We start from the raw sequence: 57,671 nt of genomic DNA on the forward strand, positions 1-57,671 counted from the left end.
ACGTTTGAAGGTATTGGTTCCGGCGCTGGGGAAGACATTGAGCACACCTGTTCCGTTCTCCCTCACGGTCGTTTCCTCCTCCCACGCCGGGGCGCGCCGTACGGGAAGGCTCCTGGTGCCGACGGCGTCGGGTCGGATCCACGGGCGAGTGCCGGGGCCGTCTGCCGGCGACGAGCCAGAGGGTCGTAGGGTGAGTCTGAATTCGATTGTGATTACGGTATGTTACAAGAAATCCCGGAAAAAATGCGGTTGGGGGTGTGACCGGGGATTTGCGGGTGCATCTAATGCAGGTGAATGTCGGAAGCGCTTCCGCAACGTGTTTGGGTCTCGGATTTCGTGGAAATGGAAAATAGGAGGTGAGCCATGCGCGGTTGGATCGTATCGCTGCTGACGCTGACCTTGGTTGCAGTGGGCGCAAACGCGATTGCCGGGCAGTCGAAGGCTGTTCGGAAGGCCCAGCCCACGAGCGTCGTTGCCTGCGACGGCTGCGAGGGTGGGCTGGAACCGATTGACTTGGTCCGCTAGCGGATCCGCAGGGGCCGGGGCCCCGTGTCGCCGGGGCCCCGGCCCCGTTCCGTTTGTGTGATTCCTCTGTTGACCCCGGCGCGGGTGCGATCCGGTCCCAAGATACCGTAATAATAGCTCAGAAATACTGGCGATCGATTTGCTGAATCCTGTGGGAGGAGTTTTAAATGAAGCAAAAGATGTTGTTTTCTATCGGCGGTTTCGTTGCCGGTCTTGTCGTGATGGGCCTTGTCGTGATGAATGTGATGCCTTCTGCGATGTTTTCTGTGCATCAAAGTAAGTTCGACGTGGAGAAAACTGTTCAAGCGATAAAAGAATCCGCGGAGAGGGCTGGATGGAAGGTTCCAAAAATATACAACTTTACAGCAAGCTTGGCGAAGGACGGGTATACAGATGTCGGCGAGATGAGGGTTCTTTCTCTGTGTAAGGCCGACTATGCGCATGAAATCCTCAAGGATGAGGAGAATCGGAAGATAACCGCGATGATGCCGTGCAGGATCGGCGTGTTTGAGACCTCAGATGGGCGGGTCTGGATCGCCGGCATGAACATCGGGGTGATGAGCCGTATGTTCGGCGGGGTGATCGAGGAGGTGATGGGACGGGTGGCCCAGGAGGAGGCGCGTTTTCTGGCCCCCGTGATTCGGCACGAATGAGGCGGGCTCCTTGCCCACCGCCCCTGCCACGGAGGCACTTCCACAGGTTTCCGGACCCGCGGGCGCCAAGGCGAGAGGAAGAAGGGGGGCCCGGGGCGCAAGGCCGCGGGCCCGCCCACCCAACTACCGAAGCACCCGTGACGCGAGCCAAACGAGCTTGTTCATCCGCCGGAGCAATTAGCTGCCCAGCTTCTTTCGCACGAGCTCGTTCACGGCTTGGGGGTTGGCCTTGCCCTTGGTGGCCCGCATGACCTGGCCCACGAAAAACCCCAGGAGCTTCGTCTTGCCGCCCCGGTAGGCCTCCACCTCCTTGGGGTTCGCGGCGAGCACCTCGTCCACCAGGGCCTCGATGGCCGAGGTGTCGGAGATCTGCTTGAGGCCCTTCTCCTCCACCACGGTCTCCGGGTCCTTACCCGTCGCCCACATCTCGTCGAACACGGTCTTCGCGATGTTCGTCGAGATGACCCCCTTCTTCACCAGGTCGAGCATGCCGGCCAGGTGCCGCGGGGTCACGGGCGCCTCGGTGATCGGGGGGGCGTCCTCCTTGTTGAGCTCCCGCAGCACGTACCCCATGATCCAGTTGGCCACGGCCTTGGGGTCGTCGTGGAGCGCCACCGTCGCCTCGAAGTAGTCCGCCAGGTCCCGGCTCTGGCACAGGAGGTCGGCGTCCTGGGCCGGGAGCCCGTACTGGGTCTGGAACCGGCGGCGCTTCTCGTCGGGGAGTTCCGGCAGGTCCTTCTGCACCCGCTCGATCCAGGCCGCGTCGATCACCACGGGCGGCAGGTCCGGGTCGGGGAAGTACCGGTAGTCGTGGGCCTCCTCCTTGGACCGCATCGAGAGCGTGATCCCCCTCTGGCTGTCGAAGAGGCGGGTCTCCTGGACCACCTGGCCCCCGGTCTCGAGGAGCTCGATCTGGCGCTCGGCCTCGTAGGCGAGGGCCTGCTCCAGGAACTTGAACGAGTTCAGGTTCTTGATCTCGGTGCGGGTGCCGAGTTTCGTCTCCCCCTTGGGCCGCACCGAGACGTTGGCGTCCACCCGGAGGCTCCCCTCGTTCATGTTGCCGTCGCACACCCCCAGGTACACCAGGATCTCCCGGAGCTTTCGCACGTACTCCGAGGCCTCCTTGGGGCTTCGGATGTCGGGCTCGCTCACGATCTCGATGAGGGGCACCGAGGCGCGGTTCAGGTCCACGAGGCTCCAGTCCGCGCCCGGGATCTCGGGGTGGAGGAGCTTCCCCGCGTCCTCCTCCATGTGGATCCGGGTGATCCCGATCCGCTTGGGGTTTCCGTCGGCGCCGGTGACCTCGAGCCAGCCGTGCTCCAGGATCGGCAGCTCGTACTGGCTGATCTGGTAGCCCTTGGGGAGATCCGGGTAGAAGTAGTTCTTCCGGGCGAACCGGCTCATGGGCGCGACCCGGCAGTGGGTGGCCAAGGCCACCTTGAGGGTGAAGTCCACCACCCGGCGGTTCAGGACCGGCAACGCCCCGGGAAGCCCCATGCACACCGGGCACACCTGGGAGTTGGGCTCGGCCCCGAACCGGGTGGAGCACCCGCAGAAGATCTTGGTGTCGGTCAGAAGCTGCGCGTGGACCTCGAGGCCCACCACCATTTCCCACGCCATCTCGGGCTCCTACGAAGAAACGGCCGTGCGTCGTCGGTTGGTCGGGGGCCGGGGATCAGCCCAGCTTCGAGAGGTCGGGCCGGCGGTCGAGGCCGGCCGCCTGCTCGTAGGCGCAGGCCGCGCGAAGGAGGGTCTCCTCCTCGAACGCCCCGGCGAGAAGCTGGAACCCCACCGGGAGCCCCGCCCCGGTCAGGCCGCAGGGCACGCTGATCCCCGGGATCCCGGCCAGGTTCGCCGGGATCGTGAAGATGTCGTTCAGGTACATCTGGAGCGGGTCGTCCACCTTCTCCCCGAGCCGGAACGCCGGGGTCGGGGTGGTGGGGCAGGCGATCACGTCCACCTCGGCGAAGGCCCGCCGGAAGTCCTCGGCGATCCGGGCCCGCACCCGCTGGGCCTTGAGGTAGTAGGCGTCGTAGTACCCGGCCGAAAGCGCGTAGGTGCCGAGCATGATCCGGCGCTTCACCTCGGCCCCGAACCCGGCGGCCCGGGTCTTGCGGTAGGTGTCGATCAGATCCTCGCCCGGGACCCGAAGGCCGTATTTGACGCCGTCGTACCGGGCCAGGTTGGAGCTCGCCTCGGCCGGGGCGATCAGATAGTAGGTGGCCACGGCGTACTCGGTGTGGGGCAGGCTCACCTCCCGCACCTCGGCGCCCTGGGCTTCCAGCACCCCGATGGCCCGGCGCACGGCCGCCTCCACCTCGGGGTCAAGGCCCTCGATGAAGTACTCCCGGGGCACCCCGACCCTGAGGCCCTTGACGTCGGGCTCGAGGGTCGCGAGGTCGGGCACCGGCCGGTCGATGCTCGTGGAGTCCAGGGGGTCGTGGCCCGCAATGGCCTGGAACAGCCAGGCCGCGTCGGCCACGTCCCAGGTGAGCGGCCCGATCTGGTCGAGGCTCGAGGCGAAGGCCACGAGCCCGTACCGGCTCACCCGGCCGTAGGTGGGCTTGAGGCCCACCACCCCGCACAGGGCCGCGGGTTGGCGGATCGACCCGCCCGTGTCCGAGCCCAGGGTGGCCGCAGCGAGCCCGGCCGCCACGGCCGCGGCGCTGCCGCCGCTCGAGCCCCCGGGCACCCGCTCGGGGTCCCAGGGGTTTCGCACCGGGCCGAAGGCCGAGGTCTCGTTGGACGAGCCCATGGCGAACTCATCGAGGTTGAGTTTCCCGAGGAACACGGCCCCGGCCTCGCGCAGCCGGGCCACGGCGGTGCCGTCGTAGGGCGGCACGAAGTTCTCCAGGATCCGCGAGGCGCAGGTGGTCCGGACCCCCTTGGTGACCAGGAGGTCTTTGAGGCCCACCGGGATCCCCGTGAGCGGGCCCGCCTCGCCGGCCCGGATGCGGGCGTCGGCCGCCCGGGCCATCTCCAGGGCGAGCTCCGGGGTCACCGTGATGTAGGCGTTCAGCTTGGGGTTCAGGGCCTCGATCCGGTCGAGGTAGGCTCGGGTGATCTCCTCGCTCGTCACCTCGCCCCGGTCGAGGAGCCCCCGGAGGCGCCGCACCGTCATGCCGAGAAGTTCCATCGCGCGCCTCCCCTCAGGCCTCGATGACCTTGGGCACCCGGAAGCACCCGTCCTCGGCCTCTGGGGCGTTCGCCAGCACGGCCTCCTGGCCGAGGGACGGCCGGACCTCGTCGTCTCGAAACGCGTTCACCGCGTCGTGCACGTGGGCCATGGGCTCGGTGTCCGCGAGGTCGAGTTCGTCGAGCTTGGCCACGTAGTCAAGGATGGCGGAAAGCTGCTCGGTGAAGGCGTCGATCTCGTCGTCGCCGAACTCCAGCCGGGCCAGCTGGGCCACGTGGAGCACCTGGTCTCGGGTGATCGCCATCGAACCGCTCCTTTTCCCCAAGGCGCGCATCGGGTTGGACAAGCGCGGAAACCTAGCACGCCGCCTCGCCGGGGGGCAAGGACGGGGAACTATCCCGGCCGGGTGAGCCGGAGCCGGAACCCGAACACGGGCAGGTCCTTCTGGAGGAAATCGAGGTCGGGCGAACGCCGGAACCCCATGCCCTCGTACATGCGCCAGGCCGCCTCCATGGCCCGGGTGGTGTGGAGGATCACCTGGCCGTGGCCCCGGCCGCGGGCCCGGGCGATGCAGGCCTCGGTGAGCGCCCGGCCGATCCCCCGGCCCCGGAAGGCCGGATCCACCCCGAGGAGCCGGATGCCCGAGGCGTTCTTCTCCCGGGGCGCCGTACCCCCGGAGCCGTAGCGCGCCATGTCGCCGAAATACACGACCCCGCCCGCGATCCGGCCGTCCGGGGCCACGGCCACGAGCACGCTCGTGTCGGGTTCCTCGTTCAGGCGCCCCACGTTCCGGAGTTTGTCGTAGTACTCGGGCTGGTCCTCGGGCCGGGGGAACCCGGGGAGCGCCGCGTACACCTCGACGAGCAGCCGCCCCAGGGCCTCGTACTCCCCGGGCCGCACCTCGCGGATCTCGAACCCCTCGATCATGCGCGAGTCCTCCAAGACTTCGGTCATCGGTCACCGGTCAACCGTCTGCGGCCGCGGGCCGGCCCCCGGGATCGCTGTTCTCACAAGCCCGTCCCCCGGACCGCCGGCGCGTGGAGCAGGGCGAAAGAAACCTCCGTAACTTTCTCATCTGCGAAGGTATTTCGCTCCCCAGCTTCCCAGCTTCCCAGCCTCCCAGCCTCATCCGGCCCGCTTCGCGGTCATCCTCTCGATCTCGAGCCGGAGCACCGCGGTGGCTGCCAGGGCCTTCTCGGGGAATGAGGCCCCCCCGGCGTCGCCCCCGAACTGGCGCACGATGGCCGCAAGGCCGCGGCGTTTTTCCTCCGGATTCTCCACCACCGCCACCCGGCCCCAGCCGATCACGCTGCGGTACCGGAACCCCCAGGAGCACGGCGGCCCCTCCCGCCGCACCCCGTCCACCAGGTCCACCTCGAAGCACGCTCTCGGGTTGGCCCGCAGGAGTTCCATCTTGAGCCCCTCGGGCGCGCCGTGGAAGTAGAGCCGTCCGGGTTCGTACCCGAAGCTCAGGGGCACCACGTACACGTCCTCGGCCCACCGGAGCCCCAGGCGGCACACCGTGGCCTCCCGGAGGATCGCCTCGATCTCGGCGGGGTCCGTGACCTCCCGTTCTCTTCGCCGCACCCGATTTCCTCCTCTCTTGACCTGGGAGAGCCGGGGGCCGGAGGGTACCACAACGGCCCACCGGGGCCGATCCCCGCCCGCCGGGTTGTCACAGGGTTTTGCTTGACTGGGGACGACGGCCGGGGAAAAATCGGGGAGAATGATCGGTGAGTTGACCACTAGAATAACCGAATAGAGGGTTACCCATGGGTACCACGGTTTCCGCCACCGCCGCGAAAATTCGGTTCGGGGAGCTCCTGCGCTGGGTCAGCGAGCACCGTGAGGGAGTGGTGATCGAGAGGCGGGGACGCCCCCGGGCCGTCCTGCTGTCGTTCGAGGAGTACCAGGAGTTGAAGCGGGCGCGAGACCACGTGGAGCGACACAGGGCCCTAGAGGAACTTCGGGCCCTGGCCGACGCGGCGGGGAGCCGGACGGTTGATCTTTCGCCCGAAGACCGCAACCGGTTGGCTGACGACCTCGTTCGGGAGGCCGTGAGCCGTCTCGAAGAGAAAGGGAAAGTGCGCTTCCGGGGGCCGTGAGCCGTGCTCCGCGCCTTGATCGACGCAAACCTGTTTGTGAGTTACCTCTTGGCGAGGAGGGGAGGGGGGGAGGTCGAGTTCGTGGTCGAGGCGGGCATCCTCGGTCGATACACGATCCTTCTTCCCGAAGAACTCCTGGAGGAACTGTCCGTGGTGATTCGACGGAAGGCCTACCTCGCAAGCCGGATTTCTCCCGAGGTGTGGCACCGGTTTGCTGACATCCTCCGCGGTTGCTCCGAGCTCTTGCCCCCCATCCCCGAACCCATCCCCCGCGTGGTGCGCGATCCGAAAGACGACTACCTCCTCGCCCACGCCGTTGTGGCCCGCGCGGACGCGCTTGTCACCGGTGACCGCGACCTCCTGGCCCTTTCCGGCGTGGCCCCCTGCCGGATCCTGAGCCCGGCCCGGTTCGCCGAGGTCCTCCGTTCGCCCTAAACCGCGGGGCCCGAGGATCCGTTTCCATTCGTCGTTGAGCCCCCCTTTCGGCTTGCCGCGAAACCTTGCTCGTGTTAATTGAACATCTGATATTCAATTGTCATGGAGCCGCCATGATCCCGCGCACGCTCGCCTCGAAGCTGGTCCGCGCCGCCCAAACGTTCCCGGTGGTCAGCGTCACCGGCCCGCGCCAGTCCGGCAAGACCACCCTGGTCCGCGCAACGTTCCCCGAGCACGCGTATGTCTCGCTGGAGCTCCCCGACCAGCGGACCTTTGCCATTGAGGATCCACGGGGGTTCCTGGCGCAGTTCTCCGGGCCGGTGATCCTGGACGAGGTGCAGCGGGCCCCGGAGCTGTTCTCGTACATCCAGGTCCTGGTCGACGAAGACCCCCGGACGACGGGGCGCTTCGTGCTGACGGGGTCCCACAACTTCCTCCTGCTGGAGCGGATCTCCCAGACCCTGGCGGGACGGTGCGCCGTGCTGCACCTCTTACCGTTCTCCCTGGCGGAACTCCTGGGCGCGGAGCCGCTTTCGTTCGACACCCTGGGCAGGGAGGTTCCGGCCAACCGCCTGCCAACTCCCCCCCGGGGGCTGTTCGAGACCCTGTACACCGGGTTTTACCCCCGGATTCACGCGACAGGAGTGGATCCGCGCGACTGGCTCGCGAGCTATTACCAGACGTACATCGAGCGGGATGTGCGTACGGTGGTCAACGTGGGGGACCTCGAGACGTTCGGCCGCTTCCTGCGGCTGTGCGCCGGGCGAACGGGTCAGTTGCTGAACCTCTCAGCCCTGGCGTCGGACGCCGGGGTCACCCACTCGACGGCGCGGCGATGGATCTCGGTGTTGGAGGCCAGTTTTCTGGTGGCGCTGCTTCGCCCCCACCACGAGAACTTCGGGAAACGGCTGATCAAAAGCCCCAAGCTCTACTTCCTGGACACGGGGCTCCTGTGCTACCTCCTTCAGATCCGGTCCCCGGAGGAGCTCTTTCACCGGGCCGAGCGGGGGGCGGTGTTCGAATCGTTTGTCGTGAGCGAGTTTCTAAAGGCGTTCCTGCACCGGGGCGAGTCCCCGAGCCTCTACTACTGGCGCGACACGGCCGGCCACGAGATCGACCTCCTCGTGGATCTCGGGCGCCACCGCATCCCGGTGGAGATCAAATCCGGCCAGACCGTCACCCCGGAGTATTTCTCGAACCTTCGATACTGGCAGACCCTCTCCGGCCACCCCGACGGCCCCGCGGCCCTCTTCTACGGCGGCGACCAGGCGTTCCGGCGCTCCGGCGTCGTGGTGCTCCCGTGGTTCGGGGTGGCGGAACGGGCCGTCTGACCCCTGTCCCGGGGGAGGGAGGGGACGGGGGGCAGTTCGGCGGTCCGCCCCAGGCCGGACAGGATCTGACTGCCGACCCGTGGCCGTGGCCCGGAAAACGTTGCGCCCGGTCGAGGTTTTCCCCTACCATGAACAACCGCCATCCACGAGGGAGGGGACACCCATGGCGGGGCAACCGGGCGGGACGAACCACGCGAAATCCACACGGCCACCGAGGCGCCCTTTCGCGCCCGGTGGCCGTTTGTTGTGGAGATCGAAGGAAACAAGGAGGGAACTCGCGGGATGGATTTCGCAGGGCGCTGCGCCGGACGCAGGGCAAGTGGGCCCCGCTTAAGAACATTGGCGTTCTCCTGTTTTGGCCCTTCGGGAGGCCATAGGAACTTTTGTGGACCCTGTTGGCCGTTGTTCCATGGTTTGGTGATTTCAGAATGCAGAGCGATACGTTGGTGAAAAAGGAACTCTTTGGAGCCAAGGAGAAGTTGCTGCTTCTCCAGTTGATGACACGACAGGCCGTGGCAGAACGCCTGGAGCCGGGTCGGGACATCAAAGGGGGCGACGGATCCGGGGGCGGGAGTGGCGCTCCGGACGAGGTGCCGGCACGGTGGCGCCTCGTGCCCGAGAACATTGAGTTGCACCGCTGGCAACGGGAATGCTTGGAGGTGTGGTTGAAAAAGGGAAGGGGAACCATAAAGGTTGCCACCGGGGCTGGGAAGACGCTGTTCGCCCTTGCGGCAATCCAGGAAGCCCAGCAACGCCTGGAGCGTGACCTCCGTGTGGCGATCGTGGTCCCCACGATTCCTCTGATGAACCAATGGCGAGACGAGTTGTCCAGGAGCAATCTTCCGGAAGGGGCGATCGCGTGCCTCGGCGGGGGGAGGGATATCGAAAGTCTGGAATCCGTCCGGATCGTGATTTCCGTGCTGGCTTCGGCACGAAAACGATTGCCGGAGTTGGTCCGCCGGGCGAGGTGGAGTGAGCGCATGATGCTAGTTGTGGATGAATGCCACCGAGCCCAGGCGTCCATGGCGAGGCGTATCTTCGAAACCAACCCCAGGTACACCTTGGGGCTTTCCGCCACGCCGGAGGGCAGCACGGACGCGGCTGCCGGGAGTGATGGATTCGCGGAGAGCGCTGTTGGGCAGGGCGTGGGTCCGGTCATTTACGAACTGTCGGTGAAGCAGTGTTTGGACGAGGGGCTTCTGACTCCCTTTGAAGTCTGGCACATTGGGGTGCCTCTGACACCCGAAGAACGCGAACAATATGAAAGGCTGAGTAGAGAAATCTCTGAATTACGGAAAGACCTTCAGGTCCGGCACAGAAGGAGTCGGTCACGACAGGGGTTCCTAGCATGGTGCCAAACTCAGGCTTCCCGAGGGGGTGAATTGGCGAATGAGGCGGCGCGCTTTATTGGATTGGCGAACCGGAGAAAACGCTTGCTGTATCGTGCCCGGGCCCGCGTGGAGGTGACGCGGGGCTTATTGGCGGGGGAGGCGGCGGGTTCTGATCGGCGTGTAATCTTGTTCCACGAGTCCATTGAAGAGACGGAGAGAATCTATTTCGCCATTCTTGAGGATGGCCTCCCCGCGGTGCTGGAACACAGCATGCTTCCGGGAAGCCTGCGGGTTGAAAACATTGAGGCATTTCGCACGGGGGTGGCAAAGATCATCGTCAGTGCCAAATCGCTCGTAGAGGGCTTTGACGTACCATCTGCGGACCTTGGCGTCATTGTGGCATCGAGTAGTTCCGTTCGGCAGAGGATTCAAAGCCTCGGTCGGATGTTGCGAAAAAGTCCGCGAGGCGGCGAAGCGCGGGTCGTCGTTTTGTACGTGCGAGACACGGAGGACGAGACTATCTACGAGCTCGCCGACTGGCACGAGATCATTGGCGCGAGCAGAAATCGTTATTTCCACTGGGATTTTCCTCGCAATGGGCAGTTCTGGGCAAACACCTTGGAAGAGGTAGGAACTCCCCCACGGCAGTATCGGCCCCCGGCCCAGGCTGTAGATGGGGCTCAGTTGGGGCGCGGTGACCCCTTCCCAGGACGTCCCGAAGGAATCGACGTGCGCGTCGACCAGGAACGTAATCTCCGAAGCGAGGACGGGGAAATCATCCCGGCCCCTCAGGACCTAATCGACGAGATCCTGTTGCGAAACCGCTATCGGCGGGCGAGGCTGACGTCGGCGGGGCACCTCATCGTTCGAACGGACGCAACGGGAACGAACCGGGGGGAACACTGGATGTTCCTGGGGATGGTCCGGCAGGACGAATCGGCCCCACGCGCCTCCCGGGCGGAGGTGTATCGCATTCGCATGAGGCGGGGGCGCCGAGAGATCGAGGCGTCCAGGGGACGGAACCTGACGGTGTATGCTTTGGGGCGCGATCAGGGCGCGTCGCCGGAGGCGGCCGAAGCGAAAAGGGCGCTGCTCGACTGGATCCGGGAGGAAGAGGGACGCGCCGGGGTTCAGATCACCCGACTGTATTGGGACGGGGAGGGGAAGTACTGGGTGGAGGTGAGGGGGCAGCGCATTGCTTTTCCGAGGAAGTTGGGCGCGTTGGAGTTTCCGCGGTGAGTTTCTTGTTCGTTTCCTGGGGGGACTTAGGGCGCGGTTCGCGGGGCCGGGCGTCCGGAGAGTTCCTGCCGCGCTGGATGGGGCCGTACTCCCCAGCTCGGGGAACGAGGTCGGGTTTCCGGTTCCACGGCGGCAAGTTGGGGGCCTGGGTGGAATCCGATGACGTCGCGGCGTTCTGGGAGGTGGAGGGCTCGGAGGGGGCGGAACGGCTTACGGAATTGGTGTTGCGACGCTGGGGAGGGGGACGGGTTCTGTTCCTGCCCTTCGGATTGGTTGTCAAGCCGCTGCCCGGGGGGTGGAACGGGAACGATGACGATGTGGGAAAACGCGTGCTGCTAGGGGTGTACGACGGCCCATTGGTGCTTCGCTCACCTTGGGGTGAGCGATTCGATGTTTCGGACCCCTCGGGGTTGGAACCGGGCGATCCGTGGCCCGGCCCGACCACGATCGGCTTGGAATGTGTCCTGAAGCAGGACGGGAGTCTCCGATGCTACTGGTCTCATCCCACGCGGTCCGGTTCCGAAACGGTCTCCGAAATCCTGCGGGGGCCGGACGCCGAGTTGTATCGGCGGTTTCGGACGGCCAGACCGGGCGACGTGGCCGGGCGCGTGCGGGTCTGTGCCGGTGGTGTCGTGCTGACGAACCGGCGGACTCGTTGCGGCGACTGGGAGTCGGTGTATCTAGGAAGGGTGTCCTGTGAGGTGGAAAAGTCACAATTGGTTGACTGGATAAAGAGGCTATAGGCGTGATGGATGTTCAGATGTATCGTGGAGTGTGGCCCCAGAACGTCAGTAGACTGGCGAAATACGCAGTTCGAATGGTGGAGAACAAGTGGGAGGTCACGGTTTTTTTTGAGCATGAGTTTGGTGTTCGGTACTTAGCAGTTGACGAAGGGCGGCGGGACGTGGTGGATATGGTCAATAGGGTCAAGGCTTCCGTGGGCGCCGGCCTGGGCGGGGTCTTCTATGTTAATGAATACCGGCATGTGATCGTGCCCGTCGGGAACGAAGACGATACAACCGTGCGGTATTATTTTGCCGGGTTCTTGGAAGAGGATTTTCGTTTCGAGATTGAGGAAGGAGTTTTCACGGCCGAGGCGGTCGACGCCGAGGGCAACCCACTCCGGGCGGGGGAACCCTGGCGGGGGCCCCGACCCGGCATTCCCTACGTTCTGGCTGCCGGTGGGGGTGACATCTACTGCGAGGTCCCCGTTCTCACCGACGATGATCCGCCGAGGTTGATTCCACGGGCTACCCGGAAGTTGAGGCTGTCGAAGGTTCTTCGGAACCCGGAACTACTTCGGAAGGCGGTAGAACCCATCCGGGCCGTGAAGGGATACCAAGGAGGACGGTTTTACGTGAACGAAACCGGAGCGGTGTTTTGCCCCGTCGGGCGAGGGAATGGAAACGGCATCGACTACATCTACTGTGGCAACTTGGACCTTGTAGCCTGGTTTCCCGAACCCCTGGTTCCCTAGGTTCGTCTGGGGTCGGATTGCGTAGAGGGACTAAGATATGCAGATGACGCTCACGAAGCGCTTTGAATTCCATGCCTCCCACCGGTTGACCCGCGTGCCGGAGACCCACCCCTGTTCCCGGATGCACGGGCACACGTACGAGGTGGAGATCGAGGTGGCCGGGGAGGTGGATCCGGAGGCCGGGTGGATTCTGGATTTCGCAGAGATCAAGGAGGCGTTTCGGCCGCTTCTGGAAACCCTCGACCACAACTGCCTGAACGAGATCGACGGCCTCGAAAACCCCACCAGCGAGAACCTGGCCAAATGGATCTGGGATCGGCTCCAGCCGCGTTTGCCGCTGTTGTCTCGGGTGAAGGTGGCGGAGTCCCGCACCGCTTGGTGTGAATACCGCGGGGACGGGGGATGATCGACGTCCAGAATTTCCCGGATACCCGGGAGGTCGACATCGACCAGGTGGGGGTGAGCGACCTGCGCTACCCGATCTACGTGCTCGACCGCTCCCAGGAACTCCAGCAGACCCTGGCCACGTTCACGATGTCGGTCAGCCTGCCGCATCACTTCAAGGGCACCCACATGAGCCGGTTCATCGAGGTGCTCAACGAGCACCGGGGTGAAGTCACCATGCGCACCCTGCCGGCTATCCTGCGGGATCTCAAAGAGCGACTTGACGCGGAGAGCGCCCGTGTCGAGGTGGAGTTTCCGTACTTTTTCGAGCGGGAGGCGCCGGTCACCCGGGCCAAGGCCCTGATGGAATATCTGTGTTGGTTCATCGGCGAGGCGAACGGGGGCGAGAGTGATTTCGTGCTGGGGGTGCGGGTGCCGGTGACGAGCCTTTGCCCCTGCAGCAAGGAGATCAGCGACTACGGGGCCCACAACCAGCGGGGGCACGTGAACATCGAGGTCCGCACCCGGCGGCGCCCGGACGGTTCCCCGGAGTTCGTCTGGATCGAGGAACTCATCGACGTCGCCGAGCGCTCGGCGTCCGCACCGGTGTACCCGCTGCTCAAGCGCGCCGACGAGCGGTTTGTGACGATGCTGGCCTACGACAACCCCGTGTTCGTCGAGGACATCCTGCGGAACGTGGCCGTGCAGCTCCGGGAGGACGATCGCGTCGAGTGGTTCCGGGTGCACGTGGTGAACCACGAGAGCATCCACAACCACAGCGCGTTTGCGCGCAAGGAGTGGCGCAGACCTCGCCGGTAAAAACTGCCGTCGGAGTGTTGCCTCTGTCTGCGAAAAACTGCACCACCTGAAACACAACTCATAGTGCATTTTTGTGGACCGGGCCGCCGGCGTCGTGGTACGTTTGCCTCCGGTTTCCCCCAGGAACGGAGGTGTTCGTGCGGCCCCGCGTCCATCTGATCGTTTCTTGCACCGATCGCAAAAGGAAGCCCGTCCCCGCCGAACTGCGGCTCCGGGAGATTCCCGACGGGCCCCCCGAGGATCGGGCCGATCTCTGGTGGGCCGCGGTCGAGGGCCATCCTGAACCGCCGGTTCCGGTGGAGGTGCTGTACGCTGGCGACCATTTTGCGGTGGCCCAGTCGTGCCGGCCCCTGCTCGCGGGGGGCCGTGTGTGGGTCGCCTCCGCCGGGTATGGGTTGATCCCGGAGGGGGTGTGTCTCAAGCCCTACGCCGCAACCTTCACCCCGGGCCACGAGGATTCGGTGGCGGGTCCCCGCCACGCCGCCGTCTCCGTGAACCGCCGGTGGTGGAGGGCGTTGGCCGCAAAGCCCAAGCCCTGGGGGAGCGAGGAACCGGCTTCGATTGATGAACTGGCGGCAAGCGACCCCGATGCCGTGATCCTGTTTGCGGGAGGGGGCGTTTACGCCGACGCCTTGGCCGAGGATCTTCTCGCCACCCGCGGCGCGCTGAGGCACCCTGAGCAACTCCTCCTGGTGTCTGCGGGGGCGACCGTCAACGGCGAACTGTCCGAGAACGTGGTCCCGCTGGACGCCCGGTTCCAGTCGGTGGTGGGAGGGGCGCGGGTTTCCCTGAACGTGCGGGCGGCCCGATACATCTTGAAACGGGCGGCGGGCGAGGCGTTGCGGGCTTCGGAGGTTCGTCAGGAGTTCGAAAAGCGCCTCCAGGCCCTTCCGGCCCTCGAGCGGGCCGATCGGGCGCCCATGACCGACGACGAGGTGGTGGCGTTTGTGATGGAGGCGTTTCGCCGGCAGGGGGTCCGGAGCCGCACCGTCCTTTTACGGGAACTGCGGGCCAGTGGGAGGAGTTGCGAGCAGAAGCGGTTTGCGGGCCTGTATGAAACGGCACGACGGCGGTGGGAGGCGAGCGGTGGCTAAGGAAGGGCGCGTGTTGGTCCGCAGGACGATCCGGATCGACCAGAATCCGCGGCACCCGGTCTACCTGTTCGCCCTCAAGGGCGAGGAACTCCTGGACGTGGCCGACATCTCCCGGGTGTCCCGGGACGACGCCAACCGGTTGATCGGATACCAACGCCCGGCCGTGAAGCGGCACATCCAGGAGATCGTCGAGTACCTGAACGGCAAAGAGGTTCTCTTCCCCAACGCCATCATCCTGTCGCTTAGCCCAGACGTGCGGTTTCGCTCGAGCCGGGGTCCGGGGGCGTTCGACGGCGTCGCCACGGCCGGCGTCCTGGAGATCCCGTTGCCCCGGCCGGGGGGCCCGAAGCCGGCGTGGATCGTTGACGGGCAGCAGCGGGCGCTCGCGCTGTCGAGTTCCACACGCAGGCACCTGCCGGTGCCGGTCGCGGGGTTCGTGGCGGAAGAGGTGAGCCTCCAGCGCGACCAGTTTCTGCGGATCAACAACGCAAAGCCCCTTCCCCGGGGGCTCATCACGGAACTCCTGCCCGAGGTCGACTCCCCGCTTCCCCCCCGGCTAGCGGCCCGCAAGGTGCCGTCCGCCGTGTGCGATTGGCTTAACGAGGCCGAGGGATCGCCGTTTCGCGGCCTCATCCGACGGAGTTCCACCCCCAAGGAGCGGCGAAAGGAAGCCGTGGTCACCGACACCTCGGTGGTGCGGATGGTCGAGGAGAGCCTCGCGTCCCCGTCGGGATGCCTGTTCCCCTACCGGAACCTCGCGACCGGCGAAACCGATTTCTCGGCCGTGCTCGGGATCCTCTCGGCCTACTGGTCCGCAGTGCGGGACGTCTTCCCCGACGCGTGGGGCAAGCCGGCCACCGAGAGTCGGCTCATGCACGGGGTCGGCATCCGCGCCATGGGGCGTCTGATGGACAAGGTTATGACCATGGTCCGGCCCGGCTCGGACATGAAGGCCCGGGCCGAAGAGGAAGTCCGGCGCATCGCTCCCTGGTGCCGCTGGACCGGCGGCGAGTGGGAGGAACTGGGGGGCATGGCCTGGAACGAACTGCAAAACGTCCCGCGCCACATCAGTGTGCTCTCCAACTACCTCATCCGGAAATACCTCGAGGAGAGGGGGGGCGCGGCGTGAGGTTCTTCTTCCCCGACAGCCAGGACTTCGTGGATCCGAGTTTCGATTTCCGGGAGGAGACCCGCTCGGAAACCCGGGTCCGCCAGCGCGACGATCTGTATGCCCATGAGGTCTTTTCGGCCCCCCCGTACGACGGGATCCTCGTCTCCAAGGCGATCGTCGACGGGGTCGGGGGTGGCACCGGAAAATACTCCATGGCCCAGCGCCACCGGTTGCTTCGTCAGGGGGTCCGCCGGTTCTTCCGGCTCGATCGCCCCGGGTGGGCCCGGCTCGAGACTATGGGGGACTGCGGCGCGTTCAGTTACGTGAAGGAGGAGGTCCCGCCCTACACGGTGGACGAGGTGGCGGAGTTCTACGAGCGCCTGGGCTTCGACATCGGAATCTCCGTGGACCACGTGATCCTCGCGTACCGGGCGGATCTCGACACGGGGCTCCCGTTCGGGGACGACGCGATCCCGGAGGAGTACCGCAACCGTCAGGAGATCACCCTCACCCTGGCCGACGAGTTCCTCCGGGTGAACCGGACCCAGGGGTGCCGGTTCGAGCCCATGGGCGTGGCCCAGGGATGGAGCCCCAAGTCCTATGCGAAGGCCGTCAAGGACCTACAGGCCATGGGCTATCGGCGGATCGCCTTGGGCGGCATGGTTCCCCTGAACACCGACGACATCCTCGCTGTGCTGGGCGCCGTGGACGAGGTGCGGGGGCCCGACACGGGGTTGCACCTTCTGGGGGTGACTCGCCTGGCGCGCTTCGACGAGATTTCCCGCCACGGCGTGATCAGTTTCGACAGCACGGCCCCCCTCAAGCAGGCCTTCATGGACGACCGGGACAACTACTACGCGCCCAACGGCGGCCGGTACACCGCGATCCGGGTGCCCCAGGTGGAGCAGAACAACCGGTTGAAGCGGGAGATCCGGGCGGGGAAGATCGACCAGGCCACCGCGGTGGAACTCGAACGGCGCTGTCTTGACCTCTTGCGTGCCTACGATGCGGGTGAGGCGCAGTTGGAGGAGACGTTGGACACGGTGCTCGCCTACCAGGCGGTGCATTCCCCCAAGAAGGATTTCTCATTCGAATACCGCCGCACGCTCGAGGATCGTCCGTGGAAGGAATGCCCCTGCGAGATCTGCCGGGCACTGGGCATCGACGTGGTGCTCTTCCGCGGGGCGGAGCGAAACCGGAGGCGGGGGTTCCACAACCTCTGCGTGTTCTACCGGGAGTTGCAAGGGCGGGTGGAAACCGCCAAGGCGGTCTCCGGGTAGACCAGCGGACCCTTTTGTGAGGAAACGGAGGGAGACAGGGATGGATCTGATGCGGGTGCCCGCCCTGGAGATCCGGCAGGGACCGCGGCGGGTGATCTACTCGTTCGCCATCGACGGGAAACAGGTGCCTTTGATTGCGTCCATCTCGCGGATCCGGCGGCGGGACGGGACGCTGCTCCAAGGGTACCAGCGCCCGGAGGTGCTCTCGCACATTGCGGAGATCCGGCGGTACCTTGAATCGCCGGACCCGATGATCCCGAACGCCGTGGTGATCTCGTTCGACGACCGGGTTCGGTTTGTGCCGGCGGCCGAAGGGCCCCAGACCCCAGACGTGCGGGCCGGATTCCTGGAGATTCCGGTCGATCCGGAGGCCCCCGAGGAGGAACGGCCGGGCTGGATCGTGGACGGCCAGCAGCGCCTTGCAGCCGTGCGCGAGGCGGCCGTGGACCGGTTCGTCCTGTGCGCCGTGGGGTTTATCGCCCCGGACGAGCGGGAGCAGCGCGAGCAGTTCATCCTCGTGAACTCCACGAAGCCCCTGCCCAAGGGCCTCCTGTACGAGTTGCTTCCCACCACCGAGGGGCGGCTCGCCTCCGCGCTCGAGAAGCGCCGGTTCCCGGCGGAACTGCTGGCGCGTTTGAACTTCGACGAGGACTCCCCGCTCAAGGGGATGATCCGCACGCCCACGAACCCCGATGGCGTAGTGCAGGACAACTCGGTCCTCAAAATGCTCGAGAACAGCCTCTCGGATGGGGCCCTGTACCGCTTTCGCGACCCGGACAACGGCCGCGGCGACACGGAGGCGATGCTCGGGGTCCTCAAATCGTTCTGGTCCGCGGTCCGCCAGGTGTTCCCCGATGCCTGGGGGTTGCCACCCCGGAAATCCCGGCTCATGCACGGCGCGGGCGTGGTGTCGCTCGGGTTCCTCATGGACGCCATCGCCGACCGCCATCCTCAAGGGCAGCCCACGGTGGAGGAGTTTGCGAGGGAGTTGGGCCGAATCAAGGACGTCTGCCGCTGGACCCACGGATACTGGGACTTCGGCCGCGGGTCCCGGCGCAAGTGGAACGAACTCCAAAACACGTCCAAAGACATCCACCTGCTCGCGAATTTCCTCCTCCACGAGTACATGACCCGATCGTGGAGCGTGGTCACGGGCGGGCAGTCCTGAAGGTGCGTGGATTCAAGGGAGTCCGGGCACCGGCCGAAACGGGCAAACAGTGACCCGCTAAGTGTCCGCCAAACCTAACCGGGGAGGGGGTATGCACCAACTGGGGGGTTCGCCGGGCGATATGGACGGAACCGCCTGGCGCCGATCGCGCGTGGACGATCTCTTGGGGCGGGTTCGGGCCGCCGAGGCCCCGGCGGATAGGGGTGCGCTAATCCGTGAGGCGGTGCGCCTTTCGGGGGCGCCGCTCCAGTTGCCGCTCGGCTTGGTCGGGGGCGTGGAGCCGGAGCGGTTTGGGCTCGTTCTTGAGCCGGGTTCTGGAAAAACGGTTCAGGTGCGCCTCACCGGGGCGCTTCCCCCCGAACTCCCGGGCCCGCTTCGGGAGGAGTTGGCCCGCGTCCTCCCGGTGGACGACAGCCTGCGAAGACCCGACCGACCCACCATCGCGGACACTCCGCTTCTTCGGCTCACGCCTCATCCGACCTACCGAAACCCCTCCCAAAAAGCGGCGGTCCGGGCTCTCCTCACGATGCCGGGCGGGGCGACTCTGCTCGCCACCCTTGCCACGGGCACGGGCAAGAGCCTGCTGTTCCAGTTGGGTACCCTTTGGGCCCGGAGCAGGGCAATGGCCGAGGAGAAGCCGGTTGGCCTCGTGGTCGTTCCCACCGTGTCGCTGGCCCTCGACCACGAACGTTCGGCCCAGGATTTCCCGGGCCTGGAGTCTTCTCGGGCCCTGACGGGCGACCTGCCCCCGGCGGAACGGGACGACATCCTCGCCGGATTCTTTCGCGGCGAAACACCCCTCCTGTTTGCCACTGCCGAGATCCTCCTGGGACGGCTGCGGGAGTGGTTCCTCCGCTGCACGCTGCCCCCGGATCACCCTGACAGACCGCTCGCGGCGCGGGGTCGTCTGTGGGCCGTCTTCGTTGACGAGGCCCATACCGTGGCCTCGTGGGGAACGAGTTTCCGCCCAGACCTTCAGCGGTTGGGCGCCTTCGTCCGATTTCTCCGGAAAAGCGATCCGGCGCTCCGAGCGGTCCTTCTCTCGGCGACGGTGGACCACGAGAGTCGGCGCGTCTTGAAGCAGCAGTTCGCTGACGGGGACTGGTTGGAGATCCGGGAGGGGGTGCCGCGGCGCGAGTTCGACCTCGTGGACTTCAAGTTTCAAGATCCGGAATCGAGAGACGTTGCGCTCTCCCGGTTGCTGGACGCGCTCCCCCGACCGTGCGTCGTGTACACCACCGAGGTGGACCATGCGGAGAGGTTGGCGGAACTCTTTCGCGGCCGAGGGTACCGGCGGTTGGCGGTATTCACGGGGGATACGCCGGCCCCGGACCGCAGATCCATTGTGGAGGCCTGGCGCGGCGGGGCGCTGGACCTTGTCGTGGCAACCAGCGCGTTCGGCATGGGAGTCAACCACGCCCACGTCCGCTGTGTGGTGCACGCCTGCGTGCCGGAAAGTGCGTCGCGGTACTATCAGGAGATCGGCCGAGCGGGCCGCGACGGTCGCCAAGCTCTGGCGGTACTTCTGCGGTGCCCCGAGGACGCGCGGTTGGCCAGGCGGTTGGCCAGTGGGCGAACGCTCACTTTGGACGTTGCGGCGAAACGGTGGGTCGCCTTGTTGCGCGCCCGCCGGTTTGGGGAAGTGAGCCCCTGGACGGGGCAACCCGCGTACCTCCTGCCCCTCGATGCCCGGGGCGAGCAGATCCAGCACGCCGTTACGGGGGAGCGGAACCGGTTCTGGAACCGCTCGCTTCTCGTGCAACTCCAGCGGTACGGAGCCGTCGAGGTGCTCGTGGCCGACGACCAAAGGGACGAGTGGCACGTGGCGTCTGTGCCCGGGTGGGATGCCCTGTGGGACGAAGGGGGGGCCGCGGCCTGCTTGGAACGACTGTTCCACCAACGGGACGAGGAGGAGGCAAAGGGGCGTGAGGAAGCCTCAGGCTTTCTCCGCCTGTTGGACCAGGGAACGGAGTGCCTGCTCGCCGGAGTGTTTGAGGCGGTGGAGGACATTGTGACAGACCCCTGCGGCCGGTGTGGCCCCTGTCGGCGAGACGGGATTCTTCCCCCGGACTGGGAATGCCATCTGGGCGGGGATGCGGTGTGGCGGGGGAGCTCCGGGGAGCAACCCGTCCCGCGGGTGGCTGTGGCAAGCCAAGCGCAATGGGATCAGGTGGAGGACTGGATCGGGTTTCTCAAGGAGCAGGGGATCCGGCAGGTGATCGCCCCGCAGGGCATGGCGGAACGGGTGGCCTCGGCCTGGCAAAAGGCGAGCGATGAGGCCGGTTGGGTGCTCGAGTGGGAAGCGGTTCTGAGTCAGGACGCCCCATGGACCCCCTTGGCCGTGCCGACGGCTCTTCTCCTGCCGGATCCGTGGGGAGAGGTGACCCGCCACTGGGCATGGGGCCATGGGTGGTGGAAACGGGGAGGGCCACTCCGGTGGTGGATCGTGCGTGCGGGATTGCGGGTGGAGGGGCGCCGGTTTGAAGATGTGGCGACCAATCGCCCCCCCATCGACCTGCCGAGTCGGAGGATGTGATCCTGTCCAAGCGTCTCGGAGGCGGGAAGGGAGAACGCGATGAGTGTGCTTAGGGACCCGACAGTTCGACCTAACGCGGTGGCGGCGGTCACCCGGTTCGTGGCGCAGTGCGGCGACGCCGGTTGCACCCTGGACGAGTTGGTCGTGTGGGCGGAGGACCCCGCCAGGGAAGAGGGGGGATCGGCAAGATCGATCTGTGAATCATTGCTCGGGGTCGCCAGTTCGTTGGACCTGGTGCGGCAAGGGGAAAACGGCCGTTGGTTCGGCACGGCAGGCGATCTCGCGGTTTCTGAAGAAGCCGTCTGGAACCGGGCCCACAAGGCGTTCCTCACGGAGGATTCGGAACAGGAGGTCCTCGATGCGTACGCGAGCCTCATTGTGGCCGTGGAGGTGGTCGGTCCCGGGGTTCTGAGCCAGAGAGCGAGAGACATCGCCGACCTGCTTCGCCACGCCCTGTCCCAACCGGACAACAAGGGGCGCACCGGTACGTTCAACGATACCCGATGGGACGTGTGGGTTCGGTGGATGACCGCCCTCGGCCTTGGGTTCCCGGGCCCCCGGGGGATTGTCCCCTTTCTGCCGGTGCCCGCGCGGAGGATTCAGGCGGTTCTTCAGGGTTGGGGCCCCGGCGAGTTGGAGGCGCGGGAGTTCCTTCAGCGTTTGGGCCAAGAACTGCCCTATCTGGACGGGGGGACCCGGTACCAAGTGGCCCTTCGGCGGGAGCGGGGCCGCCCCGCCGGAGACCATGTGTCGTGGGCGCTCACCCAGGCCCTGCGGCAACTGCACCGGGAGGGGCGGATCCAGTTGCGCTTCGAAGGGGGCGACCGTGAGGCGGCGGTGCCCCTGTACCGCGACGGCCTCGAACCGGCGGCCGTTGCGAGCGTGATCATCCCCGAAGACGGGAGGGGCCAGGAATGAGCGCCTTCGTGAACTACGCGTGCTGGCGGGCCTCGGAGGTGGACCATTTCATCCGGAGGGAAGCCCTTGAGGGGGACCGCTCGGTGTTCTTGGCGGTTCACCTTCCCATCGAGTCCTTCGAGGTGGTGGCGGGGACTCTCCCCCGGCGCCACGAGGACGCCCTGCGGGATGCGCTTTCCAGGCCCCAACCCCACTGCCTGGCCCTCGTCGAGGGCGAACCCGGGGCGGGGAAGTCCCATCTCATCCGGTGGCTCTATCACCGGTGGCCGAAGAACGGGCGAGACTTCGTGGTTCTGATCCCCCGCAGCGACGGTAGCCTGTTCGGAACCCTCCAACGCCTCAGGGACGAGTTGGCCCGGGAGGACCCGGACGTGGCTGCGCCATTGGCCCAGTTGGGGGCCTTGGGGCATTACTCCACCGAGGGAAGGGCCCGGCTGTTCCTGCAGCAGTTGGAGACGGCATGCCTAAGGAACTCTTGGGCAGCGGGGGTTCGCCCGCCCGCGGGGGCGGAATATGTGGAACTCAACGGGGTCTACGAAGTCCTGGCCCTCCGGGAGGTCCGGGAGCGCTGGGGGGCGCCGAGGGACATCCTAGCGACGATCGAGGGCAGGCAGGGGCAGCGGGATCAGGCCACCGCAGTGTTCCTTCCGGAACACGTGGTGGAGTTGGTCCACATCGCCGTGAACACGAGGGGCTATCGAAGTCTTCTTGGTCGCCGGGCGAAACAGTGGCTTTCGGCCATCCAAAACGAGCTTGAGGTGCTCCAGAGGATCACGGCCGAGCACCGCGACCCCCAGGCCCAGCGGCAGGCACTCGAGGCGACCGAGGCCGCGCGGCTCAGCCGGTTGCTCCTGGAGGCGCTGGACGCCCGGATCGAGTTCGCGGTCCAGGGGCTTCTTGGCATCCAGCCCGGGGAACTCCAGTCGCGGTTTCTGGAGGTTCGGCGCCTTCTTCGGCAACGGGAGAAACGGCTGGTCCTCCTCCTCGAGGACATCACGAACCTCCAGGGGGTCGACCGTCAGTTGCTCGAGGCACTCCTGGCCCGGTCCGACACCGAGACCGGGCGGGACCTGTGCGACCTCGTGGCGGTGATCGGCCTGACGCCCTTTTACTACGAACAGTTTATCCGGGGGTTGGGAAACGTTCGGGACCGGCTGTCCCTCCATATTCGGCTGACCGGCGGGACGGGAACCTCGATCACCGAGACGGAGACGCTGTTCCTTGCGACCCCGGAAAAGCGGCAGCAGTTCGTGGCGACGTATCTGAACGCGGTGCGGTTGGGCGCCAACCGGGTGGCCTCCTGGGCGCAGTCGGCCGACGGTCACCCCCGGCCCAACGCCTGTGAAGCGTGCCGGTTCCGGGAGCCTTGCCACGCCGCGTTCGGTTCGGCGGAAGTGCCAGCGGTGGGTGACGGGGACGCCAGGGTCGGGCTCTATCCCTTTACGTCCCACGCGCTCGAGCGGTTCTGGGGGGGGCTCCGGGACCCGGAAGGGACCCAGAGTCTGCGCACGCCGCGGGGACTTTTGCGCGATGTCGTGTCCGCCGTGCTGGGGGACCAACAGGCCCTGGTGGAGGGAAGATTTCCCAGCGGGGAGATCGAGGGGCGCAACCTGGATCCCGTCCCACCCGGGCCGGACCTTCGGGACAGGATGGCCCACCTCCCGCCGGAGGATGCCGACCGGCTGCGGAGGGCCGCCGCGTGGTGGGGCGACCCCTCGGACGGCCTCGAACGGCAAGACGGCGAAGGGCGGATCCGCTTTTCGGGGATCCCCGTCGAGGTCATGGAGGCGTTTTCCCTGCCCTGGCCGGGGGGAATCCGGCGGAGGGTAACCTCCCCACCCACACCTCCTCCTGGGCCCCCAGACCGGCCTCCGGGGCCGAAACCACCGGAACCCCCACGCCCACCGGAGCCTCCCCGCCCGCCGCGGGAACCGGAGTTGCCCGATTCCTGGCGGGACGCCGTGGAGGAATTGAACCGGTGGATGGACGGCCAGGCGCTTCGGGCCGCGCGGCAGTGGGAGGACCTCCTGTGGTCCTGCGTCCAAGCCGTGGACGCGGAAACCCTGGGGCTTTCACCGACCTTGTGGGCCCTTCTGTTCACGCAGAACCGGGTGGTGCTGGAGGGCACGCGGGGGCAGGAGGGCGAACAGTATTTCGTGGTGGGCCGGGAACCCGAGGTCCACCGGGGCCTCGTGGCCGCGGCCTGGGTGAAGCACGGCCAAAACCTCGACGGCGCGACCTGGGCCCGGCGCTTGGCGGAAGTGGCGAGGTTCCAGGCGTGGCTGGCGGGCGTCATGCGAGAACACGCCGACAGCCGACTCACCCGGGAGTCTCGAGCCCTCGGGGGCCGGCCGGAGGTCATCGCCCTGCGGGTCCTCATTTGCGGGGCATGGCTGGCGGGTTGGATCAAGCCCGGGGACAGGCCCGAGACGCAGTGGGAAGCGGTGCGCGACGGACGGGCCGAGCCCGGAACGGCTCCCGGCGAAGGCGAGTGGGCGGCTCTCGTGGCGGAGTGGCGGCGAAGGTACGGGGTGGTGAAGCAGCTCCCGTTGGACTTCCTCAGGGTCCCGAGGGGGCAGAGGGCGTCCGCCGGCATCCTCGACCCCGCGGCGGTCCGGGATGGGGTAGTGGCGGCCCTGGACGCCCTGGGCCAGGCGCAGTGGCCGCTGCCCCAAGCCCAACGGCTCCGCTGGACCGCTTGCCAGCTGGCCGCAAGTTTGGTGGATACGTTCCGCCAGAGCTTTCTAGCCGCTGTGGACGAAGAGTGGCGACGGGTGGTGGCGGCGGCCCGTTGGATCTGGGACGCCACGGGCGGACGGGGTCTCGAGGTGCTGTGGAAGGAGGCCCAGGTCCTGGAGGACGTCGCCCGCGTCGAGCCTGCTGCCGTCCCCCACGCGCAGTGGACCCGATACGTCACCGAGAAGAGGGAGTTGGAACGGGTGGGGCTCTCCCCGGGGTCTCGGGCGCTCAGGGAGTTCGAGGACATGCTGGAGCGCCTGGCGACCGGGGAGACTCCCGACGGGAGCATTGGGCGCCTGACCGAGTTAAGCCGGGTGGACCGTTCGGTTCTGGGACGAACCTTCGTGGCGGTGGCCGCACTGGCGGAACTGCTGGACCACGTTTACCCCGCGTGCGAGGCACTCGTGACCCGGGATCACCAGGGTTCCGCGGCCCTCTTGCCCGAGGTGGAGGCCGAGTTGAGGGCATGGGCCCAACGCATGGCAGCCGCGCTCCCTAACGATCGACCGACCGGAGGAAACCCGTGAGCCAGGATCTCAGATGCATGGAACGCCTCCAACGCCTTCGCGGGTGGATCCAGGACGGTTCCCTGGAGAATGCTGTCCGGGCCAAACGACTTGGGGAGGCGCTCGGGCGCGTCGAAGCCAGACTGAGAGCCGCGTGGCCGGGTCTTCGGCAACGGTGCGAGCGGATCGAGGGCGCCACATTCCTGTTGCCGAGAGTCAGCGACGCGGCGGAGCGCATCGCGGCCGTGGCGCAGGGGATGACGCTCGAGGGGCGGGCCGACTCCCCCGAGGCGCTGGAGGCGTGGGCGCAGATGGGATGGCCCGCGGTAATCAACGCGGTGACCCATCTCTACGAGAGCCTCCAGTCTGTGTGGTCGCGGGAGTGCGAGGCGCTTAAAGCCCGAGCCAACGCCCTGGGGCGGGTGCTCGAACGGTTGCCCGCGACCCGGGAGCTCGGCGCGGAGATCCTCCGGATCGGGCGCCAGGCGGGGGAGTTGGGGGGCAGGTTCCCGGACGAGGCGGGACGGAGTCGGCTCGATGACCTGACGCGCAGGTTGGACGAGGCGGAACACCGACTCCAGGCCAGCGGCGGCACGGAGGAGGTCCAACTCTTCCTGCTGAAGGCGGTGGAGGGACAGGCCACGCTCGCAGACCTCTCAACGGCCGTGTGGGAATGGTTGCGGTCCGCCGACCTCCTTTCTCGGTTTCGGGTCCGCCTCGAATGATGGGGTCTCGTGCCAGTGGGCATCGGTATCCCCGTGCCGCTCTGATTCGGCTTAGGCCAAAGCCTCCACATACTCCCCGAACCGTTCGAGGAGCGTGCGGCTGGTGGCCACGGCCGCGGCGTCGCCGTCCATGAGTTCGCTGTTTCCGTGGAGGCACCCCAGGCACCCATCGAGGCACAGACGGGTGCCCATGCGGTAGACTTGGTCGGCGAGGCGCGCCTCGGGCGACAGGCTCTCCTCCTGCACGGCCTCTTCGAAGCCCCGGTACCGCTCCAGGAGCCCCGTCCAGTTGGGAACCGCCGCGTCCGCCTCCTTCGCCCGTTCCACCACCGCACCCACCAGTTCCCACTCCAAGGGTTCCCGGCCAAAGGCCGCGGCCAGCCGGGCCCGCACCTCGCGCGTCTCCCGATAGAGGTCGTAGTACTCGAACCGCTGGCCGTCGAGTTCCACCCCGTCGTACAAGAGCCGCAACACCACCTGGAGCGGCCCGGTGTCCCCCTTCGGGTCGAGACCCAGTTCCGAGGCCAGGCTCTCCACCCAGGCCGGGTCGCGCGGGTCCTGACCGCGCCACCGCTCGTGGTCCTGTGTTCGGCCGAAGGCCCGCTCGAGCACCTCGTCGGCGGCCGCGTTCTCACAGGCCACAAAGCGCTCGCGCCTCCACTCTGCCAAGGCGTCCTTCGCCTCCCCCACAAACGCCCGGGTCGTGCCGTCGCCGCCCTGGCCCCGCTCACACACGATGAGGCGGTTGTCCGTTTGGCCGTCGAACTCGATGGGGAGTTGGGCGTGGGCGATCACCGCCCGTTCGTCGCCCCGGCCGTGCAGGACGAACCGATGGCGAAGGCCGATCAGGAGCCCGTGGAGGAGCACGGAATGGAGGTACTGCCGGAACCGGGCGTCATCGTTGACCCAGTTCCAGATCTCGGGGAGCAGATCCCCGAGGGCTCCGCTTTCGGTGAGTTTCCCCAGGAGGTTTGTGATTCTCTGCTCGGTGAGGTTGGGCTGGCACGAAAGATACCGTTCCCAGCCGGCGCGAAGCGCGTCGGCGAGGCGAGGCGCGTTTCCCCGGGAAAACCCGACCTTCACCTCGTCTTTGAGGTCGGGGCAGGCCGCCGCCGTGATACAAAGATCGGCCAACTGGCGGGCCTCGAACCGGTTGAGGCCCGCCGCGCCGCACCGGGTCACCAGGAGGTAGCGGAGCATCTGGCCCCGGTGCCAGCGCCGCCTCGGTTCGTCGCGGCGCAGTGCGGTCAGTTCCTGGTCGAGGAACGCGTCCACCACCTCAGCCCGAAGTTCCAGGCGCACCCCTTCGGGCCGCAGGCCGTACCCGATCCACTGGGCGCGCCCTGGGTCCGACGGGTCGGTGAAGACCTGCCGGAAATACACGGGGTCTGCCGTTGGGACGCCGGTTCGCAACTCCCCGTCAGCGGCCCAGAACGCCCGCACCACCCACAGCCCGGTCACGGCCGTTTCGGGGCGGGTGCGGTACTCCCAGAGGTTTCCATCGGTCCAACCACCCAACGCCGCGATGGGCCGTGGTCGGGGAGGGGCCTGCTCGGCCGCGATCGTGAACCCGACGAGCCGGGCGCTCGATTTGGGACTCAGGCCCGTCCGGGAGTCCCTTGCACCGGCCGGGATCCGTTCGGGGCCCTCTGGCCCAACCTTCCACTTCGGGGTCCAGGAGGCCCCTCGAAACGTTCCCGCCACCTTCGGGCGAATCGCCACGGGCCGTGCCAACGCCTTCGGGGGCATTAGGCCCCGGAGGCCCTGCTTCGCCTCGGCCGGCACGAAGGCGCGGAGGTCGCGGGATTCCTCCTTCGGCAACACCGGAAACGTCTTGTAGGCCACTTCCTGCCCCGTTCCGAAGGGGGCGCGGCCGAAGCGGCACGGGATCCAGTGGGCCTCCCCAAAGCCCCACCGGAGGGTCACGTTGCCGGGCGCGGCCTCGGAGAGCCCCAAGTCCACGTGCACGGATTCTGTGCGCTGGGTATCCACCCGTAGGAGGGGTACGTTGATCGGTTCGAAGAGCACTGTGGGCACGGCCTCGATCTCTTCGCGCCACTTCCGCGGCGGGTCGCCCGGGCGGAGGCCCGGGATTCCGTGCACAGCCTCGGCCCAGAGTTCCCGGATGCCGGGGGCTTCCACGAGGTCCCAGACCTCCGGCCCGAGCCAGCTCCGGGCCCATTCGTCGACCCGGTCGAACACCTCGGCCGGCAGGTGGGCGGGGTCGGGCCGCCATCCCTCCCGAAAGGCATGCCGGGCGGCCAGGTCGAGGACGAAGGCCAGGAGTTGGCCGCGCACGACGAAGGGGTTTTGCATGTTCAGGGGCACGCGGTGCTCGGCGCCTTCGAGCATTTGTTCCGGGGCCCGGAAGAAGTAAGAGTCCCGGGGGGAGTGGAGGGAAAGGGTGACCCCGGTGAGCGGCCGGTCGTCGCTGCCCCGACCGCCCCGGCCCTTGCGCTGGACGAAAGCGGCGAGGTTCGCCGGGGCGTAGTGCTGGTAGACGAGTTGCATTTCGGGGTCGTCGAACCCGACCTCCAAGGACGAGGTGGCGAACAGCACGTCGCTCTGGTCGATCATGCGCTCCACATTCCCCGAGGTGCCCGAAAACACGGGGTTCGGGGCCACGGCCAGGGGGTCGCCCGGCCGCAGGAACCCCTTCGCGCCCACCTGGTGGGGATCGTGGGCCGCAAAGTACCAGCACTCCCCGTTGCGGAACCGGTCGCAGGTTTCAGGTTCACCGCAGCAGGCGGTCTGGGTTCGTTCCGGGTCCGCGGGGTCGGCCCCGTACCGACTGGTCCGCAGCGAGGCCAGGTTCTTTTCTTCTTCCGCGTCCTGGAAATCGCGGTGGAGCCGTTTGAGTTTGTCGATGGAGTCGAGGAACACGATGGTGCGGTACCCGCCGTGGGCCCCCTTGCGCCGCCGCATGCCGTGGGCCAGGAGCATCACCGACTGGATCGTCGTGGACGCCCCTGCGATCAGCGAACCCCGCGACTCCACCTCGGGTTGCACGAAGTAGTAGTACTCCCGGCCCCGCGGGTTCTCGACCCTCTCCTCGGGGCGGACGTCGATCCGCTCCACCTCGGATTCCGGCATGCCGGAAAGTTCCCCCCACAGGGCCTCGGGGTCCCCCAGGGTGGCGCTCATCCCGACGGCCAGCGGCGCCGTCTGGCCGTTGATGCGGCACCGGGCGAGAAACCGACGGAGGGCCCAGCCCACCTGGGCGCCATGGACGTGGCCGTAGAGGTGGATCTCGTCGGCCAGGAGGGCCCGGGGCGGGGCGAACCCAGGGTCGTCCCCGAAAAGCCGCCCGTATCTGGGGTCCATGAGCCACTGGTGGAGCGACTCGGTCACCACGAGAAAGAGATCCGGCGGGGCGCGGCGTACGCCCTCCTGGGTGCCGACCCACCCGGGGAAGGACCAGGAGCAACCCTCGGCGGGGCAGAGGAGTTCATCGCGCTCGGTCCCGGGACGGACGCGCAGCGCGGCCCCGCAGGCCGGGCACCGGAAGAACGGAAACTGCCTGAGCCCCCCGTCGACCGGGGCCCAGTTTTCATAGTCCTGGGGGTAGCGCTCCACCGCGTCCCAGTTCGGCGGGACCCCGGTGCATTGGATCCCCACGGAAAGCCCGACGCCCCCCAGCTCCCGGTCGAGTTCCCGGGCGTAGCGCACGAGTCGCTCCACCTGGTTCACGGCAAGGCGGATCCGGGGGTACACCAGCACCGCCTTGCACCCCGCGATGCCCGCCAGGCGGTCGCGGACGGCACCTGCCAGGAGCGGTACGCAGGCGGTTTCGGTCTTGCCCGACCCCGTGTCGGCCGTGACCACGCAGGCCATCGACTCGCCACCCGCCCATCCGTGGAGGAGGTTTCGGATTCCCCGTTCTTGGAATCCCGAGAGGAACACGTGCTCCGGCCCGGGTTGGCGAAGGCCCCGGGCGAGGGCGGGCCCGAGCGCCCGCACCACCCGGCCGAAGTCGGGATCCCGTTGGCCCAGTTCGCCGGCAAGTTGGTCCAGGAGGGCGGGCAGTGGCCGGTCGCGCACGGGTTTGTCGCGGGTGCTGGCGATCACCTTGAGCGCCCGCACGAGGAACGGCCGGCGGTCCTCGTCGCCCGGAGCGAATCTCTGCTTCACGTACCGGAGTTCCCGGGCGAGTTCCGCCATGCGCGACCGCACCCGGTCGCCCCGCACCATCACATGGCCGTGGGCCTCGAGGGTTTGGAGGGCGCGGAGCACGGCGGCCCGGCTCGGGAACCGCTCCGAGAGTTCTGGGTGATTCCTGCAGGCGTCCCGGAGCTCCACCACCGTAGTCCAAGCCTCCACGATCCCGAGGTCGATCCGCCGGACCTCGAGGTCCTCGAGCAGATTGAGGAGTCGGAACTCGTCGTCCGAGGGAAGTTCCTCCGGCTCGGGTACAACTTCGGTGTCGTCCACGGGTTCCTGGAGTTCCAGGAACCGCCTGTGCTCCGGATCCTTCACGACCCGAACCCCCAACCTGGGACTCAGGTCCTCGATGAGGGGCCAGAGGATGTCGCGTCCCGTGTCGTCGCACCACACGAACCGATCCCGCACCCCGCGCACGGGCGAGTTCGCTGCGGTCTCGTAGGGGGCCTTCGCCCCGCCGGCCATGCGTACCGCGTCCACCAGGTGCTGCCGCACCGTAGCCTCCGTGACCGCCCGGGGCCGTTCCCCGTCGTCCACCGGCTTGATCGACCAGAAGGGGCCGTGTTTCCCAACCCTCTCCCACAGGAGGATTCGGCCCAGGCGGAAGAGGTCGCGGTATTCGTGGAACGGCACCTTCCTCACTACCTTCTTTTCGACCTTGTAACTCGCCGTGTCCCCCCACTGCGGGTTTTCGGCAGCGAGTTCCCGGATCACCCGGTCCAACTCCTGCAGCCGATCCGTCCATTCCGGCAGGGGTTCCGTGGGTTCGGCCTGGGCCTCGATGTCGGGCAGGGGGGGCGCGTCGGCGAACGCCCGGGTGCGGACCTGGACCTCCACCTCCACCTGGCGCCCTCCGATTTTGAGTTTTACCGCGCCCCGGGGAGTCGCCCCGAACACGAACTCCCGAATCCCGTCCAGGGCGTCGACCCACTCGTCCTCGGAGGGCACCACCTCGAGCAGGCGGCGGTTGATCACCACGACGAGCTTGTGGCGTGGCCGCGTGATCGCCACGTTGAACCGGTGGGGCGACAGGATGAACGAGGCCTCGACGGCGGCGAACTCGGGGTCGGCCACGGTGTACGACAGCACCACGGCGTCGCGCTCGCGGCCCTGGATCCGGTCCACGGTCTCCACCACACAGCCCTCGGCGTACCGGGTGTTCCGGAGCCGGTCCCGGATCAGGGCGTTTTGGGCCCGGTGGGGGGTGATGACCGCGACCCCGTCCTGCCACAGCCGGTCCTCGTAGGGGTTCCCCTCGGGGTCCCGCAGTCGGGTGCCGAGGGCCTCGACCACCCGCTTGACGAGTTCGGCCTCGATGGGGTTTCGGGTGGAGGCCGGAGGGCCGTCGTGGAGGAGCACGCACACGGGATGGTCCGGATGGAGAGCCGCCCGTAACCAGCCGTCGAGCCCGTCCTCCCAGCCTTCCCGGAGCCGGAGACGCCGTTCGGCCACCTCGGGCGCCGGTTCCAGCACCTCGTAGAACAGTTGGGCCGGGACGTCGGTGAGAACCGCGTTGAGCCGGAACGTCTCGGTCAGCCGGAACTCCGGTATCCCGCCCCGCTGCAGAAACTCGTAGATCGACCCCCCGATGTTTCGGTCGTCCACCGACCAACCCTCCACGGCCCCGATGGGCGGCAGTTGGCGGTTGTCGCCGGCCACCAGGAACTGGCCGTCGTCCTTGAGGGGCCCGAGGGCCATGAGCGCTTGGCCGACTTTCATCTGGGATGCCTCGTCGAGGGCGACCACGTCGAACCACGGGGCATCGAGCGCGTCACCCTCGTCCAGCAGGCGGTACGCGGCCCAGGTGGTCATGCCCACCACCTGCACCCCCTCGGTCTCCACGACCGATCGCCCCCGCTTGACCTCGAGGGTGGGGACCTCGGTCGGTTGGCCCGGATCCCCCACGAAACACACGGGCACCTCCGTACCCAGCGTCCTCGCCGCCCGGAGGGTTGCCTCGAGGAGATTCAGCACCGCGTTTCGCGTGAAGGCGGTGAAGAGGATCCGGAACGGCCCACCCCGATCCCGCGCGGCCGCGGCAAGCCCGGCCGCGGCCCACCCGAGCACCCGGGTTTTTCCGGTGCCCGGGGGGCCCAGCAGCAGGGCGCACCGGTGCTGACCGAACCCGCGGATCGCCGCTTCCTGGTGGGGGCGGAGGCGGGGGGCGCCGGCCCGTTCGATGCCGGGGAGGATGATCCCGTCGACGGTCCGGCGCCACAGTTCCACCCGTTCGGGGCTGAGCTCGCCCCAGGCGAGGGGGTCCGCGAGAAACGCTCGGATCTGGGCCGGCTTCATGGCTGAACTCCGTCGACGTACTGGAGGAACCGGTCAAGCCGATCGGTGTTGAGGTCGAAAAACGCCCGGTCGAGCACCCAGCCGCTCCCTTGCTGCTTGGCCCAGAGGGCCCGAAACTCCTCCGAGTAGAAACAGTCTGCGTACATGGAGAGCACGAGGTGCCCCGTGGGAAGGTCCTCGTGAGGGGGCTCGAGGCGCACCCAGAGGTTTTCCCAGTTGGCCGGGTCAAGCACCCGGTCGGGGTGACCGTCGGACAGGATGAGCCCCATGTCCCCGGGCCGGATATCGGACCAGTCGGCATCGGACGGCGCCTCGAACTGGAGGTAGATGGTCTTTCCCTTTCGCCATTGACGCACGAGTCGCAGGTCCGGGATGCAGCGCTGGCGCATGCGGCGGCGCTCGATCGGTTGCGCGAGTTCGTGGAGGGCGGCCAACCGGCCCGCCCGTTCCTCCAACAGCGAAACCGCCCGCAGGAGTTCCAGGTGCCGTGCCCGCAAGGGGTGCAGGGTGGCGTGGAGGCGAAACGGGGCCTTGCGCAGGCGAAGGAAATCCTCGGGCGCAACCCGTTCGTTCTCCCCCTCGAGCCACGCCACCAGCGCCCGAACCGCCTCCAGTCGGGCCTCCACATCCGACCGCACGGCGGCTTCGTCGGCCGTGCCCAGTTCCAGGTCGCGGCAGATCTCGAGGGGAAGCCGCGACGAGAAGGGCCGCCGGAACCGGTCCCCCGGGCGGTAGGGGTGGGAAAGGGGAGGGTCGGCGGCCGAAAGTGCCTCGCAGACCTGGGCGAGGTCGAAGGAAACCCGCACGGGTAGGGCCAGGAGTTCCTCGACCACCGAGCGCAGGGCGCAGGCGGGAAGATGGTGGTAGCCCCGGTACTCGGGTTCGGGCACCACGGACTCCGGGGGGAACATCCGGATGAGATCGAGAAGGCAGCGGGTCAGCAGTTCGTTGTCGAGGTGACGTCCGAGGGCTTCGGCAAGGTCTCTCGCCTCCGCCGGTTCGTACACGAACACGTGGAGGATCTTCCCCTCGCCCGGCGGTCTTTCCTGGTTTTCCCGGTCCACCCGGGCCAGTTCCCCGACGACCTGGCCCAGAACCTCGAGAAGGGCGGACGATTCCTCCTGCGGGGTGCGGATCAGTCGGACGACTCGGAGCGTCTCGGTGCCCGAGTCGGTGACGAGGGCCCCCACGGTGGCCAGGCGGCCCGCCACCGGATCCCGGTCGGCGGCGAGGCACACCGATACGTCGGTCTTCGGGGGCATGCGGAGGGTCACCGCGCCGGGAACGAAACGCCACCGGCGGTCGAGGAGGGCGCCTGCCCGTTCCCACAGCGTGCGGCCCCAGTTGGCCAGGCGCCAGTCGGTGTCTGCGGCGTGCCCGCCCGTGTACGTGGAGGCCTTGGAAACCATCTCCCCTACCGTGCGGATGCCCAGGCCGTGGAGGGTCCGTTTGGTCTGGTGCGACACCCCCGGGACCGCGCTGACGTCCATGTGGGTCGGGGGGCCCTCGATCGCGCGCCGGCAGTGGGGGAGAAACCGGCACTGCTCGCATTTGAAGTAGATGTGGAAGAACGTGTTGTCGAAGTCGCGATCCACCCGGCAGGCTGCGGCGTTTGGAAGGTCCCGCCGCGCCCAGTCGGCGAGGAGGGACATGTAGCTCGCCAGGGGAAACTCGCTTCGTTCCCAAGCATAAGCGCCGCCTCCGGGCGCGGTGCAGTGCCAGATTTCGCCCGTTTCGTCGACCTCTGCGTCGATGCCGTGGTGCCGCAGGGTGGACCCGAGCATCCACGCGTACCACGCCACCTGCATCTTGTGGAACGAGGTCGCCACCTGGGTGGACTTGATGTCCACCAACCGGATCACCCTCTCGCCCCCCTCTTCCCGGACGAGGGCGAGATCCACGAGGCCCCGGGTGAAGTTCACCTTGATGTCTTCCAGGCTGAGGGTTTTTCGAAGGGTCGAGGTTTCGGTGAGGAGCAGTTGGTGGGCGGCCGTGGAATCGAGTTTTCCCGCAAGGAACGCGAGGGACTGCCTTTCGCTCAAGGAGTCCTGCCCGGGGGTCGGCCGAAGGAGGCGCACCCCTTCCGTTCGGGCATACTGCTCCACGACGCGCCTCTCGTAGTCGCGGCCGAACTCCGCCCAGACCTCCGGAACGGCCTCTTCCAGAATCGGGATCGCCTTCCGCTGGGACCGCCCCATGGTTTCGTACACGAACTTGCGCTGGCACCGGTACTGGAACCAGTTCTTGACCGAGGTGGCCGAGACGTAGAGCATCCGGGTTCCCCCTGCACCAACAAAAACGGCCACGCGCGGCGCCGGTTAGGGCGCCGAACGTGGCCGCTACTGGAATCGATCTCGTTTGGGCGTCCGTGCCATGTCCTCCCCCTGTTTCGAACGAACACTCCAAACATAGGGGGAACCCGGGGGAGGATGCAAGCGGAGCGTTCCTGCCCGTGGGGGAGTTCCCCCCCGAACCTTGCCATGGGCTGGTTCCTTTTCTACCATGCTGGACGGAATTCTCGAGGGAGGGGAGACCCATGGCGGGGCAACCGGGCGGGACGAACCACACGAAACCCACACGGCCACCGAGGCGCAGTTCCTGCGCCCGGTGGCCGTTTTGTTATTCAGGGCCCGCGCGTTCGCCGAAGGAAAGGGTGCTGTGAAACGCTCTGACGTTTCCGGGGCTCTCGCAACCTACGCCGACCGCCTCCGTCGGCTCCGGACCGACCGAAGCCGCGTCCACTACCCGGCCTCGGCCCGGCACCGCGCGCCCCACAAGCCCCTGTTGCTCCTGTGTGTGCTGGACCTCGTGGCAGGGGGCGCGGTGACGGAGAACTTCTTCGAGCCCGGCCCCGACCTGGTGGAGTTGTTCGGGCTCTACTGGTCCCGGGTGATGCCGCCCGAGCGCCGGGGTTCGATGGCGCTGCCGTTTTTCCACCTCCGGAGCGACGGGTTCTGGCACCTCGTGCCGGCGGCCGGGAAGGAGGCCCAACTCCAGGCGGCAAGGCGGGTGGACACCTTGCCCCGGCTCCGGAGCCTCGTGCTCGGCGCCACCCTGGACGAGCCCCTGTTCGGGCTCCTCCGGAACCCGACGGCCCGGGAGACGCTCCGGGGGGTGCTCCTGGAAACCTACTTCGAGCCCGGGGCGCGGGACGCCCTCCGGGAACAGGCCGCCGTGAACCAGGGGGCGTACCGGTACAGCGAACTCCTTCTCCATGCGGGGAGCGACCCCTCGGCGGTGCGTGGGGCCGCGGCTGACGTGGAGCCCCGTGCAAGGGATCAGGGGTTCCGGAGGGCCGTGACGCGGGCGTACGAGCACCGGTGCGGGTTCTGCGGGGTGCGGGTGATCACGGCCGAGGGGCACACGGCGGTGGAGGCGGCCCACATCGTGCCGCGGAGGGTGTCGGGCGACGACCGGGTGGTGAACGGCCTCGGCCTGTGCCGGCTGTGCCACTGGAGTTTCGACGAGGGGCTGCTGGGGCTCGACCCGGACTACCGGATCCGGACCTCCCCGCAGTTGTCGCGGAACTCGAATCTGCCGGCCCATCTCGGCGCCCTGGGCGGCAGGACGCTTCTCGGACCCGCCGACGAGGCGTTTTGGCCCGCGCCCGAGGCCGTGGCATGGCACCGCAGGGAGGTGTTCCGCCGCCGGTGACCCGGGCCGGTGGGAGACGCGCGGGCAAACCCAAGACGGGGGAGGGGGCCCATGGCCACGATGATTCCGGACGGGGTGGGGGCGTTTCACACCGAGGGGGAGCGGCGGTTTTACGCGTTCCTGCAGGAGGTGGCGCGGCCCGACGGGGAGTTCGTGGCGTGGTACACCCCCGACGTGGACGGCCGGGAGCCTGATTTCGTGCTGTTTCACCCCGAGCTCGGGCTCATCGTGTTTGAGGTGAAGGACTGGGCCCTCGGGCAGGTCCGGGACGCCAACCCCCACACCTGGTCGATCGAGGTGAACGGCCGGGCCGAGGCCCGGCCCAATCCCCTGCGCCAGGCCCGGGAGTACCAGTACCAGCTCCTGGAGCGGCTCCGGGCCGAGCCGGCCCTGCGGCACGCCGACGACCCCCACAAGGTCTCGGTGCCGGTGTCGGCCGGGGTGGTGTTCACCAACATCAACCGCTACGAGTACGAGGCGAAGGGGCTCGGCCGGGTGATCCCGCCGGGCCTTGCGTTTTTCTGGGACGACCTCCACCCCCAGGGGGACCTCTTCTCCGACCCCTCGGGCCGGAAGTTCCGAGAACGGCTCCAGGCCTCGTTTCCGCCGATGTTCCCGTGCCGGCTCACGGGCCGGCAGGTCCAGGCGCTGCGGCAGGCCCTGTTTCCGGAGGTGCGGATCCCGGCGGCCCGGCCGCCGGCCCCGGGGGAGGATCGGGAGCGGCTCCGGATCCTCGACCACCACCAGGAGGCCCTGGCCCGGCGCTGGGACGGCGGCCACCGGCTCGTGGTGGGCCCCTCGGGGTGCGGGAAGACCCTGGTGCTGGTGCACCGGGCCGGGTTCCTCCACAAGTACAACCCCAAGGTCCGGCGGGTGCTCCTGGTGTGCTACAACGTGGCCCTGGTGCCGTACCTGAAGCGCCTGTGCGCCCGCCACGGCCTGGGCCTCGGGCCCGGCGGGGTCGAGGTGTGCCACGTGTTCGAGCTGTGCCAGCGGGTTCTGGGGGAGCCGGTGAACTTCGAGAAGGAGGAGCCCGGGTACTACGACCTCGTGGTGGAGGAGGCGCTGGCGCGGGTGCCGGACCACCCGGACCGCTACGACGCCGTGCTGGTGGACGAGGGCCAGGACTTCTCGGACGACATGTTCCGGCTGGTGGTGGGGCTGCTCAACCCGGAGACCGACCATCTCCTGGTGGCCCTGGACGAGCACCAGGACCTTTACCGCCGGGGCGCCGAGCGCCGGTGGGCCGAGCTGGGCATCCGGGCCCGGGGCCGGGTACACCGGCTCCGCACGGCCTACCGCCAGACCGAGCAGCTCGCGGCCTTCGCCGCCCGGTTCCGGGGGCTCGAGGCGGCCGCCGGGCCCCGGCCGGCCGCGGGACAGCTCGAACTCTTCACCGACTACCTGACGGCCCGGGGGCCCGAGCCCGAGGTGCGGGCGTGCCCCGATCCGGAGGGGCTCGTGGCGTACGTGGCCGACGCCGTGGCCGAGCGGGTGCTCAGGGGCAGGGTGCCGGCCGCGGAGGTGGCGGTGCTCTACCCCACGAAGAAGGCCTACGGGTTCCGAGAGCCCCCGTTCCCCCGCCGGCTCGAGGCCGCGCTCCAGAGCCGGGGGGTGCTGGCCCGGTGGGCTTCGGAGGACTACCGGAGCAAGGCGGCCTTCGACGTGACCACCGACGCGGTGGCGATCTCCACGATCCACACGGCCAAGGGCATGGACTGGTCGGTGGTGTTCGTGGTGGGGCTGGACGAGCTGGAGCCGGGGGAGCGGTGGGGCAAGGAGCAGCTCAAGAACCTGGCCTACGTGGCGATCACCCGGGCCCGATACGAGCTGCACGTGCCCTACGTGCGGGAAAACGCCCTGGTGGCGCGGCTTCTGCGGAGCCGGGCCGCCCCGGGGGCCGGAGGGGGCCGATGCGCTGGGTCGTGATCGGGTGCCTGCTCCTCGGCGGGGCGGCGTTGGGGATCGCCGTGGCGCGGCGGTGCCGGGGAACGTGTGCCACGAGGTTCTCTACGAGGACGAACCCGGGGACGACGCCGGGGAGTAGGCGGCTTCAGGCGGCCCGGTTCAGGGGCCGGACCTCGGCGTCGAGGCGAGATCCCAGGGCTTCCCGGGCCCGCTCCATCTCGTAATGGGACTGGAGGTTCATCCAGAACTCGGGCTCCATGCCGAAGTAGCGCCCAAGCCGAAGCGCGGTGTCGGCGGTGATGGCTCTTCGGCCGCGCACGATCTCGTTGATCCGGCGCGGCGTGACCCCGATCTCCTTGGCCAGGCGGTACTGCGTGATGCCCAGGGGCTTCAGGAACTCCTCCAGGAGGATCTCCCCCGGGTGGATTGGCGGCATATCTCTTGGCTTCATCGCTCCTCCTCTCACCGGTGGTAGTCCACGATTTCCACTGGGTGGACGCTTCCAGGGGTTTTCCCCCTTTCCGAGAGCCGCCCCGCTGGTGAGGCGCCGTCGGGCCGCTGGCGAGGGATCAACGGGTTTGCAACCGCTCCACCACCCCCAGCTCCCGCATGACCCGAACGGCGGCCGGGGGCACCCAGTGCTCCCAGGGGTCGCCGCACCGGATCGCCTCGCGCACGCGGGTGGCGGTGATCGCCTTGTCCTCCGGGCGTTTCCGCCACAGCACCTCGGTCCGGAGCCCGTGTTCCTCGAGGAGCCGGCGCTTTCGCTCCCCCCAGGCGTCGTAGATGGTGAGGAAGTAGAGGGCGTCCCGGGGCACGTACCACTCCCACCGCTCCGGGAAGTTCACCGGGAACGGCACGATGGCGAACCGCTCCGGCGGCACGCCCTCGGCCAGGAGCACGGCCTGCACGATGCGGTAGCGCTCGTAGAAGGTGAGCGGGTTCGCCTCGGGCCGGCTCCGGGCCGGATCGGCCGGGTCGTCCCGGGTGGCCCAGGGGTCCGGGTTGGTGATGCCCACCACCAGGTGGTCGCACCGGGCCCATGCGGCCCTGAGGTAGGCCAGGTGGTCGGTGTGGAACACCTGGAACCGGCCGTGCACGACGCCCGTCGTCATCCCTCCACCCTCCAGGGCTCCCGGGGGCCGGGCCAGTAGGGTTGGTCCGCCGGGGTGTCCATGAGACCCCGGAGCTTCGCCCGGTCTAGGAGGTCGAGGACCATGGGGAGGAGGTTCCGGCCCCGCACGAGCCCCAGGGCGCCGCCGGCGCAGGACACCTCGTCGAACCGGTCCACCCGGTCCCGCCGCACCCCTTGGCCGTGGATCAGGAGCGGCACGGGCTCTCCCGAGTGGATGAGGGGGCCCGTGCTCGGGGTCGAGTGATCCGAGGTCACCACGAGGAGCACCTCGGGGGCCGTGAGTTCTCCGGCGGCCTCTCCCACGGCCCGGTCGAGGGCCTCGATCGCCCGGACCTTGGCCCGGGGGTCCTTGGTGTGGGCCGCCTGGTCCGGGGCCTTGGTGTGGACGTGGACGAAGTCGTGGTCGGCCGCGAGGGCCAGCCGGATCCGCCGGAGGTAGTCGGCCCCGGGGTCGTCGGTGTCGGGGTCGGGCGTGAACGCGAGCCCCAGGTGCCGGGCCAGGCCCCGGTACACGAGGCCGGAGCCGATGGAAAGGCCCCGCAGGCCCCACCGCTCCCCGAAGGGCTGGACCCGGATCGGCCGGCCCGGGCGGTGGGTCACGACCACGTTGAACTCCGGAAGGCCCCGGGCCCGGCGCGCCCGGTTCGCCGGGTGGTCCCGGAGGGCCCGGTGGCACGCCCGGAGGAAGGCGTCGAGGGTCCGGGCCGTGCGGGCCGCGGCGTCGGGTTCCGGGGTGCGGGCCCAGGGCCGGGGGGCCAGCACGGGCTCGGCCCGGGCCAGGGGGTCGGTGTCGGTCACGTGGGGGGAGGCGCCGCCCTCGGCCCGGACGATGCCGTGGAGCCCGCCCGTGGGGTGGAACGCGAGCCGAAGGCCCTCGGCCTCCACCGCGGGAAGAGCCGAGGCCAGGGCCGCGGCCTCCTCCGGGGACGCGGCGGGCCGCTCGGGCCCCAGCCGGAGCCCGTCCCCGTCGGGGGTGGCGTGATCGAGGTGGGCCAGGAACGCCACGTCCCCGGGCCCCAGGGGGATCCCGGCCCCCAGGGCCTCCAGGGCCCCCCGGCCGGGAAACTCCTCGGGCCCGTACCCGAACAGGGCGAAGTGGGCCTCCTCGCTGGGCAGCGCCAGGCCGGGCCGGGCCGCGTGCAGCAGGCCGCAGGCCCCCCGGGCGGCCAGCCGTTCGAGGTGGGGGGTGTGGGCGGCCTCCAGCGGGGTGCGGTGCCCCAGGGCCGGGCAGGCCCGGTCCCCGAGCCCGTCCAGAAGAAGCAGGATGCAGCGCCGGGGCACGGGATCAGCCCCCCGGCCCCGCCGGATCGGCGGCGCCGATGGCGCCGGCCCGGCCCATCGGAAGATCCGCTTTGCCCGGGCCGCGCCGCCGGGCCATCCTGGGGGCATGTTCCGGTTCGACCTTCACGTGCATACCGCGTTCTCCCCCTGCAGCTCCCTCGGGGTCGAGGAGATCCTCCGGGCCGCCCGCGGCCGGGGCCTCGACGGGGTCGCGATCACCGACCACCATACCATGGCCGCCCGCCACCGGATAACCGAGGGCGTGCAGGCCGACGGGCTCGCGGTGGTGATCGGCATGGAGTACTCGACCCCGGAGGGCGACTTCCTCCTTTTCGGGCCGTTCGAGGACCTGCCGGAGGGGCTATCGGCCGGGCCGCTCCTCGCGTGGGTGCGGGAGGCCGGCGGCGCGGCGGTGGCGGCCCATCCGTTCCGGCGGGCCCGGCCCGCGGCGACCGGGTTCCTGCGGGCCGGCCGGTGCGAGCTCCTGGAGGTGGCCAACGGCCGGAACCGCCCGGCTGAAAACCGGCGGGCGGCCGAATGGGCCAGCGCCCACGGGCTTGCGGGGGTGGGGGGAAGCGACGCCCACGGCCTGGGCGAGCTCGGGCGCGCGTTTACCGCCTTCGAGGCGCCGGTGCGCTCCCGGGCCGAGCTCGTGCGGGAACTCCGGGCCGGCCGGTGCCGGGCGGTTGGGTGGGATTGCGATCGGCCCGGCGGCGGGGCGGCCCGGCCGCTGGGCAGCCACGACGCTTCCTGATCCCGGGCCCCGGACCGGGCCCCACAGCGCCGGACCGGGGCTACCCTTCGTTCCCGGGAGGAAACACCCCCGCCCTCACGCCCGCGCCGGGGTGCGGATGCCCTGGACGAAGAGGAGCGACACGGCGCTCAGGGCGGCGCCACCGAGGAACGGCACCCGGTGGTCGATCATCCACAAAAGCCCCCCCACGGCGGGGAGCACCACGGCCGCGATGTGGTTGATGGCAAACCCCACGGCCATGGTGGGGGCCACGTCCTCGGGGTCGCCGATCTTCTGGAAGTAGGTCCGGATCGCGATGGAGAAGTTGAACAGGAGGTGGTCGAGCACGTAGAGCCCCGCCGCCACCCACCGGGACCCGGTGAAGGCGTAGCCCAGGAAGATCAGGACGAGCCCCCCGTACTCCACCGAGAGCAGCCGCCGCTCCCCGAACCGCACGATCGCCTTCCCGATCAACGGGCTCGCCAGGTAGTTCAACGCGTTGTTGAGCACAAAGAGCGCGGTGATCTCCCGCACCGAAAACCCGAACACCTTCACGAGCAGAAACACGGAAAACGCGATGAAGATCTGCCGGCGGGCGCCGGCCAGGAAGGTCAGGACGTAGTAGAGCCAGTACCGCCGGCGCAGCACCATGCCCTTTCGCTGCACCGGCAGGTCGGCCCGGGTGGGGTTCCGGGTGAGCCCCCAGGCCCCGGCCAGCACGACGAGCCCGCCCACGGCCAGGTAGAGCTCCCGGTAGGCGAGGACCGGCGCGAGGGCGAAGATGGCGACGCCCACGGCCAGGTTCGAGGCGGCCGCCAGGGCCCGGAGCCGGCCGAACACCACCGGGGCGGTGTCCCGGTCGAAGTACTGGAGGGTGAGGGACTGGTTGGCGGTCTCGTAGTAGTGGAACCCGAGGCTCATCCCCAGGGTGGTCAGCAGGAGGCCGCCGTAGGTGGGGAGAAACCCGGTGGCCGCCACCCCGAGGCCCAGGACCGCGATGGACAGCGCCGCGAGTCGGTGCTCCGAGAGCACCAGGAGCACGTACACCACCAGAAAGGTGAGAAACCCCGGGATCTCCCGCACGGCCTGGATGACCCCGACGTGCACCCCCTCGAGCCCCGCCACCTCCACCGCGAAGTTGTTGAAGAGCGTCCGCCACCCCTGGAGCCCCACCATCGAGGCCACGGTGAGCACGGCGAGGAACCGGTACATGGGGTCGCGCCGATGGGGCATGGCTGGGCTCCGGGGGGGAAGGCGGGGCGCCGTAGCCGGGAGGCGAAACGGCAACGCGGGCCGCCCTCGGACGGCCCGCGTCGGGTCCCTAGTGGTGCCGGAGGGGGGACTCGAACCCCCACGGGCTTGCGGCCCACCGGATTTTGAGTCCGGCGCGTCTACCAGTTTCACCACTCCGGCCGGTGTGGGCGCCGAGTATAGGGGCGGGTTCGACAAAGTGTCAAGCGCCCTTGCCCTTTCGGGCGGCCGGATGGTATCGTCGCGGGTTTCCGAGGTCCAATCCCAACCCAGCGAGGTGTCGAACATGAAAGAAGGCATCCATCCCAAGTACGACAAGGCCGTGGTCACCTGCTCGTGCGGCGCCACGTTCGAGACCCGTTCCACCAAGCCCGAGATCCACACCGAGATCTGCTCCCAGTGCCACCCGTTCTTCACGGGCAAGGAGAAGGTGGTGGACACCGCGGGCCGGGTGGAGCGGTTCCTCCGCAAGTACGGCCTGGACAAGAAGAAGGACGAAGAGTAGGCCGAGGTGGGCGCCCGCGTCCGGCTCCTGAGCCACACCCCCGATCCGGAGAAGACCGTCGCCCTGGCCGCGCGGCTGTGCTACTCGGCCCGCGGGGTGGGGGAGCTCGCCCGGGATCTCGGCCCCGACGAGGTGGCGGCCCTGTTGGGCAAGCTCGTCTCCATGGGCCATTTCTCGGCCCTGGAGCACGCCTCGTTCACCTTCGGGGTCGAGGGGATCAGCCGGGCTTGCTCCCACCAGCTGGTGCGCCACCGGCTCGCGAGCTACTCCCAGCAGAGCCAGCGGTACGTGCGGCTCGACGAGCCCAACGTGGTGGTGCCCCCGTCGGTGGCCGCCGACCCGGAGCGGGCCGCGCGGTTTCGGGAGGCCGTGGAGGGGGTGTGGGCCCTCTACCGGGAGCTCGTGGAGGCCGGGGTGCCGGCCGAGGACGCCCGGTATCTTCTGCCCAACGCCTGCGAGACGAAGCTCGTGGTCACCATGAACGCCCGGGAGCTGCGCCACCTGTTCGCCCTGCGGCTGTGCCGCCGGGCCCAGTGGGAGATCCGGGATCTCGCCCGGGAGATGCTCCGGGCCGTCGTGCCGGTGGCCCCGCTCCTGTTCCGGGGCGCCGGCCCCGGATGCCTGCGGGGCGCGTGCCCCGAGGGGGCCTACTCCTGCGGCCAGGCCGCCGAGGTGCGCTCCGAACTCCGGCCGCTCCTGGGGGAGGCGCCGTGAGCACGGCCGGGTGGCTCGAGCGGCTCGAGGGGGTGGAGGCCCGGTACGAGGGGTTGAACCGGGAGCTCTCGGATCCCGAGGTGCTCTCGGACCCGGACCGGTACCGCAAGCTCGCCCAGGAACACGCCGAGCTCCGGGAGATCGTGGAGGCGTACCGGGAGTACCGGGAGTGCAAGGACCGGGTGGACGAGGCCCGGGCGCTGCTTGAGGATCCCGAACTTGGCGAGCTCGCGGCCGAGGAGCTCCCGGAGGCCGAGGAGGCCCTCGAGCGGGCCGAGGCCCGGCTCAAGGAGCTCCTCACCCCCAAGGACCCGCTGGACAAGAAGAACGTCATCCTCGAGATTCGGGCCGGGACGGGGGGCGAGGAGGCCGCCCTGTTCGCGGCCGAGCTCTTTCGCATGTACACCCGCTACGCCGAGGAGCGGGGCTGGAAGGTGGAGGTCCTGAGCTCGAACCCCACCGGGATCGGCGGGTTCAAGGAGGTGATCGCGCTCATCGAGGGCCGCAACGCCTACAGCCGGCTCAAGTTCGAGAGCGGGGTCCACCGGGTGCAGCGGGTGCCGGTGACCGAGTCGGGGGGCCGCATCCACACCTCGGCCGTCACGGTGGCGGTGCTGCCCGAGGCGGACGAGGTGGACGTGGACGTGAACCCCGACGACCTGCGGGTCGAGGTGTTCCGGGCGAGCGGCGCGGGCGGCCAGCATGTGAACCGGACCGAGTCGGCCGTGCGGATCACCCACCTGCCCACCGGGATCACGGTGGCCTGCCAGGACGAGAAGTCCCAGCACAAGAACCGGGCCAAGGCGATGAAGATCCTCCAGGCCCGGCTGTTCGAGAAGGCCAAGGCCGAGGCCGACCGGGAACGCAGCGAGGCGCGGCGGTCCCAGGTGGGAAGCGGCGACCGGAGCGAGCGGATCCGCACCTACAACTTCCCCCAGGGCCGGGTGACGGACCACCGGATCAACCTGACCCTGTACCGGCTCCAGGAGGTGCTGGAGGGCGACCTGGACCCGGTGATCGACGCCCTGGTGGCCCACGCCCAGGCCGAAAGCCTCGCCCAGAACGCCCAGTGACCCGCACCCCCCTGGAACTGGTTCGGCTGGCCACGGGGTACCTGGCCGAGAAGGGGGTGGCGACCCCCCGGCTCGATGCCGAGGTGCTCCTGGCCCACGTGCTGGGGGTGGAGCGGATCCGCCTCTACACCGAGTTCGACAAGCCCCTGGAGGAACCCGAGGTCGCGGCGTTCCGGGAGGCCCTGCGCCGGCGGGCCCGGCGGGAGCCCGTGGCGTACATCACGGGGGAACGGGAGTTCTGGTCGCTCCCGTTCCGGGTCGGTCCGGGGGTGTTGGTGCCGCGGCCCGAGACGGAGTTCCTGGTGGAGGCGGCGCTCGAGGGGGCGCCGCCCGAGGGCCGGATCCTGGACCTGGGGGTGGGGAGCGGGTGCGTCCTCCTGGCGTTTTTGACCGAACGGCCCGGCTGGACCGGGGTGGGGACCGATGTCTCGGACGCGGCGCTCGCCCTGGCCCGGGAAAACGCCGAGGCCCTCGGGGTGGCCGACCGGGCGGAGTTGCGGCGCGGCGATCTGTTCGCCCCCGTGGCCGGGGAGCGGTTCGACCGGATCGTGTCGAACCCGCCCTACGTGCCCCGGGACGAGATCGAGGGCCTGGAGCCCGAGGTGAGCCGGTACGAGCCCCGGGGGGCCCTGGACGGGGGCCCCGACGGGCTCGACGTGATCCGGCGGATCGCGGCGGAGGCGCCCCGGTTCCTGGCGCCGGAGGGCCGGCTCCTCCTGGAGTTCGGCAAGGGCCAGGACGCCGCGGTGCGGGACCTTCTGGCCGAGGCGGGGTTTTCCCGGGTGGAGATCCGCCGGGACCTGGCGGGCATCCCCCGGGTGGCGGTGGCGGGGCGGTGACGGGCCCCCCCTCACCCCGGCCCTCTCCCCCCGACGGGGGGAGAGGGAGACAGAAGGCGCCCCGCTCCCTATCGGCGTGCAACAGTCCCCCCTCCCCCGGCGGGAGGGGGACAGGGGGAGGGGGAAGGGGCGAGGCGGCCCCCGTCGTGAGTTCCCCCCCGTCGCAGGGCCCCGAGGATGCCCCGGGGGCTACCTGGCTTCCTGATTGGTGAATCGATAGCTCCATGGACGCGATCGAGATCGAGGGCGGGGCCCGGCTGGCGGGGGAGGTGACCGTCAGCCCGGCCAAGAACGCGGTGCTCCCGCTCATGGCGGCGGCGCTCCTGGCCGAGGGGCCGTGCCGGCTCCGCCGGGTGCCTCGGCTGAGCGACGTGCGCACCCTGGCCCGGCTGCTGGAGCACCTGGGCGCCTCGGTGGCGTTCGAGGCCGATGGGATGCGGATCGACGCCTCCGGGGTCGGGGTGCTCGAGGCGCCCTACGAGCTCGTGAAGACCATGCGGGCGTCGGTGCTGGTGCTGGGGCCCCTGGTGGCCCGGTTCGGCCGGGCCCGGGTGAGCCTGCCGGGGGGGTGCGCCATCGGCGCCCGGCCCATCGACATGCACCTCAGGGGGCTCGAGGCCATGGGGGCGCGGATCCGGCTCGAGCACGGGTACGTGGAGGTGGAGGCCCCGCGGCTCGAGGGGGCCCGGATCGTGCTCGACCTGCCCACCGTGACCGGCACCGAGAATCTCATGATGGCCGCGGCCCTGGCCCGGGGCCGCACCGTGATCGAGAACGCCGCCCGGGAGCCCGAGGTGGAGGACCTGGCCCGGTGCCTCACGGCCATGGGGGCCCGGGTCCGGGGCGCCGGGTCGGCCGTGGTGGAGATCGAGGGCGTGGACCGCCTCGGCCCCTACGACCACGACCCCATCCCCGACCGGATCGAGGCGGGCACCTTCCTGGTGGCCGGGGCCCTGTGCGGGGGCGAGGTGTTCGTGAGGGGGGCGGTGCCCGAGCACCTGGACGCCCTCGTCCAGAAGGTGCGCCAGGCCGGGTACCGGGTGGAACCGGAGAGCGGCGGGATCCGGGTGCGGGGCAACGGCCGTTCCCGGAGCGTGGACGTGCGCACCGGGCCGTACCCCGGGTTCCCCACCGACATGCAGGCCCAGTTCATGGCCCTCATGGCCGTGGGCCGGGGCCTCAGCGTGATCACCGAGACCGTGTTCGAGAACCGGTTCATGCACGTGCCCGAACTGAACCGCATGGGCGCCGACATCCGGGTGGAGGGGGGAAGCGCGGTGGTCCGGGGGGTGGAGCGGCTTTCGGGGGCCCGGGTGATGGCCACCGATCTCCGGGCCAGCGCCGCCCTGGTGCTCGCGGGGCTCGTGGCCGAGGGCACCACGGTGGTGTCCCGGGTGTACCACCTGGACCGGGGGTACGAGCGGATCGAGGAAAAGCTGGCCGCCCTGGGGGCCCGGGTCCGGCGGATCCAGGAGAACCTGTGATCCCCGTTTGGGACCGCCGATCGTGACCGGGCCGCCCGGCCGGAAGCCGAAACGGAGAGCGCAACAAGTGGGTGAACACGAGCCGATCACCTTCGCCCTGCCCAAGGGGCGGATTCTCGAGGATTCCGCGGCGTTCCTGGAGTCCTGCGGCATCCCCGCCTCGGTGGCCCAGTCGGACTCGCGGCTCCTGCGGTTCGACGCGCCCCCCTACCGGTTCCTGGTGGTCCGGGGCCAGGACGTGCCCACCTACGTGGAGCACGGCGCGGCCGACCTGGGGATCGTGGGCCGGGACGTGCTCCTGGAGCAGGAGCCCCAGGTGTACGAGCCCCTGGATCTGGGGTTCGGGTACTGCCGGCTCGCCGTGGCGGCGCCGGCCGACCGGGTGCCCGACCCGGGCCGGTCCCACCTGCGGGTGGCGACCAAGTACCCCCGGCTCGCCGAGGCCCACTTCCGGGCCAAGGGCGTGCAGGCCGAGGTGATCAAGCTCTACGGCTCCATCGAGCTCGCCCCCTTGGTGGGCCTTTCGGAGGTGATCGTGGACCTGGTGAGCACCGGCGAGACCCTGCGGCGAAACGGGCTCGTGGAGCTCGAGACGATCCTCGAGTCCACCTGCCGGCTCATCGTGAACCGGGCGTCCATGAAGACCCGGACCCGGGAGATCTCGGAGCTCATCCGGCGGTTTCGGGAGCGGAGGGAGGCGGCATGAAACCGGTGGCGCGCTGGGGAACCCCCGAGGCCGAGGCACTCCTCGCCCGCCTGGCCGAGCGGGGGGCCGAGGCCGGGGTGGCCGAGGTGGAGCAGTCCGTGCGGGAGATCCTGGAGGCCGTGGCCCGGGAGGGGGACGAGGCCCTGTGCCGGTACACGGCCCGGTTCGACGGGCTCGATCTCTCCCCCGCGGATCTCCGGATCCCCGAGGCCGAGCTCGAGGCGGCGTGGGAGGGGCTCCCGGCCGAGGACCGGGCCGCCCTGGAACTCGCCGAGGCCCGGATCCGGGCGTTCCACGAGCGCCAGAAGCCCCAGTCGTGGTTTGCCGACGAGGACGGGGTGGTGCTGGGCCAGCGGGTGACCCCCCTCGACGCCGTGGGGATCTACGTGCCCGGGGGGACGGCCGCGTACCCCTCGAGCGTGTTCATGAACGCCGTGCCCGCCCGGGTGGCGGGGGTGGGGCGGATCGTCATGGTGACCCCGACCCCCGGGGGCCGGGCGAACCCGTACGTGCTGGGGGCGGCCTGGCTCGCCGGCGTGCGGGAGGTGTACCGGATCGGCGGGGCCCAGGCCGTGGCCGCGCTCGCCTACGGCACCCCCACCGTGCCCCGGGTGGACAAGATCGTGGGCCCGGGCAACATCTACGTGGCCACGGCCAAGCGGATGGTGTTCGGCCGGGTGGGCATCGACATGGTGGCCGGCCCCAGCGAGATCCTGGTGGTGAGCGACGGCTCGGGCGAGCCCGCCTGGATCGCGGCCGACCTCCTGAGCCAGGCCGAGCACGACCCCTGGGCGACGGCCGCGCTGGTCTCGACGGACGAGGCTTTCGCCCGGGCCGTGGCGGCCGAGGTGGAGGCCCAGTTGGCCCAACTGCCCCGGGGCGAGATCGCCAGGAAAAGCTGGGAGGACCGCGGGGCCGTGCTCGTGGTACCCTCCCTGGAGGTGGCGGCCGAGGTGGCGAACCGGGTCGCGCCCGAGCACCTGGAGCTCGCGGTGGAGCGGCCCTGGGACCTCCTGGGGAAGATCCGCCACGCGGGGGCCGTGTTCCTGGGCCACCACACGCCGGAGAGCCTCGGCGACTACCTGGCCGGCCCCAACCACGTGCTGCCCACGGCCGGGACGGCGCGGTTCTACTCGCCCCTGGGCGTGGAGGACTTTCTCAAGCGCTCCAGCGTGCTCTCGTTTTCCCGGGAGGCCCTGGGCCGGCTGGCCGAGCCGGTGATGCGGATCGCCCGGCTCGAGGGCCTGGAGGCCCACGCCCGGGCGGTGGAGAAGAGGGTGGGACGGGGGGACGGTAGGACGGGGGGACGGTAGGACGTTCGGACGCTAGGACGTGAGGACGTGAGGACGGCACGACGTCCTACGACCCGCGACAGACCATCGATTCCCCCTTTGCGGCTGTGCCGAGGGAGCACCCCATGTCCAGACGGGCCGAGATCGAGCGGACGACGGCGGAGACCCGGGTGAAACTGGCGCTGGACCTGGACGGCGCCGGCGCCCACCGGATCCAGACCGGGGTGGGGTTCCTGGACCACATGCTCACCCACGTGGCCGTCCACGGGCTCGTGGACCTGGAGGTGGAGGCCCGGGGGGATCTCCACGTGGACGCCCACCACACCGTGGAGGACGTGGGGATCTGCCTCGGCCAGGCCCTGGCGAAGGCCCTGGGCGACCGCCGGGGGCTCGAGCGGTTCGGGGAGGCCGTGGTGCCCATGGACGAGGCCCTGGCCCAGGTGGCCCTGGACCTCTCGGGCCGGGCCCACCTGAGCTACGACGATGGCATCCCCCCGGGCAAGGTGGGGGACCTGGACACCGAGCTCTTCCGGGAGTTCTTCGAGGCCCTGGTGCGAAACGCCGGCGTCACGCTCCACGTCCGGGTGCTCGCCGGCCGGAACAACCACCACCGGATCGAGGCCGTGTTCAAGGCCTTCGGCCGGGCCCTCCGCCGGGCGGCCTCGCCGGACCCGAGGCGGGCCGGGGTGCCTTCGACCAAGGGGAGCCTGTGACCGTGGAGGTGGCGGTCCTGGATTACGACTCCGGGAACCTCCGGAGCGTGGAAAAGGCCCTGGAGCATGTGGGGGCCCCGGCGGTGGTGACCCGCGACCCGGCCCGGGTGCGGGACGCCGCGGCCCTGGTGCTGCCCGGCCAGGGGGAGTTCGGGGACTGCCTGCGAAAGCTCGAGGCCTTCGGGCTCGCCCAGGTGGTGCGCGACCGGATCCTCGCGGGCACCCCGTTCCTGGGGATCTGCGTGGGGTACCAGCTGCTGTTCGACGAGAGCGACGAAAACGGCCCCGTGCCGGGCCTCGGCATCCTGCGGGGCCGGGTGGTGCGGTTCCCCCACCCCGAGCCCGGGGCGGCCGAGCGGCGCAAGGTGCCCCACATGGGCTGGAACCGGCTGCGCAAGGTCCGGGAACACCCGGTGCTCTCGGGGGTGCCCGACGGGGCGTATGTCTATTTCGTCCACTCCTACTACCCGGTGCCCGAGGACCCGGGGGTGGTGGTGGGCACCACGGAGTACGGGGTGGAGTTCGCCGCGGCGGTGGCCCGGGACAACCTGTTCGCCTGCCAGTTCCACCCCGAGAAGAGCCAGCGGGTGGGCCTGGCCCTGCTCCGGGGGTTCTGGGAGACCGTTCGGACGCTGGGACGTTAGGACGCTGGGACGGCTACCCCCTCCCCCTGTCCCCCTCCTACCGGGGGAGGGGAACCGTTTCGCGCCGGCAAGGAGCCGGGGGCCGTGTGACTCCCTCTCCCCCGTTGGGGGAGAGGGCCGGGGTGAGGGGGCTCTCCCACCGTTTCCCGAAGGGAAAACAAGAATGCTCGTGATTCCCGCGATCGATCTCAAGGGCGGCCGGTGCGTCAGGCTGCGCCAGGGCCGGATGGACGAGGCCACGGTGTACGGCGACGACCCGGCCGCCGTGGCCCGGCGGTGGGCCGAGGCCGGGGCCCGCCGGATCCACGTGGTGGACCTGGACGGCGCGTTTTCGGGCCGGCCCGAGAACCGGGAGGCCGTTCGAGCCATCCGGCGGGCCGTGGACGTGGAGGTGGAGCTCGGGGGCGGCATCCGCGACGAGGCCACGGCCGAGGCCTGGTTCGCCGAAGGGGTGGACTACGTGATCCTGGGCACCGCGGCCGTGGAAAACCCCGACCTCGTGGGCCGGCTGTCGGAGGCCCGTCCCGGCCGGGTGCTCGTGGGCATCGACGCCCGGGGCGGCCGGGTGGCCGTGCGGGGGTGGGCCGACGTGACCGATGTGGCGGCCGAGGACCTGGCCCGGGACCTGGCCGGCCGGGGTGCGGCCGGGTTCATCTTCACCGACATCGAGCGCGACGGCATGCAGACCGGGGTGAATCTGGAGGCCACGGCCGCCTTCGCCCGGGCCGCCGGACGGCCCGTGATCGCCTCGGGCGGGGTTTCGACCCTCGCCGACATCGAGCGCCTCCTCCCCCTGGAGGGGGACGGCGTGGTCGGCGTGATCACGGGCCGGGCCCTCTACGAGGGGACCCTCGATCTCGCCGAGGCCCTCGCCCTGGCCGAGGGCGCCCGGTGAGCCCGCGGCGCGGGGCGTCGGAAAAGGGGTTCCGAGCCTCCCAGCATCCCGGCCTCCTGGCCTTCTAGCCTTCCAGCCGAGAACCCATGCTCGCAAAACGCATCATCCCCTGCCTCGACGTGAATGCCGGCCGCGTGGTCAAGGGCACGAACTTCGTGAACCTCCGGGACGCCGGGGACCCCGTGGAGGTGGCCGAGCTCTACGACGCCCAGGGCGCCGACGAGCTGACCTTCCTCGACATCACCGCCTCGAGCGACGAGCGCGACATCATCATCGACGTGGTGCGGGCCACGGCCGAGCGGGTGTTCATGCCGGTGACCGTGGGCGGCGGGGTGCGCACGGTGGACGACGTGCGCCGGCTGCTCCTCGCCGGGGCCGACAAGGTGTCGATCAACACCGCGGCCGTGCAGCGGCCGGAGCTGGTGGCCGAGGCGAGCCGCCGGTTCGGGTCCCAGTGCATCGTGGTGGCCATCGACGCGAAGCGCCGGGGCGAGGGCCCCGGGGAGGGGTGGGAGGTCTACACCCACGGGGGCCGCAAGCCCACCGGCCTCGACGCGGTGGAGTGGGCCCGGCGGGTCGAGGCCCTGGGGGCCGGGGAGATCCTGCTCACCAGCATGGACGCCGACGGCACGAAGGACGGGTTCGACCTGGCGCTGACCCGGGCCGTGGCCGACGCGGTGGAGATCCCGGTGATCGCCTCGGGGGGGGCGGGAAACGCCCACCACATGTACGAGGCCGTGACTGTGGGCGGCGCCGACGCGGCGCTCGCGGCGAGCATCTTCCACTTCCGGGAGCTCACGGTCGAAGAGGTCAAGCGTTACCTGGCCGACCGGGGCGTGCCGGTGCGGCTCGAGGGGTAGGGGTTTTCTACCACGGAGGGCACGGAGGACACGGAGAACTTCGTGCCCGGGAGCCCTTCCAGCTTTCCAGCCGTTCCACCAGGGAGTTGCCGCCGTGACCAGCCAAGCGCCGACCGCCGACATCCTGCGCCGGGTCTACGAGGTGATCCTCGACCGCAAGGCGAACCCCAGGCCCGACTCCTATGTGTGCCGGCTCCTGGAGAAGGGGGAGGACAAGATCCTCCAGAAGGTGGGGGAGGAGGCCGTGGAGGTCCTCCTGGCCGCCAAGGCGGCCGACGACGACGCGCTCGTGTATGAACTGGCGGACCTCGCGTTCCATTGCCTCGTGCTCCTCGGCCACCGGGGCATCGACCCGGCCCGGGTGGGCGCCGAGCTGGAGCGCCGGTTCGGGACCTCGGGGTTGGCCGAGAAGGCCGCGAGAGGGAGGACGCAGTCATGAAGATCCTGTCGGTGGCGCAGTGCGCGGTGGGGCGCAAGAACCCGGTGGCCTCCGGGCCCCACAGCCGGGTCACGGTGTGGCGGCTCGAACCGGGCGACGAGATCCACCCTCACGTGCACAAGGGGGACCACGTCTGGGTCATCACGGCCGGGGAGGGGGCGTTCCTGACCCCCGAGGGTGCCCACGCGGTCGAGGCGGGCACGGTGGTGTTCGTGCCCGAGGGCGAGGCCCACGGGATGCGGGCCGGCCGCGAGCCCCTGGTGTTTGTGTCGGTGAGCGCCGGAGGGGAGTAGGGCGGGGAGCCGCGGGGACCCTGGGACCGAGAGGACGCCTCCTTTGGGGGGCGGTTTTTGCGTCCGCGAATGCCCAAGAATTAGGCACAAAGAAGCTTGCTTTCGCTCGTTCGCTGGCGTACAACCGTGCCGAGCCTTCGGGGCCGTGTGCGTAAAGAATGGGCAGCCCGCCAGGGCAAGGAGAAACGTTCATGTGTCGGTTAGCCGCGATCATCTCGGACGAGTACTTCTCCCCCATGGAGAACATCCTCGCCCTTGAAACTATGAAGGAGGGCCACGACGGCTCCGGCCTGGGCCTCATCCTCCGGGATCTGGGGGGCGAGTTCGAGGAGCTCAAGGAGTACCCGGTCCTGTCGGCCATCACGACGGACAAGGGGTTCTACGACCTCGACCAGTTCATGGTCTCGAAGGGGTTTCGCACGAAGCACATGTGGGAGCCGGCCCTCCACCCGAACCCCGGGCCCACCGTGGAGCGCCACGACCGCTACATCGTGAAGGCCTTCGAGTACCCGGACCATATGCGGGACAAGCCCTTTGAGGAGAAGGCCGAGTTCCTGCTGAAGACCCGCCTGGAGATCCGGGCCATGGGGGAGCGGGACGGCGGCTCGATCACCGTGTTCAGCTTCTGGCCCGACGTGGTGACCCTCAAGGAGGTGGGCGACCCCCTGGAGGTCGGCGAGTTCTTCGGGCTCGACAAGAAGCCCATCCCGGCGAAGATCGTGTTCGCGCAAGGCCGCCAGAACACGAACTACGCCATCAACCTCTACGCCTGCCACCCGTTCTTCATCCAGGGCGTGTTCACCATGACGAACGGGGAGAACACAGCGTTCGTCCCGATCCGGGAGTACCTCATGAGCCGGGGCGAGCCCGGGTACGTGGGCTACAACTCCGACAGCGAGGTGTTTGCCCACATCCTCCATTACGTGCGGTGCCGGCTCGGCTACCCCCTGCCCTACTACAAGGACGTGATCACGCCCCTGAAGGACGAGGAGATGGGCGGGCGGCCCGACGCCGAGGCCCTGCGGCTCATGAAGCGCAGCCTCCGGATGCTCACGATCGACGGGCCCAACTGCGTGATCGGCTGCGACCGGGACGGCACGGTGTTCATGGTGCAGGACGCCAAGAAGCTCCGGCCCGGCGTGGTGGGCGGGGTGAAGGGCCGGGTGGGGCTCATGTCGGAGGTCTGCGGCCTCACCTCGGCCGTGCCCAACCGGGACGTCGAGAAGGACGTGTTCCCGATGAAGTACGACTTCGTTGCGGTGCGCCCCGGCGCCAAGGAGATCGAGGTATGGAATCAGCTGGACGGCTCGACCACAACCATCAGCTTAGCCTGAGCGACCTGCCCTACGTCATTCACTGGAACGACGCCCAGTGCACCCGCTGCGGCCGATGCACCGCGGTGTGCCCCGTGCGGGCCATCGAGCCGGGCGTGTTCGAGAAGCGACTCGTGGAGTCCACGGGGCCGATCCCCCTTCCCACCACCGTGCGCAAGGTGGTCTCCGGGGTCCGGCAGGTCACCGACATCCGCCGCCGGTGCATCGGGTGCGCCACGTGCCGGCTCGTGTGCCCCAACGACGCGATCCGGCCCGAGTTCAACCCGGCCAACAAGTTCAACTGGCACATCAACCAGGGGGGCGAGCCCTACAAGCGGGGCGGCCGGCGAAACGACCCCGGCGTGTCCACCCTGGACCAGCTCAAGTTCACCCGGATCTCCATGCTCACCGACCCGGCCCTCGACGCCGGCCGCCACGAGTTCCGGGTGCGCACCTACCTGGGCCGCAACCTGCCCCCCGAGCAGCTCCCCCTGCGGGTGGAGGGGGACTCGTTGGTGCGCGACGGCACCCCGTTCATCCCCCCGGTGCGGGAGATCTTCCCGATCCGGATCGGGGGGATGTCGGTGGGGGCCCTGTCGCCCCACATGTGGGAGGGGCTCGCCATGGGCGTGGCCTACCTCAACGAGGTCGAGAAGATCCCGGTGGTCATGTGCACCGGGGAAGGGGGCATGCCGCCCCGGCTCCTTAAGAGCCCGTTCCTCAAATACTTCATCCTCCAGATCGCCTCCGGGTACTTCGGCTGGGACGAGATCATCCACGCCGTGCCCGAGATGCAGTGCGACCCGGCCGCCATCGAGATCAAGTACGGCCAGGGCGCCAAGCCCGGGGACGGGGGGCTTTTGATGGCCGCCAAGGTGCTCAAGCACATCGCCCGCATCCGGGGCGTGCCCGAGTTCGTGGACCTGGCCTCCCCGCCGACCCACCAGACCAAGTACTCCATCGAGGAGGCGGTCGCGAAGATGATCACCTCCATGTCGATGCTGTTCGGGTTCCGGGTGCCGGTGTACCCCAAGATCTCGGGCACGAAGACGGCGCTGGCGGTCCTGAACAACCTGGCCCGGAACCCGTTCGCCGCCGCGCTCACGATCGACGGCGAGGACGGGGGCACGGGGGCCGCCTACAACGTGAGCCTCGACAAGATGGGCCACCCCATCGCCTCGAACCTGCGGGAGTGCTACCTGAACCTCGTGAAGATCGGGAAGCAGAACGAGCTGCCGCTCTTCGCGGCGGGCGGGGTGGGCAAGAGCGGGAACCTGGCGGCCAACGCCGCCGCCCTCATCATGCTGGGCGCGTCGGGCGCCGACTGCGGCAAGTACATCATGCAGGCGGCCGGGGGGTGCCTGGGCGACGAGCGAAACCGGTGCAACATCTGCAACACCGGCAAATGCCCCCGGGGCATCACCACCCAGGACCCGAAGCTCTACCGCCGGCTTGACCCCGACAAGGTGGCCGAGCGGGTGGTGGACGTGTTCGTGGCCGCGGACAAGGAACTCAAGAAGATCTTCGCACCCATGGGCCGGTCCACGGAGCTGCCGATCGGCATGTCCGACGGGCTGAGCGTGGCCGACCGGGCCATCGCCGACCGGCTCCAGATCGCGTACGCGTGCTAGGGGACGAACCATGCCGTCTTCCGTGGAAGTCAAAGGTCGTGTGAACGGGAAGCGGGTTCCGTCGAAGGAACTCGACGAGCGCATCCAGGAACTCGTCCGGCGCGGGAAGCGCCGGCTCAAGGTGGTGGCCGACGGCCAGCACGGGATCGGCGGCCGCATCTGGCCCACCGGCGAGACCGTGAAGATCAAGGTCGTGGGCGCGCCGGGGCAGCGGCTCGGGGCCATGGGCATGTTCGGCACCGAGATCGTGGTGGAGGGCTCCTGCTCCGACGACGTGGGCTGGATCAACTGCGGGGCCAAGATTACGGTGCTGGGCGACGTGGCCAACGGCGCCCACAACGCCGGGGCCCAGGGCGTGCTCTACGTCCAGGGCGGGGGCGGGGCCCGGTGCGACACCTTGACCAAGTACAACCCCCGGTTCGACCCGATCCAGTCCTGGTACTTCCGGGACGTGGGCGACTCCTTTGCCGAGTTCAAGGCGGGGGGCATCGCCGTGGTGTGCGGGGTGAACCCCCGCAACCCCGACAACGTGCTGGGCTACCGGCCCTGCGTCGGCATGGTGGGCGGCACCATCTACTTCCGGGGGCCCACCGAGGGGGTGAGCGAGGACGACGTGCGCGTCGCCGAGCTCACCGACGCCGACTGGGCCTGGCTCAAAAAGCACATGAAGCCGTTCCTCAAGGCGATCGACCGCATGGGGTTCTACGAGGCCCTGACCCGGAGCCCCGAGGAGTGGCGGAAGATCGTGGCCCTCACCCCCGACGAGCGGGCCGAGCGGGCCCGGTCGAAGCGCCGGAGCATGGCCGAGTTCCGGCGGAACGTGTGGTTCAAGGGGGTGGGCGAGGGCGGCATCTTCGCCGACTACATCACCGACGAGCGCACGATCATCCCGTTCACGGTGACCGGGGAACTCCGGCGCCAGCGCCCCGTGTGGGAGAACGACAAATACGCCCCGCCCTGCGCGGGGTACTGCCCCACGGGCATCCCGACCCACGAGCGCACCCGGCTCCTGCGCGAGGGGCACGAGACCGACGCCCTCGATCTCGTGCTCAAGTACTCGCCGTTTCCGGGCACGGTGTGCGGGTACGTGTGCCCCAACCTGTGCATGGACCACTGCTCGCGCCAGGCGTACCTCTCCGACCCGGTGGACGTGAGCTTCCTCGGGCGGCTGAGTCTGGAGCGGCCGGCCCCCCGGATCGAGACCAAGCGCTCCGAGCGGATCGCCGTGATCGGCGGCGGGCCCGCCGGCATGAGCGCGGCCTGGCAGCTCCGGCTCCGGGGGTACCAGGTGAGCCTCTACGAGCGCGAGCCCGAACTCGGCGGCAAGATCTACTACTGCATCCCCGAGGACCGGCTGCCCCGGGAGATCCTGGCCAAGGAGATCGAGCGGTTCCGGGCGACCGGGATCGAGGTCCACACCGGGGTCGAGGTGGACGCGGCGAAATACAAGGAGATCTACGACGCCCACGACGTGGTGCTGCTGGCCACCGGATGCCACTCGCCCCGGGTGATCCCGTTCCCGGGCTACGAGCACGTGGTGCCGGGCATCGTGTTCCTCAAGGAGATCAACGCCCGCAACCCCCGGGACCTCACCGGCAAGGACGTGGTGGTGATCGGCGCGGGGAACGTGGGCATGGACATCTGCGTGGAGGCCTTCAACTGCGGGGCCCGCACGGTCACCGCGGTGGACATCCAGAAACCCGCCTCCTTCGGCAAAGAGCAGAAGATGGCCAAGGCCCGGGGCGCCGAGATCCTCTACCCCAAGTTCACCGAGCGCTACGACCCCGAGGAAAAGCGGATCTACTTCAAGGACGGCACGTCCCTTCCGGCCGACGTGGTGTTCATCTCCATCGGCGAGACCCCGGAGCTCGACTACCTGCCCGAGACGATCGACCGGGAGCGGGGGTTCGTGCGGGTGGACCCGGTGGGCCGCACCACCGACCCCAAGGTGTTTGCCGTGGGCGACGTGACCCGGCCCGGGCTCATCACCAACGCCATCGGCTCCGGCCTGCGGGCGGCCCGGTACGTGCACTCCCTGATTGCGAAGACCGAGTACGAGGACGACCGCAAGGAGGTCATCCCCTACGAGCGGATCAAGTTCCAGTGGTACGACCGGGCCCGGCAGAACGACCTTTCGCGCACCTGCGAGGGCGAGGCCGGAAAATGCATGTCGTGCGCGAGCTGCCGCGACTGCCATCTCTGCGAGACCACCTGCTACTGGGGCGCGATCTCCCGCCGGGAGACCGAGGGCGGCGGGTACGAGTACGTGGTGGACGACGACAAATGCATCGGCTGCGGCTTCTGCGCCGGGGTGTGCCCCTGCGGGATCTGGACGATGTA

Annotated in this window: 47 protein-coding genes and 1 tRNA gene (1 of these 48 running past the window's edge); 36 read left to right on the forward strand and 12 right to left on the reverse strand. The window is 69.1% G+C overall.

Going from position 1 to position 57,671, the window contains the following annotated elements; translation table 11 throughout:
* Positions 1-363: 363 nt before the first annotated feature.
* Together ACYQ8L_RS06295 and ACYQ8L_RS06300 are read left to right on the forward strand one after the other, a co-directional pair.
* Positions 364-525, forward strand: coding sequence for a hypothetical protein (locus ACYQ8L_RS06295; protein ID WP_459940930.1), 162 nt, complete (start codon positions 364-366; stop codon positions 523-525).
* Between the two features lie 167 nt (positions 526-692).
* Positions 693-1,178 (forward strand): DUF302 domain-containing protein, encoded by a 486-nt coding sequence (locus tag ACYQ8L_RS06300; protein ID WP_459940931.1) that lies wholly within the window; start codon positions 693-695, stop codon positions 1,176-1,178.
* A gap of 177 nt (positions 1,179-1,355) precedes the next feature.
* Here ACYQ8L_RS06300 and gatB read toward each other — a convergent pair whose 3' ends face one another.
* From gatB to ACYQ8L_RS06325, 5 genes are all read right to left on the reverse strand, one after another.
* Complete coding sequence (gene gatB, locus ACYQ8L_RS06305; protein WP_459940932.1) at positions 1,356-2,798, reverse strand: Asp-tRNA(Asn)/Glu-tRNA(Gln) amidotransferase subunit GatB; 1,443 nt, start codon at positions 2,796-2,798, stop codon at positions 1,356-1,358.
* Positions 2,799-2,853: 55 nt separating this feature from the next.
* The gene (gatA, locus tag ACYQ8L_RS06310) at positions 2,854-4,314 is read right to left on the reverse strand and encodes an Asp-tRNA(Asn)/Glu-tRNA(Gln) amidotransferase subunit GatA (RefSeq protein ID WP_459940933.1); all 1,461 of its coding nucleotides are present in this window, start codon (positions 4,312-4,314) and stop codon (positions 2,854-2,856) included.
* A 13-nt stretch (positions 4,315-4,327) separates the two neighbouring features.
* The gene (gatC, locus tag ACYQ8L_RS06315; RefSeq protein WP_459940934.1) at positions 4,328-4,618 is read right to left on the reverse strand and encodes an Asp-tRNA(Asn)/Glu-tRNA(Gln) amidotransferase subunit GatC; all 291 of its coding nucleotides are present in this window, start codon (positions 4,616-4,618) and stop codon (positions 4,328-4,330) included.
* Positions 4,619-4,707: 89 nt separating this feature from the next.
* On the reverse strand, positions 4,708-5,268 hold the full coding sequence (locus ACYQ8L_RS06320; protein WP_459940935.1) for a GNAT family N-acetyltransferase: 561 nt from the start codon (positions 5,266-5,268) through the stop codon (positions 4,708-4,710).
* A gap of 171 nt (positions 5,269-5,439) precedes the next feature.
* Positions 5,440-5,901: a pyridoxamine 5'-phosphate oxidase family protein gene (locus tag ACYQ8L_RS06325; RefSeq protein ID WP_459940936.1), complete on the reverse strand. Its 462-nt coding sequence runs from the start codon at positions 5,899-5,901 to the stop codon at positions 5,440-5,442.
* 185 nt (positions 5,902-6,086) lie between these two features.
* Here ACYQ8L_RS06325 and ACYQ8L_RS06330 point away from each other — a divergent pair, with 185 nt between their 5' ends.
* From ACYQ8L_RS06330 to ACYQ8L_RS06400, 15 genes are all read left to right on the forward strand, one after another.
* On the forward strand, positions 6,087-6,419 hold the full coding sequence (locus ACYQ8L_RS06330; RefSeq protein WP_459940937.1) for a type II toxin-antitoxin system Phd/YefM family antitoxin: 333 nt from the start codon (positions 6,087-6,089) through the stop codon (positions 6,417-6,419).
* A 3-nt stretch (positions 6,420-6,422) separates the two neighbouring features.
* Positions 6,423-6,854, forward strand: coding sequence for a putative toxin-antitoxin system toxin component, PIN family (locus tag ACYQ8L_RS06335; protein WP_459940938.1), 432 nt, complete (start codon positions 6,423-6,425; stop codon positions 6,852-6,854).
* Between the two features lie 113 nt (positions 6,855-6,967).
* Positions 6,968-8,185 carry an ATP-binding protein gene (locus tag ACYQ8L_RS06340; RefSeq protein ID WP_459940939.1) on the forward strand — a complete coding sequence of 406 codons (1,218 nt, stop codon included), beginning with the start codon at positions 6,968-6,970 and terminating at the stop codon, positions 8,183-8,185.
* 446 nt (positions 8,186-8,631) lie between these two features.
* Entirely contained in the window at positions 8,632-10,755 is a 2,124-nt protein-coding gene (locus ACYQ8L_RS06345) for a DEAD/DEAH box helicase (RefSeq protein WP_459940940.1), read from the forward strand.
* Between the two features lie 817 nt (positions 10,756-11,572).
* On the forward strand, positions 11,573-12,232 hold the full coding sequence (locus tag ACYQ8L_RS06350; RefSeq protein WP_459940941.1) for a hypothetical protein: 660 nt from the start codon (positions 11,573-11,575) through the stop codon (positions 12,230-12,232).
* A 37-nt stretch (positions 12,233-12,269) separates the two neighbouring features.
* A complete protein-coding gene (queD, locus tag ACYQ8L_RS06355; RefSeq protein ID WP_459940942.1) occupies positions 12,270-12,638 on the forward strand; it encodes a 6-carboxytetrahydropterin synthase QueD in 369 nt (122 codons plus the stop codon).
* Positions 12,635-13,435 (forward strand): GTP cyclohydrolase FolE2, encoded by an 801-nt coding sequence (gene folE2, locus ACYQ8L_RS06360; RefSeq protein ID WP_459940943.1) that lies wholly within the window; start codon positions 12,635-12,637, stop codon positions 13,433-13,435. Before queD ends, folE2 begins: the two co-directional genes overlap by 4 nt.
* Before the next feature lie 137 nt (positions 13,436-13,572).
* Positions 13,573-14,529, forward strand: a complete 957-nt coding sequence (locus ACYQ8L_RS06365; protein WP_459940944.1) for a hypothetical protein — start codon at positions 13,573-13,575, stop codon at positions 14,527-14,529.
* A 10-nt stretch (positions 14,530-14,539) separates the two neighbouring features.
* Positions 14,540-15,658 (forward strand): DGQHR domain-containing protein DpdB, encoded by a 1,119-nt coding sequence (gene dbpB / locus ACYQ8L_RS06370; protein ID WP_459940945.1) that lies wholly within the window; start codon positions 14,540-14,542, stop codon positions 15,656-15,658.
* On the forward strand, positions 15,655-16,920 hold the full coding sequence (dpdA, locus tag ACYQ8L_RS06375; protein ID WP_459940946.1) for a tRNA-guanine transglycosylase DpdA: 1,266 nt from the start codon (positions 15,655-15,657) through the stop codon (positions 16,918-16,920). The genes dbpB (ACYQ8L_RS06370) and dpdA overlap by 4 nt, the downstream gene beginning before the upstream one ends.
* Positions 16,921-16,960: 40 nt before the next feature.
* Positions 16,961-18,088, forward strand: coding sequence for a DGQHR domain-containing protein DpdB (dbpB, locus tag ACYQ8L_RS06380; protein WP_459940947.1), 1,128 nt, complete (start codon positions 16,961-16,963; stop codon positions 18,086-18,088).
* A gap of 91 nt (positions 18,089-18,179) precedes the next feature.
* Complete coding sequence (locus tag ACYQ8L_RS06385; protein WP_459940948.1) at positions 18,180-20,624, forward strand: helicase-related protein; 2,445 nt, start codon at positions 18,180-18,182, stop codon at positions 20,622-20,624.
* A gap of 39 nt (positions 20,625-20,663) precedes the next feature.
* Complete coding sequence (locus tag ACYQ8L_RS06390; protein WP_459940949.1) at positions 20,664-21,542, forward strand: hypothetical protein; 879 nt, start codon at positions 20,664-20,666, stop codon at positions 21,540-21,542.
* The gene (locus ACYQ8L_RS06395) at positions 21,539-24,808 is read left to right on the forward strand and encodes a hypothetical protein (protein ID WP_459940950.1); all 3,270 of its coding nucleotides are present in this window, start codon (positions 21,539-21,541) and stop codon (positions 24,806-24,808) included. The genes ACYQ8L_RS06390 and ACYQ8L_RS06395 overlap by 4 nt, the downstream gene beginning before the upstream one ends.
* A gap of 185 nt (positions 24,809-24,993) precedes the next feature.
* Positions 24,994-25,512 carry a hypothetical protein gene (locus ACYQ8L_RS06400; RefSeq protein WP_459940951.1) on the forward strand — a complete coding sequence of 173 codons (519 nt, stop codon included), beginning with the start codon at positions 24,994-24,996 and terminating at the stop codon, positions 25,510-25,512.
* Positions 25,513-25,563: 51 nt separating this feature from the next.
* Here ACYQ8L_RS06400 and ACYQ8L_RS06405 read toward each other — a convergent pair whose 3' ends face one another.
* Together ACYQ8L_RS06405 and ACYQ8L_RS06410 are read right to left on the reverse strand one after the other, a co-directional pair.
* On the reverse strand, positions 25,564-31,968 hold the full coding sequence (locus ACYQ8L_RS06405) for an AAA domain-containing protein (RefSeq protein WP_459940952.1): 6,405 nt from the start codon (positions 31,966-31,968) through the stop codon (positions 25,564-25,566).
* Positions 31,965-34,241: a hypothetical protein gene (locus ACYQ8L_RS06410; RefSeq protein WP_459940953.1), complete on the reverse strand. Its 2,277-nt coding sequence runs from the start codon at positions 34,239-34,241 to the stop codon at positions 31,965-31,967. Before ACYQ8L_RS06410 ends, ACYQ8L_RS06405 begins: the two co-directional genes overlap by 4 nt.
* 385 nt (positions 34,242-34,626) lie before the next feature.
* Here ACYQ8L_RS06410 and ACYQ8L_RS06415 point away from each other — a divergent pair, with 385 nt between their 5' ends.
* Together ACYQ8L_RS06415 and ACYQ8L_RS06420 are read left to right on the forward strand one after the other, a co-directional pair.
* Positions 34,627-35,622 carry an HNH endonuclease gene (locus ACYQ8L_RS06415; RefSeq protein WP_459940954.1) on the forward strand — a complete coding sequence of 332 codons (996 nt, stop codon included), beginning with the start codon at positions 34,627-34,629 and terminating at the stop codon, positions 35,620-35,622.
* Between the two features lie 51 nt (positions 35,623-35,673).
* Complete coding sequence (locus ACYQ8L_RS06420; protein ID WP_459940955.1) at positions 35,674-37,551, forward strand: DEAD/DEAH box helicase; 1,878 nt, start codon at positions 35,674-35,676, stop codon at positions 37,549-37,551.
* 124 nt (positions 37,552-37,675) lie between these two features.
* Here ACYQ8L_RS06420 and ACYQ8L_RS06425 read toward each other — a convergent pair whose 3' ends face one another.
* The 3 genes from ACYQ8L_RS06425 to ACYQ8L_RS06435 all read right to left on the reverse strand — a co-directional run bounded on the left by ACYQ8L_RS06425 (position 37,676) and on the right by ACYQ8L_RS06435 (position 39,946).
* Positions 37,676-37,981 carry a HigA family addiction module antitoxin gene (locus tag ACYQ8L_RS06425; protein WP_459940956.1) on the reverse strand — a complete coding sequence of 102 codons (306 nt, stop codon included), beginning with the start codon at positions 37,979-37,981 and terminating at the stop codon, positions 37,676-37,678.
* 118 nt (positions 37,982-38,099) lie between these two features.
* Complete coding sequence (locus ACYQ8L_RS06430; protein WP_459940957.1) at positions 38,100-38,645, reverse strand: nicotinate-nucleotide adenylyltransferase; 546 nt, start codon at positions 38,643-38,645, stop codon at positions 38,100-38,102.
* The gene (locus ACYQ8L_RS06435; protein WP_459940958.1) at positions 38,642-39,946 is read right to left on the reverse strand and encodes a BPG-independent phosphoglycerate mutase family protein; all 1,305 of its coding nucleotides are present in this window, start codon (positions 39,944-39,946) and stop codon (positions 38,642-38,644) included. Before ACYQ8L_RS06435 ends, ACYQ8L_RS06430 begins: the two co-directional genes overlap by 4 nt.
* Between ACYQ8L_RS06435 and ACYQ8L_RS06440 the strand changes: the two genes are divergently transcribed.
* The gene (locus tag ACYQ8L_RS06440) at positions 39,930-40,700 is read left to right on the forward strand and encodes a PHP domain-containing protein (RefSeq protein WP_459940959.1); all 771 of its coding nucleotides are present in this window, start codon (positions 39,930-39,932) and stop codon (positions 40,698-40,700) included. The genes ACYQ8L_RS06435 and ACYQ8L_RS06440 overlap by 17 nt on opposite strands.
* Before the next feature lie 75 nt (positions 40,701-40,775).
* Here the strand turns inward: ACYQ8L_RS06440 and ACYQ8L_RS06445 are convergent, their stop codons facing one another.
* Both ACYQ8L_RS06445 and ACYQ8L_RS06450 read right to left on the reverse strand, forming a co-directional pair.
* Positions 40,776-41,912 (reverse strand): MFS transporter, encoded by a 1,137-nt coding sequence (locus tag ACYQ8L_RS06445; RefSeq protein ID WP_459940960.1) that lies wholly within the window; start codon positions 41,910-41,912, stop codon positions 40,776-40,778.
* A 92-nt stretch (positions 41,913-42,004) separates the two neighbouring features.
* Positions 42,005-42,092, reverse strand: a tRNA-Leu gene (locus ACYQ8L_RS06450).
* 124 nt (positions 42,093-42,216) lie between these two features.
* On the opposite strand from ACYQ8L_RS06450, the gene rpmE reads away from it, so the two are divergent.
* The 16 genes from rpmE to ACYQ8L_RS06530 all read left to right on the forward strand — a co-directional run.
* Positions 42,217-42,435, forward strand: coding sequence for a 50S ribosomal protein L31 (rpmE, locus tag ACYQ8L_RS06455; protein WP_459940961.1), 219 nt, complete (start codon positions 42,217-42,219; stop codon positions 42,433-42,435).
* A 6-nt stretch (positions 42,436-42,441) separates the two neighbouring features.
* Positions 42,442-43,149, forward strand: coding sequence for an FAD-dependent thymidylate synthase (gene thyX, locus ACYQ8L_RS06460; RefSeq protein WP_459940962.1), 708 nt, complete (start codon positions 42,442-42,444; stop codon positions 43,147-43,149).
* Positions 43,146-44,222: a peptide chain release factor 1 gene (gene prfA, locus ACYQ8L_RS06465; protein WP_459940963.1), complete on the forward strand. Its 1,077-nt coding sequence runs from the start codon at positions 43,146-43,148 to the stop codon at positions 44,220-44,222. Before thyX ends, prfA begins: the two co-directional genes overlap by 4 nt.
* On the forward strand, positions 44,219-45,061 hold the full coding sequence (gene prmC, locus ACYQ8L_RS06470) for a peptide chain release factor N(5)-glutamine methyltransferase (protein WP_459940964.1): 843 nt from the start codon (positions 44,219-44,221) through the stop codon (positions 45,059-45,061). The genes prfA and prmC overlap by 4 nt, the downstream gene beginning before the upstream one ends.
* Before the next feature lie 224 nt (positions 45,062-45,285).
* Positions 45,286-46,545 carry a UDP-N-acetylglucosamine 1-carboxyvinyltransferase gene (gene murA / locus ACYQ8L_RS06475; RefSeq protein ID WP_459940965.1) on the forward strand — a complete coding sequence of 420 codons (1,260 nt, stop codon included), beginning with the start codon at positions 45,286-45,288 and terminating at the stop codon, positions 46,543-46,545.
* 67 nt (positions 46,546-46,612) lie between these two features.
* Positions 46,613-47,251 (forward strand): ATP phosphoribosyltransferase, encoded by a 639-nt coding sequence (hisG, locus tag ACYQ8L_RS06480; protein ID WP_459940966.1) that lies wholly within the window; start codon positions 46,613-46,615, stop codon positions 47,249-47,251.
* Positions 47,248-48,564, forward strand: coding sequence for a histidinol dehydrogenase (hisD, locus tag ACYQ8L_RS06485; protein WP_459940967.1), 1,317 nt, complete (start codon positions 47,248-47,250; stop codon positions 48,562-48,564). The genes hisG and hisD overlap by 4 nt, the downstream gene beginning before the upstream one ends.
* A 104-nt stretch (positions 48,565-48,668) precedes the next feature.
* The gene (gene hisB, locus ACYQ8L_RS06490) at positions 48,669-49,256 is read left to right on the forward strand and encodes an imidazoleglycerol-phosphate dehydratase HisB (protein ID WP_459940968.1); all 588 of its coding nucleotides are present in this window, start codon (positions 48,669-48,671) and stop codon (positions 49,254-49,256) included.
* A gap of 2 nt (positions 49,257-49,258) precedes the next feature.
* Complete coding sequence (gene hisH, locus ACYQ8L_RS06495) at positions 49,259-49,900, forward strand: imidazole glycerol phosphate synthase subunit HisH (protein ID WP_459940969.1); 642 nt, start codon at positions 49,259-49,261, stop codon at positions 49,898-49,900.
* 163 nt (positions 49,901-50,063) lie between these two features.
* A complete protein-coding gene (hisA, locus tag ACYQ8L_RS06500; protein ID WP_459940970.1) occupies positions 50,064-50,795 on the forward strand; it encodes a 1-(5-phosphoribosyl)-5-[(5-phosphoribosylamino)methylideneamino]imidazole-4-carboxamide isomerase in 732 nt (243 codons plus the stop codon).
* 86 nt (positions 50,796-50,881) lie between these two features.
* Positions 50,882-51,655, forward strand: coding sequence for an imidazole glycerol phosphate synthase subunit HisF (gene hisF, locus ACYQ8L_RS06505; RefSeq protein ID WP_459940971.1), 774 nt, complete (start codon positions 50,882-50,884; stop codon positions 51,653-51,655).
* A gap of 94 nt (positions 51,656-51,749) precedes the next feature.
* On the forward strand, positions 51,750-52,094 hold the full coding sequence (locus ACYQ8L_RS06510) for a phosphoribosyl-ATP diphosphatase (protein WP_459940972.1): 345 nt from the start codon (positions 51,750-51,752) through the stop codon (positions 52,092-52,094).
* Positions 52,091-52,387, forward strand: a complete 297-nt coding sequence (locus ACYQ8L_RS06515) for a cupin domain-containing protein (RefSeq protein ID WP_459940973.1) — start codon at positions 52,091-52,093, stop codon at positions 52,385-52,387. The genes ACYQ8L_RS06510 and ACYQ8L_RS06515 overlap by 4 nt, the downstream gene beginning before the upstream one ends.
* Positions 52,388-52,578: 191 nt before the next feature.
* Positions 52,579-53,721: a class II glutamine amidotransferase domain-containing protein gene (locus ACYQ8L_RS06520; protein ID WP_459940974.1), complete on the forward strand. Its 1,143-nt coding sequence runs from the start codon at positions 52,579-52,581 to the stop codon at positions 53,719-53,721.
* Positions 53,676-55,331 (forward strand): glutamate synthase-related protein, encoded by a 1,656-nt coding sequence (locus ACYQ8L_RS06525; protein ID WP_459940975.1) that lies wholly within the window; start codon positions 53,676-53,678, stop codon positions 55,329-55,331. Before ACYQ8L_RS06520 ends, ACYQ8L_RS06525 begins: the two co-directional genes overlap by 46 nt.
* A gap of 10 nt (positions 55,332-55,341) precedes the next feature.
* On the forward strand, positions 55,342-57,671 hold the 5' portion of the coding sequence (locus tag ACYQ8L_RS06530) for an FAD-dependent oxidoreductase (protein ID WP_459940976.1). 10 nt of this gene lie beyond the right edge of the window; 2,330 of the gene's 2,340 nt are visible here — the first part of the coding sequence; the start codon lies at positions 55,342-55,344; its stop codon lies off the right edge, out of view.

It is taken from the genome of Deferrisoma palaeochoriense (genome assembly GCF_054656955.1).

Excerpts from the sequence above, each read along its gene's own strand:
- ACYQ8L_RS06295 (WP_459940930.1), top strand. The coding sequence starts at position 364 with ATGCGCGGTTGGATCGTATCGCTGCTGACGCTGACCTTGGTTGCAGTG.
- ACYQ8L_RS06300 (WP_459940931.1), top strand. The coding sequence starts at position 693 with ATGAAGCAAAAGATGTTGTTTTCTATCGGCGGTTTCGTTGCCGGTCTT.
- gatB (WP_459940932.1), bottom strand. The coding sequence starts at position 2,798 with ATGGCGTGGGAAATGGTGGTGGGCCTCGAGGTCCACGCGCAGCTTCTG.
- gatA (WP_459940933.1), bottom strand. The coding sequence starts at position 4,314 with ATGGAACTTCTCGGCATGACGGTGCGGCGCCTCCGGGGGCTCCTCGAC.
- gatC (WP_459940934.1), bottom strand. The coding sequence starts at position 4,618 with ATGGCGATCACCCGAGACCAGGTGCTCCACGTGGCCCAGCTGGCCCGG.
- ACYQ8L_RS06320 (WP_459940935.1), bottom strand. The coding sequence starts at position 5,268 with ATGACCGAAGTCTTGGAGGACTCGCGCATGATCGAGGGGTTCGAGATC.
- ACYQ8L_RS06330 (WP_459940937.1), top strand. The coding sequence starts at position 6,087 with ATGGGTACCACGGTTTCCGCCACCGCCGCGAAAATTCGGTTCGGGGAG.
- ACYQ8L_RS06340 (WP_459940939.1), top strand. The coding sequence starts at position 6,968 with ATGATCCCGCGCACGCTCGCCTCGAAGCTGGTCCGCGCCGCCCAAACG.
- ACYQ8L_RS06350 (WP_459940941.1), top strand. The coding sequence starts at position 11,573 with ATGGTGGAGAACAAGTGGGAGGTCACGGTTTTTTTTGAGCATGAGTTT.
- queD (WP_459940942.1), top strand. The coding sequence starts at position 12,270 with ATGCAGATGACGCTCACGAAGCGCTTTGAATTCCATGCCTCCCACCGG.
- folE2 (WP_459940943.1), top strand. The coding sequence starts at position 12,635 with ATGATCGACGTCCAGAATTTCCCGGATACCCGGGAGGTCGACATCGAC.
- dbpB (WP_459940947.1), top strand. The coding sequence starts at position 16,961 with ATGGATCTGATGCGGGTGCCCGCCCTGGAGATCCGGCAGGGACCGCGG.
- ACYQ8L_RS06385 (WP_459940948.1), top strand. The coding sequence starts at position 18,180 with ATGCACCAACTGGGGGGTTCGCCGGGCGATATGGACGGAACCGCCTGG.
- ACYQ8L_RS06390 (WP_459940949.1), top strand. The coding sequence starts at position 20,664 with ATGAGTGTGCTTAGGGACCCGACAGTTCGACCTAACGCGGTGGCGGCG.
- ACYQ8L_RS06395 (WP_459940950.1), top strand. The coding sequence starts at position 21,539 with ATGAGCGCCTTCGTGAACTACGCGTGCTGGCGGGCCTCGGAGGTGGAC.
- ACYQ8L_RS06405 (WP_459940952.1), bottom strand. The coding sequence starts at position 31,968 with ATGAAGCCGGCCCAGATCCGAGCGTTTCTCGCGGACCCCCTCGCCTGG.
- ACYQ8L_RS06410 (WP_459940953.1), bottom strand. The coding sequence starts at position 34,241 with ATGCTCTACGTCTCGGCCACCTCGGTCAAGAACTGGTTCCAGTACCGG.
- ACYQ8L_RS06420 (WP_459940955.1), top strand. The coding sequence starts at position 35,674 with ATGGCCACGATGATTCCGGACGGGGTGGGGGCGTTTCACACCGAGGGG.
- ACYQ8L_RS06425 (WP_459940956.1), bottom strand. The coding sequence starts at position 37,981 with ATGAAGCCAAGAGATATGCCGCCAATCCACCCGGGGGAGATCCTCCTG.
- ACYQ8L_RS06430 (WP_459940957.1), bottom strand. The coding sequence starts at position 38,645 with ATGACGACGGGCGTCGTGCACGGCCGGTTCCAGGTGTTCCACACCGAC.
- ACYQ8L_RS06440 (WP_459940959.1), top strand. The coding sequence starts at position 39,930 with ATGCAGCGCCGGGGCACGGGATCAGCCCCCCGGCCCCGCCGGATCGGC.
- ACYQ8L_RS06445 (WP_459940960.1), bottom strand. The coding sequence starts at position 41,912 with ATGCCCCATCGGCGCGACCCCATGTACCGGTTCCTCGCCGTGCTCACC.
- rpmE (WP_459940961.1), top strand. The coding sequence starts at position 42,217 with ATGAAAGAAGGCATCCATCCCAAGTACGACAAGGCCGTGGTCACCTGC.
- murA (WP_459940965.1), top strand. The coding sequence starts at position 45,286 with ATGGACGCGATCGAGATCGAGGGCGGGGCCCGGCTGGCGGGGGAGGTG.
- hisD (WP_459940967.1), top strand. The coding sequence starts at position 47,248 with ATGAAACCGGTGGCGCGCTGGGGAACCCCCGAGGCCGAGGCACTCCTC.
- hisB (WP_459940968.1), top strand. The coding sequence starts at position 48,669 with ATGTCCAGACGGGCCGAGATCGAGCGGACGACGGCGGAGACCCGGGTG.
- hisA (WP_459940970.1), top strand. The coding sequence starts at position 50,064 with ATGCTCGTGATTCCCGCGATCGATCTCAAGGGCGGCCGGTGCGTCAGG.
- hisF (WP_459940971.1), top strand. The coding sequence starts at position 50,882 with ATGCTCGCAAAACGCATCATCCCCTGCCTCGACGTGAATGCCGGCCGC.
- ACYQ8L_RS06515 (WP_459940973.1), top strand. The coding sequence starts at position 52,091 with ATGAAGATCCTGTCGGTGGCGCAGTGCGCGGTGGGGCGCAAGAACCCG.
- ACYQ8L_RS06520 (WP_459940974.1), top strand. The coding sequence starts at position 52,579 with ATGTGTCGGTTAGCCGCGATCATCTCGGACGAGTACTTCTCCCCCATG.
- ACYQ8L_RS06525 (WP_459940975.1), top strand. The coding sequence starts at position 53,676 with ATGGAATCAGCTGGACGGCTCGACCACAACCATCAGCTTAGCCTGAGC.